At 49.8% G+C, this 54,880-nt stretch carries 35 protein-coding genes; 4 read left to right on the top strand and 31 right to left on the bottom strand.

What is annotated here, in order from left to right; genetic code table 11:
- Positions 1 to 15 precede the first annotated feature (15 nt).
- From ACYVB1_RS02165 to ACYVB1_RS02245, 17 genes are all read right to left on the bottom strand, one after another.
- A complete protein-coding gene (locus ACYVB1_RS02165; protein WP_460920032.1) occupies positions 16 to 312 on the bottom strand; it encodes a transposase in 297 nt (98 codons plus the stop codon).
- 228 nt (positions 313 to 540) lie between these two features.
- Positions 541 to 1,419 carry a ThuA domain-containing protein gene (locus tag ACYVB1_RS02170; RefSeq protein WP_460920034.1) on the bottom strand — a complete coding sequence of 293 codons (879 nt, stop codon included), beginning with the start codon at positions 1,417 to 1,419 and terminating at the stop codon, positions 541 to 543.
- Positions 1,420 to 1,463: 44 nt separating this feature from the next.
- Positions 1,464 to 4,634, bottom strand: a complete 3,171-nt coding sequence (locus tag ACYVB1_RS02175) for a PVC-type heme-binding CxxCH protein (protein WP_460920036.1) — start codon at positions 4,632 to 4,634, stop codon at positions 1,464 to 1,466.
- Between the two features lie 343 nt (positions 4,635 to 4,977).
- Positions 4,978 to 5,994 carry a GntR family transcriptional regulator gene (locus ACYVB1_RS02180; protein WP_460920038.1) on the bottom strand — a complete coding sequence of 339 codons (1,017 nt, stop codon included), beginning with the start codon at positions 5,992 to 5,994 and terminating at the stop codon, positions 4,978 to 4,980.
- 534 nt (positions 5,995 to 6,528) lie between these two features.
- Positions 6,529 to 7,356, bottom strand: a complete 828-nt coding sequence (locus ACYVB1_RS02185) for a 3-keto-disaccharide hydrolase (protein WP_460920040.1) — start codon at positions 7,354 to 7,356, stop codon at positions 6,529 to 6,531.
- 194 nt (positions 7,357 to 7,550) lie between these two features.
- Entirely contained in the window at positions 7,551 to 8,420 is an 870-nt protein-coding gene (locus ACYVB1_RS02190; protein WP_460920042.1) for a glycoside hydrolase family 16 protein, read from the bottom strand.
- A 280-nt stretch (positions 8,421 to 8,700) separates the two neighbouring features.
- Positions 8,701 to 11,370: an MGH1-like glycoside hydrolase domain-containing protein gene (locus ACYVB1_RS02195; RefSeq protein ID WP_460920044.1), complete on the bottom strand. Its 2,670-nt coding sequence runs from the start codon at positions 11,368 to 11,370 to the stop codon at positions 8,701 to 8,703.
- 1,155 nt (positions 11,371 to 12,525) lie between these two features.
- Positions 12,526 to 12,744 (bottom strand): Sec-independent protein translocase subunit TatA/TatB, encoded by a 219-nt coding sequence (locus ACYVB1_RS02200; protein WP_460920046.1) that lies wholly within the window; start codon positions 12,742 to 12,744, stop codon positions 12,526 to 12,528.
- Between the two features lie 499 nt (positions 12,745 to 13,243).
- Positions 13,244 to 15,472: a S9 family peptidase gene (locus ACYVB1_RS02205; protein WP_460920048.1), complete on the bottom strand. Its 2,229-nt coding sequence runs from the start codon at positions 15,470 to 15,472 to the stop codon at positions 13,244 to 13,246.
- A 9-nt stretch (positions 15,473 to 15,481) separates the two neighbouring features.
- Entirely contained in the window at positions 15,482 to 17,287 is a 1,806-nt protein-coding gene (locus ACYVB1_RS02210) for a DUF885 family protein (RefSeq protein ID WP_460920050.1), read from the bottom strand.
- A gap of 355 nt (positions 17,288 to 17,642) precedes the next feature.
- Positions 17,643 to 18,890, bottom strand: coding sequence for an NAD(P)/FAD-dependent oxidoreductase (locus tag ACYVB1_RS02215; RefSeq protein WP_460920052.1), 1,248 nt, complete (start codon positions 18,888 to 18,890; stop codon positions 17,643 to 17,645).
- 1 nt (position 18,891) lies between these two features.
- On the bottom strand, positions 18,892 to 19,893 hold the full coding sequence (locus tag ACYVB1_RS02220) for a 4-hydroxyproline epimerase (RefSeq protein WP_460920054.1): 1,002 nt from the start codon (positions 19,891 to 19,893) through the stop codon (positions 18,892 to 18,894).
- An 8-nt stretch (positions 19,894 to 19,901) separates the two neighbouring features.
- Complete coding sequence (locus ACYVB1_RS02225) at positions 19,902 to 21,356, bottom strand: aldehyde dehydrogenase (NADP(+)) (protein WP_460920056.1); 1,455 nt, start codon at positions 21,354 to 21,356, stop codon at positions 19,902 to 19,904.
- 109 nt (positions 21,357 to 21,465) lie between these two features.
- Complete coding sequence (locus tag ACYVB1_RS02230; protein WP_460920058.1) at positions 21,466 to 22,416, bottom strand: dihydrodipicolinate synthase family protein; 951 nt, start codon at positions 22,414 to 22,416, stop codon at positions 21,466 to 21,468.
- A 355-nt stretch (positions 22,417 to 22,771) separates the two neighbouring features.
- Positions 22,772 to 25,102 carry a S9 family peptidase gene (locus tag ACYVB1_RS02235; protein WP_460920060.1) on the bottom strand — a complete coding sequence of 777 codons (2,331 nt, stop codon included), beginning with the start codon at positions 25,100 to 25,102 and terminating at the stop codon, positions 22,772 to 22,774.
- Positions 25,103 to 25,654: 552 nt separating this feature from the next.
- Entirely contained in the window at positions 25,655 to 27,319 is a 1,665-nt protein-coding gene (locus tag ACYVB1_RS02240) for a M1 family metallopeptidase (RefSeq protein WP_460920062.1), read from the bottom strand.
- 50 nt (positions 27,320 to 27,369) lie between these two features.
- Positions 27,370 to 28,878: an ATP-binding cassette domain-containing protein gene (locus ACYVB1_RS02245; protein ID WP_460920064.1), complete on the bottom strand. Its 1,509-nt coding sequence runs from the start codon at positions 28,876 to 28,878 to the stop codon at positions 27,370 to 27,372.
- A 128-nt stretch (positions 28,879 to 29,006) separates the two neighbouring features.
- On the opposite strand from ACYVB1_RS02245, the gene ACYVB1_RS02250 reads away from it, so the two are divergent.
- Positions 29,007 to 29,894: an AraC family transcriptional regulator gene (locus ACYVB1_RS02250; protein ID WP_460920066.1), complete on the top strand. Its 888-nt coding sequence runs from the start codon at positions 29,007 to 29,009 to the stop codon at positions 29,892 to 29,894.
- Between the two features lie 132 nt (positions 29,895 to 30,026).
- Here the strand turns inward: ACYVB1_RS02250 and ACYVB1_RS02255 are convergent, their stop codons facing one another.
- The 8 genes from ACYVB1_RS02255 to ACYVB1_RS02290 form a co-directional block, all read right to left on the bottom strand.
- Positions 30,027 to 31,160 (bottom strand): Gfo/Idh/MocA family protein, encoded by a 1,134-nt coding sequence (locus tag ACYVB1_RS02255; protein WP_460920068.1) that lies wholly within the window; start codon positions 31,158 to 31,160, stop codon positions 30,027 to 30,029.
- A gap of 39 nt (positions 31,161 to 31,199) precedes the next feature.
- Complete coding sequence (locus ACYVB1_RS02260) at positions 31,200 to 32,105, bottom strand: sugar phosphate isomerase/epimerase family protein (protein ID WP_460920070.1); 906 nt, start codon at positions 32,103 to 32,105, stop codon at positions 31,200 to 31,202.
- A gap of 149 nt (positions 32,106 to 32,254) precedes the next feature.
- Entirely contained in the window at positions 32,255 to 35,857 is a 3,603-nt protein-coding gene (locus ACYVB1_RS02265) for a PVC-type heme-binding CxxCH protein (RefSeq protein ID WP_460920072.1), read from the bottom strand.
- 543 nt (positions 35,858 to 36,400) lie between these two features.
- On the bottom strand, positions 36,401 to 37,417 hold the full coding sequence (locus ACYVB1_RS02270) for a glycoside hydrolase family 43 protein (RefSeq protein ID WP_460920074.1): 1,017 nt from the start codon (positions 37,415 to 37,417) through the stop codon (positions 36,401 to 36,403).
- Between the two features lie 179 nt (positions 37,418 to 37,596).
- Positions 37,597 to 40,227 carry a glycoside hydrolase family 3 protein gene (locus ACYVB1_RS02275; RefSeq protein WP_460920076.1) on the bottom strand — a complete coding sequence of 877 codons (2,631 nt, stop codon included), beginning with the start codon at positions 40,225 to 40,227 and terminating at the stop codon, positions 37,597 to 37,599.
- Positions 40,228 to 40,883: 656 nt separating this feature from the next.
- On the bottom strand, positions 40,884 to 41,405 hold the full coding sequence (locus tag ACYVB1_RS02280) for a VOC family protein (RefSeq protein WP_460920078.1): 522 nt from the start codon (positions 41,403 to 41,405) through the stop codon (positions 40,884 to 40,886).
- A 384-nt stretch (positions 41,406 to 41,789) separates the two neighbouring features.
- Positions 41,790 to 42,941: an endo-1,4-beta-xylanase gene (locus ACYVB1_RS02285; protein WP_460920080.1), complete on the bottom strand. Its 1,152-nt coding sequence runs from the start codon at positions 42,939 to 42,941 to the stop codon at positions 41,790 to 41,792.
- Between the two features lie 618 nt (positions 42,942 to 43,559).
- A complete protein-coding gene (locus ACYVB1_RS02290) occupies positions 43,560 to 44,585 on the bottom strand; it encodes a glycoside hydrolase family 43 protein (protein ID WP_460920082.1) in 1,026 nt (341 codons plus the stop codon).
- 779 nt (positions 44,586 to 45,364) lie between these two features.
- Between ACYVB1_RS02290 and ACYVB1_RS02295 the strand changes: the two genes are divergently transcribed.
- Positions 45,365 to 47,854 carry an McrB family protein gene (locus ACYVB1_RS02295; RefSeq protein ID WP_460920084.1) on the top strand — a complete coding sequence of 830 codons (2,490 nt, stop codon included), beginning with the start codon at positions 45,365 to 45,367 and terminating at the stop codon, positions 47,852 to 47,854.
- 4 nt (positions 47,855 to 47,858) lie between these two features.
- On the top strand, positions 47,859 to 49,160 hold the full coding sequence (locus tag ACYVB1_RS02300) for an McrC family protein (RefSeq protein ID WP_460920086.1): 1,302 nt from the start codon (positions 47,859 to 47,861) through the stop codon (positions 49,158 to 49,160).
- Here ACYVB1_RS02300 and ACYVB1_RS02305 read toward each other — a convergent pair.
- The 6 genes from ACYVB1_RS02305 to ACYVB1_RS02330 form a co-directional block, all read right to left on the bottom strand.
- Complete coding sequence (locus tag ACYVB1_RS02305; protein WP_460920088.1) at positions 49,134 to 49,496, bottom strand: hypothetical protein; 363 nt, start codon at positions 49,494 to 49,496, stop codon at positions 49,134 to 49,136. The two genes, ACYVB1_RS02300 and ACYVB1_RS02305, sit on opposite strands and share 27 nt — an antisense overlap.
- Before the next feature lie 100 nt (positions 49,497 to 49,596).
- The gene (locus ACYVB1_RS02310; protein WP_460920090.1) at positions 49,597 to 49,749 is read right to left on the bottom strand and encodes a Rieske (2Fe-2S) protein; all 153 of its coding nucleotides are present in this window, start codon (positions 49,747 to 49,749) and stop codon (positions 49,597 to 49,599) included.
- A complete protein-coding gene (locus tag ACYVB1_RS02315) occupies positions 49,695 to 50,468 on the bottom strand; it encodes a DUF2231 domain-containing protein (RefSeq protein ID WP_460920092.1) in 774 nt (257 codons plus the stop codon). The genes ACYVB1_RS02310 and ACYVB1_RS02315 overlap by 55 nt, the downstream gene beginning before the upstream one ends.
- Before the next feature lie 258 nt (positions 50,469 to 50,726).
- Positions 50,727 to 52,373 (bottom strand): glycoside hydrolase family 32 protein, encoded by a 1,647-nt coding sequence (locus ACYVB1_RS02320; protein ID WP_460920094.1) that lies wholly within the window; start codon positions 52,371 to 52,373, stop codon positions 50,727 to 50,729.
- 315 nt (positions 52,374 to 52,688) lie between these two features.
- Positions 52,689 to 52,874, bottom strand: a complete 186-nt coding sequence (locus ACYVB1_RS02325) for a hypothetical protein (RefSeq protein WP_460920096.1) — start codon at positions 52,872 to 52,874, stop codon at positions 52,689 to 52,691.
- 428 nt (positions 52,875 to 53,302) lie between these two features.
- Positions 53,303 to 53,848, bottom strand: coding sequence for a heme NO-binding domain-containing protein (locus tag ACYVB1_RS02330; protein WP_460920098.1), 546 nt, complete (start codon positions 53,846 to 53,848; stop codon positions 53,303 to 53,305).
- A 175-nt stretch (positions 53,849 to 54,023) separates the two neighbouring features.
- On the opposite strand from ACYVB1_RS02330, the gene ACYVB1_RS02335 reads away from it, so the two are divergent.
- Complete coding sequence (locus tag ACYVB1_RS02335) at positions 54,024 to 54,359, top strand: hypothetical protein (RefSeq protein WP_460920100.1); 336 nt, start codon at positions 54,024 to 54,026, stop codon at positions 54,357 to 54,359.
- Positions 54,360 to 54,880: the final 521 nt, after the last annotated feature.

Raw genomic sequence — 54,880 nt, forward strand, 5'->3', positions numbered from 1 at the left:
ATGCAGAAAGAGCCGTCAATAAAGCACTCGCTCAAATCCACACCGCCTCTCTCCATCAGGTCCTTTGCCAATGCTTCCACTATCCTGCGCATCACACCCTGCTTCCGCCCTACCAAACCTGCGGTGGCAGGTTTGGTAGGGCGGAAAGCGCTCCGGCAAATCCTTCCAGGGAGCACCTGTACGCAAAACCCACAATACCCCCTCCATCACCTCCCGCTTCTCCCTGGCAGGTCTGCCTTTACCGTCGGACCGCTTTACCTGATCTGGCACAAGGTCTTTTACCCTTTCCCATTGCTCGTTTGTCAACTCCATGAGAAACCAACATATTAACTCAAGCTGGGATTCCCATTTTTGAGATAGCCTCTAGTTTCAAGCCACCTTCCCTATATCATATGGCGTGGAGTATTTCCGCCGTATCCCGATAGGTCCAGCGAAATCAGTTCTTTTTGGGGAAAAGCTTACATGGTGCGCCAGCAGGAACTTTTATTAAAAGCTAAAGCAACTGTAGTTTATGTCTGACCGTGATTGCTGTATCCGTTTTTACATCCCCCTGTATGGGACATCCATGGCTATTTTCCCTGCCCATTTCTCAGGCACAGGCTTGCCTGCAGCCCAATGGATGGCATTCATAACCAGGCGCAGGAATGGCTCTCTGCTGAAATCACCGGGATGGCCTAAGGTGGTCGTAAATACTTTTCCTCCATAGGAATTTTTCCCTGTCCAGGCCACCGGGTGGTCAATCGCCTCCTTATCCGGATTAACGGCATGCCCCATCAGTAGCCACTCAGAACCTTTTGTTGGATAATCAGGCAGGACCGTGTACAGCCAGGAATCGGCATGAAAGCTTTTATCCACTCCGGTAAGTATCGGGTTATCCGCAGCCTCCGGGATAACGGTCACCTCGGTGCTGGACTCGTGCCCGTAGTGGGTATGATTCGCTTTGCCACCCCAACCCGGGGGCGAATTGAGGGCAAGCTCCCCAAACGCGTTCCACTTTTCCAGCTCATGCCCCTTCGGGTAGTTAAAAGCGTGGGTAGAGGTTCGGAAGCCTATCACGGGCTTTCCTGTCTTCAGGTAATCTTCGATAAGCTTTACCTGGTCTGCCGGCAAGCGGCGCCACCGCAGAAAGAATACCGCTAAATCTGCCTCTTTTAAAGCCTCCAGCCCCGGTATGTTTTCTTCCGAAGTATGGTCCGGAGATGACTTCAGCACAATAGTCTGCATACCGTAATTCTTTTCCAGTTCTTCAGCAATGAGCGGCATAGTAATTTCACTGCTGTATTCATGGTCGCCGGTCACAAACACCACCAGTGGTTTCTCAGGGTTTGTGCTGCCTGTGGTTTGGGCACAACTGTAGAAGAGGCACTGCACCAGGAGGCACAGCATGAAGAAGCACATTATACTTTTTAATTTTTTCATAGAGAAAATAAAACAGGTAAAACGAACACACCAGAGGTGTCAAATTAATTAACCTCTGCCTCCATAGGATGCTGTTTGAGCAGCTCTTCAGGTGCATAGAAGCCTTTTTTATCTTTTGTGGCGGCCCGTACTTCTTTCACCTTCTCCGGGGTGACAGCAGGCGCTTTGTTGCCAAAGGAATTTCGCACATAAGTGAGCACGGCGGCAACTTCCTCGTCCTGCAGCATACCGCCGAAAGGCGTCATGGGCACCTGTCCGCCGTAGGTTTGCCCCAGCACTTTAATAGGGCCATGCAGGCCGTTCAGCACCAGCTTAATCAGGCGCTCTTCGCTGCCGGTTACCCATTTGGTGCCGGCAATGGGCGGGAAACCAGAAGGCGGAAGGCCGGTGCCATCTGGTTGGTGGCAGGTAACACAGAACCCATCGCGCGCATAAATCGCTTTCCCCTGCACATAAAGGGCCTGCTCTGTGCCTTTCAGGTGCGTCACTACTTCTTCCTCTTTTTTCTCTTCCAGTGATTTTCCGTTCAGGTGCGCGACCGCTGATTCATGGGCATACACCATCCAGTCATCCAATGGTTTCTTTGCGGCTTCGGCCAGAATAGGAAGTCCTTTTTCTTTATCCAGCCACGAAGCGGCTACAATTGCTTCCAGCCGCACCCGCCCATGTTCATCCTGGGCAGCCTGCATGAGTAAAGCGGGCTGTTCGGCTACTTGGTGCCCCGTGTACCGCAGCACACGCACCGCAGCAGCGCGGGCACGATAATCTTTTGCCTGCAGTAACTGCCGAAGCAGCTTTTCGTCTACTTTGTTCAGCCCCCAGCTTACCCACAGTGCTTCGAGCAAGTGGTGTTCGTAGCGGGAATCATGCTTATCCAGCTTCGCAACCCATGCATTCATTTTAGGTAGCACCTCTGATGCGTTGCGTCCCCGCAATTCCCGGCGGGTACGGTAGCGGGTCCTGAATTCCGGAAGCTTTAGGTTATCCAGCAGCTCGTTGATACTTGCGCCCGCCACTTTAGCAGGCTGAACCAGGGGACGTGAGGGATAGGTGATGCGGTAAATCCGGCCGTGCACGTGGTCCCGCAGTGGGTCACGGGCGTTGTGCTGCATATGGCCGATGAGCACGTTGTGCCAGTCGACGAGGTAAAGCGAACCATCCGGGGCAAACTCCATGTCTACAGGGCGGAAGTTTTTATCGTCTCCCTGCACGAGGTCCTGGCGGTGTCTGGTTTTATAGCCGGTGCCGTCGTCTGTCATCGCGTGCTGTTTCATGCCTAAAAAGCCTATCGTGTTGTTGATAAGCATGTCTCCCTGCACCTCATTCGGGAAGTGGCGGCTGGATACAAACTCCAGGCCGGAGGTAGGACGCACCCTGTGCTTTTCCTCAATCAAGTCAAAAGACTTGTGCGTGGAAATGCCGTACCGGGGCTTTACTGAACCCGGCATCATCCAGCGCACATCCGGGCTGGAGGTTTCAACGAAGAAGTTCTGGCCCCATTCATCAAAGGCAATGCCCCACGGGTTTGGAATCGCAAGCTGTGCGGTTCTCTCTAAATGCCGCCGCTGCGGATTATACCGGTAAAAGCCGCCATTAGTGGCCCGAACCGGACCATAAGGTGTTTCCACATTGGTGTGCAGGAAAACGCCTTCGCCCATGTAAATGGCCCCTGACGGATCGGCGGCGTAAGCACTGTGGGCGTGATGGGTGTCGTGGTCATCAAACCCGCTCAGCAGTATTTCTTTCTTATCGGCTTTGTCGTCTCCGTTCGTATCGGTGAGCAGCACGAGGTTAGTGCCCTGCGAGACGTACACGCCTTCCGGTGCGAGTTCAAACCCGATGGGTAGGTGCAGCCCATCTGCAAACGTGGTCTGTTTATCGGCTTTGCCGTCTCCGTTGGTGTCTTCCAGAATGAGGAGCTTATCGTTTGGTTTCGCATCGCCGGGCTTGTAATGCGGGTAACTGGGCATGGTAGCCACCCACAGGCGGCCTTTGTTATCAAAGGAAAGCTGCACAGGGTTGGCCAGGTCGGCAAACTCCTTTTCAGAAGCGAAGTGTTCGATTTTGTAGCCGGGAGCCGCTTTCAATTTATTCAGCGCCTCCTGCCCATACAGGTATTCCGGGGCACCCTTTTCATCGGGGTTATAATTTGTTTGTACCGGCGGCAGCTTTCTTGTCTTTTGGTCTGCAGCAGCCAGGTCCATTTTTTCTCCTTTCACGGCCCGCCAGATGGCCTCATCCCGCAGTGCCGTCATCTCCCGGATTTTGGCGATTTCTGCAGGGTAATTGTCTGGCCCGAATGGATTGTGGCGGCGCCCGAACACGTGCACGCCATTGGGTATTTTGAAGTCGTTGTGCCACATCCAGTTTTTCTCCAGCACAGCAGCCCTAACCAACTCCCGGTGCGCTTTGGCTTTGGGCGCAACTTTGCCAAAGGTTCTGTCGGCAAGCAGCTTTCCGAACTTCTCATACCCTTCGTGATTCAGTTGAAACCCATCTATGGTCAGAGGCTTTTTGCTGCTGTCGTACCACCTTTTGGAAAGCGAAAAGGCATCAATGAACAGCACCTTGTTTTGGGCGGCCACGTCTTTCATCGCCTCCGCATACAACGCGAGGTTCGCATTCTCCTGCCTGCCATCCGGCAAATCATACTGCTTCGATAAATCCTCGAAAGCGATAGGCGACACAATGGCCAGTTGGGGAACTGATTTTCCGTTGTATTTCTGGTTTAAGGTGTGTTTGATAAAGGCGTCGAGTTCCGCTTTGTAATTCGCCAGTCCTTCCTTTCCCTGAAAAGATTCGTTATACCCGAAGAAGGCGATGATAATGTCTGCCTGAAGCCGGGTGAGCCATTCATCCTCTGTTTCGAAGTGGCCCTGGCTATCGGAGTAATTGGCCAGTTCCGTCTGGAATTTCTCAGCACCCGGAAACGCCCAGGGAGACACCCGGCCTGCGTGTGGCCTGAAGCCGGGCGTATTTCCACCGTCACTCATATTCCGGATAACCAGCAGGCTGTCCGGGTACCGCAGGTGCATTTCTGTTTCGAAATGCCCATAGTGCATCATCCTGGAGCCCAGGTTATTCCCAATCAGGACAATGTGTGCTCCCTTGCTAAGTTTGAGTGTATCGGAGTTGCGTTGCGTAAACTGAAAGGCCAGTACCGCTACTGCAACGACACAAAAGGTTTTGAGCATTACGATGATGTTCTCTTTCATACCTGCTGCTTTGGGATACGTCTGATCAAGATAAACCTATCTGCTTAATAAAGCAAACTGTCCTGATTCAGGCTTCAAGTGACTGGCAACATGGCGGTTCACTATGGTAGCCTGGCCATAAGCTGTATTGTGTAGGAGTATTCCGGAGCCGAAGAGGATAGGCCCGAAGGGACATAAAACAGAAGGTTCTCCTATTTTACCTCATTTTATCTCAAACCTAAATTCCGGGATGAGGCCTGTTAGTTGGGTGAACGGATGATATCCGGTTCACCCAACTAACAGGATGTATTGGGTTCTAAACTTATGAGAGGCAAATACTAAAACCCTTCTATTACTTTGATGATTATAAAGAGCTTCTACGGATAAGCGTGAACGGATTGTGGACTTTTTCCCTGAGTTTGTGCTTCATCAGGTTGCCAGCTGTTTCTCCCATACGCTCATGGTCTGTGGATATTACCGTGATTCCGTTATCCAGGATATTCTTTAGCGGAGTATCGTTATAGGAAATGAGGCCCACTTCCTTCCCAAGCGTCAATCCTTTTGCACGGGTTTCCATGATGAGGTTAGCCAGGTCAGATTCTTCCAAAACGATAAAAGCAGTTCCGGCTGAGAGCGGTTCCTCATGCACGCAATTAACCACTGTGTGTTCCATAGAAACCTCTCTGCAGAAATGGCGGAACCCTTTTACGATTTCAATGGGGTACGAAACATCTTTAGGATAGACCAGGACAAATTTCTTATACTTACTCAACAAGTCTTTGCCTGAATGCAGCGCACTTCTAATGTCGCGCTCAAAGTCCTGGTAAACGGCGGCACAGTTGCCCTTGTAATTCTCAATGTTTTTGTCGAGCAGCACGAGCTTCTCCTGGGGTATATTCTTGATTACCTGCGTGGCAGCCTCCAGATTGGTTGTGAAATGAGGCATGATAACGTAGTAGTGATACTTGCCTGCACTTTCCTTTACCAGGTTCTCACAGATTTTGCCATCGTAGTGGTGAATATGTAAATCCACAACAGCATCTTCACCCAGTGTTTTAAGAATGGAATAGTAAACCGATTTTTTGTACGCACTCAGCTTATTGAATAACAGCAGCACGCGCATTTTGTCCGGACTAAACGTTTCGCTGATATAGCAGCCTTTGCCCTTAACAGAACTAATAACTCCTTTTTTGCGCAGCACCTTGTATGCTTTTTCGATTGTGTCCCGCGACAGGTAATACATCTCACTGGTTTCGTTTATAGACGGCACGCGCTCTCCAAGCTTCAAAACTCCTGCCTCAATGTCCGCAATAATTGCATTAACTACCTGTAGATACTTTGGAGTGGCCGATGATGCATCAATTCTGTCTAGAAGTTCCATAAAGTTACCTTGTAATGAGTAATCCGAATTTATTTATAAGCTTTAGTTGAAGCTCTTTAAGCGTAATATAAGCCAGTAGCCTGCGCAGCTACTTTATAAGAAGTCCCCCGTGAAGTCAATTGATAGCCGTTGCCCATCAAAGCAAGCAAACAGAGCGCAATCGATTGCGCAATAACATTATTCCTATACGCACTGAGACGTTTTAAAGTTCATATATAACAGTGATTAATCAATCATAATTTTCAGATATGTAATATAGGGGATTATATCCTTGATCCAAAAAATAATTGCCTTAAAGCGCTCTACCTGTGAAAAGTAGATAAAAGAACAAGCAGCTTCTCACTGAAAGCAGCAGAAGAGTACAGGCTTTTTTCAGGCTGCAGGCCTCTGTTGGTTGTGCAATGGATTGTATGTCTGCCGGTTGCCTGTGCCTGGTATCTGAAAAAAGGAGCAGGACGTAAGGGACAGATCATAACTTTTGCCCAGAAGCCCCTGCTTAATAGATTATCCCCTTCGCTGGAGTAAGGGCTCCTTCTAATCCAGCTTTTTTATTCTGATGTCCCGGAACTCTATTCCCTGTCCCTCGCTCTGAAGGGCTATATACCCTTCTGTCAGGCGCTTTCCATCCTGTTTTATTTTCGGGTCATAGTTATTCGCTACGCCTCCCCCGATTTGTGGGCGTGTGTACTGTAACACTGTGTCTCCGTTGATAAGGTGTGTCACCAGAGAGTCGCCCAACACTATCATATCTGCCCTTACCCACTGGTCCCACTCATAGGTTTCGGAAGAAGAGTTGATGCAGTGCCTGGGGTCCATTTCTCCCTTATAAAATACCTCTGTACCCGGTGAGCACATGTTGCCGGTCGGGCGGGGTTTACCGTCCCCGGCTGCTGCCAGTAACTGAAACTCAACTGAAACAGGCCAATCCTGCTCCTTTAAGATGGTTCTGGGGTCTTGGGAGTGGAACATAATGCCGCTGTTCCGATAAGTATAATCAGGAGCGTCCTTCAGCCATTGGTCTGTAAACCGATACTCCCAGGTCAGGTGGTAAGAGGAAAAAGGCTCCTTGTAAAACAGGTGGCCATAACGGTTATTAAACTCGTCATAGCCGTCATAATTCACCTGCAACACGCCATCTTGCACTCTAAATGTTTGGGCATAGTTGTCGCCCACATCATGGTGGTGTATTTTAACAATCCAATCGTCGATGTCTTTGCCGTTAAATAGCGTCTGCCACTCGCTTTCCTGCTCTTGTGTTTCCCCGGAAATACCTGGAGAACAGGAAACGGCACATAGTAAAATGACAAACAGTAAAGCGGCTCTTAGCTGCAATAAGGACTTGTTTTTGGGTGACAAGATCATGAGTTCTTCTATTTTTAAGGTGTTGAACACGGATATGCAATAGAAAAGTGATGGCTAACTCACAGCATCGAATATTCAATAAGCTAGTGAAAATAAATGAACCCGCTGTTCAATGACTGTGGTTTTTGCATATTCACCTCTACCAGGGAAAAGCTTCAGACGCTCTACTGTCTTACTCCAGGCATCAAACCGGACTACTTTCTTTGATAAACCCTGATATAATCCACCTCATATTTCCCATGAAAGCCTGTGGCTGCAGGTTCTCCTCCATTTGAGCCAATAGCCAAGTTTAGCAGGACATAATGCGGCTGGTGAAACGGGTTGAAGCTGTCTGGGTTCAGGGTCTGGCTTAAGTCCACCTCGTTTAGTAATTCATCGTCCAGGTAAAGCCTGATATAATCCTCTGTCCAATCCATCTTCCAGACATGAAACTTCTCCGGCCAGTCAGGGTCCTTCTGGAGGAAATGAGCTAAAGGAATTTTACGCTCATCCCATTCTGCCCTTTTGGTCTCATGTGCCCAGGCGGCATTTGCCAGAATTGTTGGCTGCCCCTCTACCCGGTAATACTCCATGATATCCACTTCCCCGTTGGCAGGCCATCCTTTGGTTGTGCCCAGGGTCCAGATGGCCGGCCACATGCCCATGGCGGTGTCTATCCTGGCTCTGACTTCTATAATGCCATATTGAAAGGCTTTTTTCCCATTGGTGTTGATGCTGGCTGAAGTATACTCGGCGTACTCCCTGTTCTTTCTCCAGTCTTTGCTGGAGGAGTCAAAAAACTCATTTTTCACCTTTTCCCGCTTCCCGTCAATCACCAGTACCCCGTCCCGGACATTAGCATTCTCCGGCTGGTACCACTGCAGCTCGTTGTTCCGCTTAAAGCCATATTCATAGGACCAGGCGGCACTATCAGGCTTCCCGTCTATATTAAACTCATCCTGCCACACCAGTTCATACCCTTTCGGGATCTGTGCGGTGTCACTTACAGACGGGGAGAGCATCTGCCCCCTGCTGCAGGCGAACAGGCTTGCTGAAGCCAGCCACAGTACCCATTTATTTTTCATCTGCTTGATCTTGTCTTCAGAATTTGGCTCATACAAACCTGCCCTTGCTGTGTCTTTTGTTCAACAAACTCCTTGCTTTGCCCGGAAGCCGCTGGTCTAAGTATGATAGAGCGGCCATTGGCACTGTTTTGGACAACTGTGCCGGAATAAAGCCTGCCGCAGGCACTCCTGCCCTAAAAAATCATTAAAAACAAAAGCGGGAAAACCTAAGGCTTTCCCGCTCTGTAATATTTCACAAACTGCTTCTGCTCAAGAGTATGCTTAAGCAGCAGCCAGCATTTTAATGATACGCATTGACAGCATCGGCATGAACAGAGGTCTGCTGGTCTGTATCATCTTTCTGCTCTTCCATTTCCAGTAACAGGTTGGCCACCAAGGCAGTCCATCCGGTTTGGTGGGAGGCGCCAAGTCCCTGCCCGGTGTCGCCGTGGAAAAACTCATAGAAGAGATGGTGATCTCTGAAATGCTCGTCTTCCGCGAACTGCGCATGGTCAGCGTGGTACTGGTACTTGCCGTCTTCGTTTCTTTCGAAGATACGCAACAGCCTTTTTGTCAGCTCATTCGCCACCTGGTTCAGGTTCAGCTTGTTTCCGGCACCGGTTGGGAATTCAACAGTAAAGGCATCCCCAAAGTATTTGTGGTATTTCCGGAGCGCCTGAATGATCAGGTAGTTCAGCGGGAACCAGATAGGGCCACGCCAGTTGGAGTTACCGCCAAACATAGGGCTGGAACTTTCGCCGGGCTCATAATGAATGCTGTGATGGCTGCCGTTGTGTCCAAACTCAAACGGGTGGTCCTGGTGGTATTTCGACAGCGAGCGAAGTCCATAGTCAGACAAGAACTCGTCTTCATCCAGCAGCCTTTTCAGGAGGTAGCCCAGCCTGTAACCACGCATTACCGAAAACAGGTAATCCCCATCCTTGCCCTTCTCTTCGATGTCGGAGATAAGCTGCCCCAGATCAGGCCGGGTGCGGGTAATACTAACCGCACGGATTTTGAACTCCAGCATCCGGTCAAAGAAGCTGCTGTCAATCACTTCCACTGCCAGCAGCGGAATAATCCCTACCAGCGAACGCACTCTCAGCAACTCACTTGTACCGTTTTCATACTGCACGGCATCATAGTAGAACTTATCCTGCTCATCCCACAAAGAGATGTCGTTTTTACCAATATGGTGCATGGCCTTGCCTATGTTGAGGAAGTGGCGGAAGAATTTGGCAGCAGACTCTTCATAGGAAGGATTTTTCTTTGCCAGCTCCAGCGACATGCGCAGCATGTTCAAGGAGTACATCGCCATCCAACTGGTGGCATCGGCCTGCTGCAGCTTCTTAATGCCGTATGGCAAATGGCTACGGTCAAACACCCCGATGTTGTCCAGCCCCAGGAAACCACCCTCAAACAAGTCGGTGCCGTTTACGTCTTTCTGGTTCACCCACCAGGTAAAGTTCATGAGCAGCTTCTGGAAAGCGCGCTCCAGGAAGTCCCAGTCTGGCTTACCTGTCTTCTTCTTGTCTATTTCATACACCTGCCATACGCCCCAGGCATGTACCGGCGGGTTTACATCGCTAAAATTCCACTCGTAGGCAGGTATCTGCCCGTTCGGGTGCATGTAATACTCCCGTAGCATGAGCTGCATCTGGTGCTTGGCAAAATCCGGGTCTACGTGCACCAGTGTGGTGGCATGAAAGGCAAGGTCCCAGGCGGCGAACCAGGGATACTCCCATTTATCCGGCATCGAAATAATGTGCCGGCAGGTCAGGTGCTGCCAGTCTACGTTGCGCTTCAGGTTGCGGTGCGGCGGGTGTTCATGCGACTCCCCGAAATGCCACTTGTACATATCCAGGTAATAGAACTGCTTTGTCCACAGCATACCGGCAAAGGCATTGCGAGCCAGGGTTCTGTGCTCCCGGGACATCGTGTCCGGAACCAGCTGCTCGTAAAACTCATCTGTCTCTGCCTTGCGGCGGGCAAACACAGCATCAAAATTTGTCCACGGATCTGCAATTGTCTTTTTGCTCAGGCGCACCCTGAACGTGGCTTCGCCGCCAGCCGGTATTTCCTCTTTCAACCAGATAGCTACTTTCGTACCCTGCTTCTCCGGGTTAACCGTAGGAGCCCGGTGAATCACATGGTTGTTGATGCCGTCTTTTACATAAGGGTACTCATTTGCCGCATTATAGACACGCTGGTTGTTTGTTTCATTCTCGCAGAACAGCTGCTCCCCGTGCTGGTGGTAAAAATAAAATTTACCGTTACGGTCAGAGTGTGTTTGCACAGAATCGGCAGTCGGAGCCGTCATGTTTGGCTTAGAGTACTTCGAATTATGCTTCCAGTAGTTGCGGAACCACAGGTGCGGCAGCACATGGATGGTAGCTGCCTCCGGACCGCGGTTGTGCACGGTCACTTTCATCAGTATGTCGTTCGGGTCTGCTTTGGCATATTCGATAAAAATGTCGAAGTAGCGGTTTTCCCTGAACGCATCTGTGTCCAGCAGCTCAAACTCCGGCAGCAACCGTCCTCTTACATTTTGCTCCACCAGTTCCTGGTAAGGGAATGCGGTCTGGGGGTATTTGTATAAAAATTTGGTATAGGAATGTGTGGGAGAAGCCTTCAGGTGATAATAAAGTTCCTTTACGTCCTCACCGTGGTTTCCCTGCCCGTTGGTCAGGCCAAAAAGTCTTTCTTTCAGGATGGAGTCTTTACCATTCCAGAAAGCGGGTGCAAGGCAGAGGATCTGCTGGTAATCGCAGAAGCCCGCAATACCTTCATCGCCCCAGCGGTAGGCATTGCTTTGCGCCATGTCATGGGAAATATAATTCCAGGCGGTGCCGTCCGGGCTATAATCTTCACGGACAGTACCCCATTGGCGGTCGGACAGGTAGGTCCCCCATTTTTTCCAGGTTCTGTTATTTGTTGAATGAGCTAAACGCTCTTCTTCTTTACTACGCATGCGAATAGGTGCTATAAATATTGTGCCGAAAACTTGCCCCGGCACTGAAAAACATCTTACAGTCTCTATCCTGGTGCTGCATTGTATCATAAAAGGCAGCAACCCTGGACAGAACTTATTATTACGTGAAATATACTTTGATGTGTACCTGAGGAAAGTCTACTCCAACAGGTACTCAAATAGATTGTTTGCTAAACCTTAGCAAGTGGGGCTATGATTGTATTTTCCTTTGCAGGTGGAAAGAATTTTGGATCGCTCTGGTAAACCCAGTGCGTAATACATGATGCAATTTGTAAATGTTTATTTCAATTATACTCTCCTTCTCTAGATTATAACAAAATCTTTATATAACAAACATTCAGATCCACCCGAAAATTTAACACTTATCAAACACAAGACTTTTTAAATGCGATTTTAACAAAACAATACACTTCCCTCTTTTTACTTTTTAACCAGAAGCCTGTAAAATTACCACAAAGCCACCACATACTTCTGTAAAAGGATTGTAATATACTTAAACTAGTGGCATAGTGTTCAATACTTTACAACTTTTATTGTGTCGGGTAAAAGGAAAGGCGTGAAGGGCTGCCGATTTTTAGAAAGCAGCTACCCTATATGCCGCAGTTGCCTGTTTCTTTAGCTGGTACAAAATATTTTACCTTCCTTGTTGTCGTACTCCCAAAGTTGTTCAGGTAACCCTGCTCAAAAGCTTGGAGCAGGAATGTATTTCCGGCTCATATACTTCTTGTTTTAAGGCTTCTTCCAAAGAAAGGGTGCAACGGGCCCGGGTGTTTGCCTGCGCATTGCTTCATACCCATGCCACATTTCTTAAAACCTCCAGGCCATCGACAGTGGGCACCACTTTTAAAATGCTGATGTCACCTGTGCCTTCCAGGACGAGAGGCCTCACCTTAGGGGAAGGAACACTTTATAACTGGCTTAAAATAAAGAAGGGGGAGAACCATAAGTTCTCCCCCTTCTTTATTTTAAGCCAGTGACAGACTCACAACTACGCACCGCTTTTGTTTATTGCCATTCTTCCTGAGGGGCATGGTTGAATGAGCGGCTGTGCCTGCAAATACGGTGGAAGGTGCATTACCGAGCAGGAGCCCAGTATATACTGTTACTGGCCAGGTATCTTGTAGAGCAAGAGGCTTACTGTTTAACCTCTTTTTCTATTTCTCTCACTGGCTTTTCCAGGTCACGCTGTATCTCGTTGGTGGCGTCTTTAAACTCGCGGATACCACGGCCCATGCCTCTGGCCAGCTCAGGAATACGCTTAGCACCAAATAATAGCAGGACAACAAAAAGAATAAGCAGCACCTCTGTGCCTCCCAGGCCTCCGATGAATGCGAAAATGTTTGTGATTTGCATAAGTCTATAAATAAGCTAACAATATAGTAATTAAGAATAAAACACCAAACAAAACAAGCCGAACCTTCGCAGCTCACAGGTTGCCAGGCCATTGTGCCACCGTCACTGATCCCGGTTGTGTTTGGCTGCGCCTCCACTCCCACATACTCCAGATTCTCTTCAGCATACCCGAATGATACCGCGTGCCATGAGCAGCGCAGTGCTGGGTACTTTTTCAGAAGAGGTGATGGGTATGTCAACACTTCCTGTAAAGCGGGTCCAGGTGCAGCGAACCCCGCGGTGCGGTCATCATGACCTGCTCATAATCCGGCACCAGCGCTCCCTTGACACAGGCTCACTCCCAGTTGGCTCCGCGGCAGCTGTGGGCTGTGAGATAGTGGTTGCCTGTGGATTGGAGTTGGAACAGGACAGCAGCAGGGCTACTACAGGAATGGGGAGAACATGGTTTGTTTTTATTTTGGTTCCTTTCAATCTGCTAGTCTGCCTTAAGATGCGCTTCCTAATTCCGATCAATCAACCTGCCGCCGGGAGGGCAATGCTGTTTCAGGTAGTTTGTAAATAAGGTAGAAAGGTGCTCATTCGTCCCTTCCCCTTCTGAAATGCCATGGGTGCGGTTCGGGTACGGCATCACCTGGAACTGCTTGTTGTGCTTTATCAGCTCGTTGATGAGCTGCTCTGCATTGTTGTAGTGCACGTTGTCGTCGCCGGTGCCATGGATGTAGAGCAGATTCCCCTGCAGGTTTTTGGCATGCGTGAGGGGCGAGCCCTGCACAAAGTCCTCCTGGTTCTCCTGCGGCAGCCCCATGTAGCGCTCTTGATAAATATTGTCGTAAGTGAGCTGGTTTGCCACTGCCGCTACGGATATGCCTGTTTTGTATAATCCCTGATGTTGGAACAACAGATTGAGCGTCGCAGAACCGCCACCGCTCCACCCCCACACTGCCACCCGACTGGTGTCTACGTAAGGCAGTTTCAGGATTTCCTGCGCGGCCATGGCCTGGTCATGTATATTAAGCTTGCCTACTTTCCGGTAAATGCTCTTACGCCATGCTCTTCCTTTCGGAGCAGGAGTACCCCTGTTGTCGACGGAGGCATAGATATAGCCATCCTCCGCCATGCTGCCCTTGTACAGGCGGTTGTTGCCTATCCCGTAGCGATCCAGTACAGTCTGTCCTGCCGGCTCAGTATATATCTGAAACACAATAGGGTACTTCTTATTCGGGTCAAAGGAAGCAGGCTTCACCATCCAGGCATCCATCTCCACCCCTTCACTGGTTTTCACTTTGAAAAACTCTAAAGGTGACTTTGACTTGTCGGCCTGCGCTACCGCCTGTTCAACAGCACTGTTGTCATCCAAGGCCTTGTGCTCCGGCAGCGACACCCACTCAGAGGCTGGCTTTGTATAATAGTTGGAGAACCGGTGGTAGGCAAACTTTGTGTTGGGTGAGAGTTCGTAGTCGTGGGTACCAGCCTGCGTTTTAGGCGACAGCCGCTCTGCGTTTCCTTTACCATTCAGCCGCACCCGGTACAGGTACTGCTGTGTTGCATTGTCTGGCGAAGCCATAAAGTATACGTAGCCGGATGCCTCATCTACGGCAGCAATATCCATCACATCGTACTTGCCTTTGGTAATAAGCGTCTCTTTTTTGCCGTCGCGGCTGACGCGGTACAAGTGTCGCCAGCCGTCTTTTTCACTTGCCCACAAAAACTCTTTGCCTCCGTTCAGCCAGTTCCAGCCACCAAACCGATAGTCGCTGTCCCAGGTAGGCATGATGTCAATCCAGGCGGCATCTTTCTCTGCATACACCTGCTTTACCTGCCCGTTGGAGATGTTACTCAAGTATAGCTTGCTCTCGTTTTGCTTGCGGTTCAGTTGCTGTAGTATCAGTTCGTTTGAGTTTGCCGCCCACTCCATGCGCGGAACGTAATGCTGCTGCGGATCACCCGGTACATTCATCCAGTTTATATTTGCGGATGCTACGTCTACCACGCCAATTTTATAAGGAGAAGGCGCTTCCCCAGCTACAGGATACTCCACCGGTATCACCATTGGGTAGATGGAATCGGTGTGGTTGATCATCAGGTAATCTTTCACATCGGTGGCATCTATCTGCCAGAAGGCAATCTTCCTGCTGTCTGGGCTCCAGCGGAAGCCGTCGCGGGCGTAGAACTCCTCTTCATAGGCCCAATCAAAAGTACCGTTGATGCGCTTTCTTGTGCCGTCTTTGGTGAGCTGCTGTACTTCTTTGCTCTCCAGGTTCTCTACATAGATATTGTTTCCGCTTACGTAGGCCACCTGTGTGCCATCAGGAGAGAACTTAGCAAACATAAGGGAAGAAACAGGAAGACCTTTCCCCAACTGCTCCAGCGTTTGCCTCTGTAGATCATATACCCAATAATCGCCCCTTGTATCCAGGCGCCATACTTTCACGGTGTTTGTATACAGCAGCACTTTCTGCTCATCCTCTGAAAAAGAAAAGCTCCGGATTTTCAATGGCTCTGTTCTGCCTGCCGGCACAAGCTTTTCCTTTGCCAGCATGACCTGCTTTTCCTGCGAGGGCAGGGTGGTTTTGATGATGCTTCCCTCTTCCTGCTGCGCGTATGTGTTGCCTGCTTTTAACCAAACAATTCCTCCCCTGCTTTGCGCCGCTCCTGAAAAGGAAAAAAGCGAAAGCTGCAGCAGGAGCAGCAACAGAAATACAGGATTGATAGCTTTTACAGGCTTCATAAGGTTTCTTTAATTCAGTGTTTTTCTACCTTTAGCGGAGGTTGCTTTGCGGCTCTTTTCTGTTGATGCCACATTATTGTAAAACATCCAGCTGGTCTCGTAATTCTTTGGAAGCAACTGGTCTGTCAGTACGGCTCTCACCATTTCTACAGGCAGGCTGTTTTGGTGCAGGACGGCATCATGAAATTGTTTGTTGGTCATTTTGCCTGTGCCTACCAATTCTTTCTGAAGCGCATAAAACTGAAGGCCACCCATCATATAGGCTACCTGGTACAAAGGGCTGTAGCGGCCCTCAAACGAACGGCGCACTTCTCCTTCCGCGTTGGCGTGCTCATGCCCTACCCGCTCCACTAAGAAGTCGATGCTTTCCTGCGGAGTCCATTTGCCGAGGTGGTAATTGAGCGAGAAGATAATGCGGGCACAGCGGTGCATGCGCCAGAAGAGCATACCAATGCGGTCTTCAGCCGAGCGCGGAAAGCCCTGGTCCCAGAGCAGCATCTCCCAGTACAGCGCCCAGCCTTCTGTCCAGAAGGGCGTTCTGAAATTGCGGTACTCTTTGTAGCGGTTGTTCATGAAGCCTTGCAAATGATGCCCGGCAATGAGCTCGTGGTGCACCGTGGCCCGGGAAAAGTGAGGGTTGTTGCCCCGCATGCTCATCAGCTTGTCTTCATGCGCCATGGTGTGGGTGGGGTAGGAAATGATAAAGGTCTCTCCTCCCAGGAAGAAGGGGTTTATCAGCTGCCGCTCCGGGCTCATCATCTGCATGCGCCAGGTTTCTTCGGCAATGGGCGGTATGGTGATGAGATCTTTCTGCTTCAGAAATGCAATAGACTGATTATACAAATCCAGCATGGCCTCTGGCTGCTGGCCTTCCGGCACATAGGTGTTCTTCACTTTCTCCAGCGCCTGGTGCCAGTCATCGCCAAAACCGAGTTCACGCGACGCCTTCAGCATTTCACTGTCGCACCAGGCAAATTCCTTGTTGGCTATTTCTATCAGTTCCTCCGGGGTATACGGAATCATCTCATACTCCAACTGTCTGATAAGTTCTTCTCTCCCGATGGGACTGCCCACGATACCGCTCTGATCCACTTTCTGGTTTTTGCCGGGCACCCGGCCTTTCGCCTCTGCCAGGGAAGCATAGGCAGTCAATAAAGTATCTACCCGTTTGTAAGGCTCCGGCACCCACCAGGTAAAGCTCGGTTCGTACTGGTTATAAAACGTGTAGACGCTTTTTAGCCCTTCCTGCAGGTCTTTCACGGTTCCCTGCAGGCGGAAGGCCAGGTTCCGGTTCAGCGATGCTTCTCTTTCTAACGCTGCTTTTGCGGCAATTAAGTCTTTCTCGATACTGTTCAACTCAGCGGCTATCTGTTGCCCCTTCACGTTTAATCCCCGTCGGCGCGGCTTTTCAATGGCATATATCTTTTCTGCAAAAGGTACCCATTTGCTTATCTGCCGGTATTCATCAGCCGCCACGTTCAGCAGGCGCAGCTTATTCTCCAAATCCCGTTTTGTAAGCAGGTAATCTACCCGGCTGCCTGCGTTCATGCCCTCATAGTCCAGGTTGCTGAGTCGTTTCAGGTATTCGTTGTAAAGCTGCTGGAAACGGGTCGTGTACTCAGGGGTATTCCGCATGAAGTAAAACCGGTTGAGGCTGCCTTCATCTGCCCGCAACTGCACCATCAGGTGGTGCACATCGCTTGTCTGTACATACAGGGAAGTGTTATCCTGGGCCAGGCTGGTCGTAGTAAGGGCAGGGCAACAGCATACCAGCAGAAGAGAGAGTTTCAGGAAATTTATATCAGGAAGCTTCATACACGGTTTAGTTTTATATTTTGATTGTATGAATTGGGTTTGTCTAAGCTTCTGTAGTAACTGCTAATCCAGCGACTCATAAACGGCCTTTTTCATTGAAATAACTTAGCGCTCCACGTCCGCGGGGGCGCGTTTTCCTGTTCAGCGCTGTGTAGCTGAACCTGCCCTCGCTCTGCTCTGGCTGCTGAGCAAGCTCAGCACCGGAACATCTACAAGGCGCTTCACAGAAAAAATGGAAATGTTTTTTGCTTTGTGCTAGCGAACCATCATTATTCACTTATTGATAAGTTTCTATCTTTGAGTCTATGCTCTGTTATCACTCTGCACACAACTCTTCCTGTAGGCTGTATAAAACCTAATTGTACCTGTCCGGCGAGAAGGCATCTGTTAGGACAGAGGACTTTCTGTTCATCAGTTCTTCTGCCAGCAGTTTGCCTGTAGCCGGGGCCAAGCTGATGCCCATCATGCTGTGGCCGGTGCCAAAAAGCACGTTGCTCCAGCGCTGCGTGAACCCAATGTAGGGCAGGCCATCTGGGGAACAAGGGCGCAAACCGCTCCACACTTCCTTCTTCTCCGGAAAGTCGCAGGCAAAGCCTCCGTAATATTTCGAGATGGAATCGTGAATTCCTTTGACACGGTTCAGGTTAATGGTGTCGCAATCGTTAGTGATTTCCATGGTTCCTCCAAAGCGCACCTTGCCGTTAAACGGAGTTACAGCAACACGCGCCTCCGTAAGAATGGCCGGTCGCTGAATAGCAGGTGTATTGTCTACCAGGAAGCTATACCCTTTGCCTCCCAGCATCGGCATTCCTATTTTCAGCTTCCGGGCCACTTCCCCGGACCAGGAACCAGCCGCTATGATCACATAATCTCCGGCGTAGTCGCCTTTGTCTGTCACAACCGCTTTCACTGCTCTGCCTGAAAAGGAGAAATCAAACACCTCGGCATTCGTCACAAACTTCACGCCTTTGCTTTTCAGGTGATGTACTAAAAAGGTGTTTAGCTTGGCAGGGTTTAGATGGGCATCGCCCGGGAAGAACACGCCCCCCAACACATCTGTGCCCGCGTGTGGCTCCAGCTTCCGCACATCCTCCGGCGACAGCACTTCTGTCTCCAGCCCATGCTGCCGGGCAAGCTTAGCGAACTCCTCTTCCTCATGCGCTGCTTCTTCCGTTTTGTAAAGCATCAAAAGTCCTTTTTCCTCCAGGCCCAGGTCAACAGCAGCATGCCGCTCTCCCAGTTCCATATACAAGCCTTTACTGAGCAAACTCAGGTTTTTGAGGTACGGGATGCTGTACTCTACATGCTTTTTGGTGGCCGACTTATAAAAAAGTAGGCACCAGTGCGCCAGGCGCATGTCCAGTTTCGGGTGAATGTAAAAGGGACTTGTAGAAGAAAACATCCACTTCAGCCCTTTGGTGATGATACCGGGGGAGGCCAGCGGCACAATGTGGCTTGGCACGATCATGCCCGCATTCCCGATAGAGCAACTGTTAGACAAATCGCCTTTATCCAGTATGGTTACCTCAAAGCCTTCTTCCGATAAATAGTAAGCGGTAAAGAGGCCGATAATGCCTCCACCAACTATCACAACGCTGCTCATTTTATATCACTTGAAATCCGTGTACATAAGGGTCTTCCTCATCGAGGTAGATGGTGTTGAGGCCGGTTATCATTGCCCAGCCCTCGATACCCGGCAGTATGGCTGGCTTGCCTCCCACACTTGTTTCTCCCTCAATCGTACCTTTAAAGATGGAGCCGATATAGCTTTCATGTATAAACTCCTGCCCCGGCTTCAGCAGGCCTTTGGTGTACCACTGGGCCATGCGCGCCGAGGTGCCTGTACCGCAGGGAGAGCGGTCTATCGCCTTGTCGCCGTAGAAGACAGCATTACGCGCGGTAGAACCAGGCTGCAGCGTGTCGCCGGTCCAGAGAATGTGGGAAAGGCCTCTAATGGTTTCGTTCTCGGGATGCACGAACGTATACTTTTCATTCATGCGCTGCCGTATCACGCGGCTCCAGGAAATCAGCTTGTCTGCCGTAAATTCCTGCAGCCCGGGGAAATTTTCCTGCGGGTCGATAATGGCATAGAAGTTTCCGCCGTAGGCTACATCCAGCGTCAACTCGCCTAAATCCGGGCATTCGATGGTCAGCCCCTCGGCTTCTAAGTAAGAGGCAACATTGACCAGTTTTACCGACTTTACTTTGCTGCCCTCCTGGATATAACTCACCTTTACCAAACCTGCAGGAGTTTCCAGGCGCAGTTGCCCAGGTATTTTAGGCGTTATCAATCCTTCTTCCAGTGCAATCGTTACGGTGCCAATGGTGCCATGGCCGCACATGGGCAGGCAGCCACTTGTTTCAATATAAAGCACCCCAACATCATTTGCCGGATCGTGGGGTGGGTAGAGAATGCTGCCGGACATCATGTCGTGGCCGCGCGGCTCGAACATCAGTCCTTTCCTGATCCAGTCGTACTCGCGCAGGAAGTGTTGCCGCTTCTCGCTCATATTGTCCCCCTTCAGAATGGGGCCACCACCAGCCACTAAGCGCACCGGGTTGCCACAGGTATGGGCGTCGATGCAAAAGAAAGTCTTTCTTGCCATATAAAGGGTTATAAGCTGTCCCTGGTTAACTCTCCGTTAACCGTGCGCCAGATAGACAAAGAATTCTCATCTTTCAGCTCTTCAGGCAACAGTTCCTGCGGTGCTGATTGAAACGTAACAGGTCGTGCGAAACGTTTGATGGCATAAGTACCGACAGAGGTACTGCGGCTATCGGTGGTAGCTGGGAAAGGTCCGCCATGCGTCATGGCATGCGATACTTCTACGCCAGTCGGAACGCCAGCAAAAAGTAAGCGCCCGCACTTCTCACGGATAATATCCGTCAACGCCTCCGCCTGCTTTAACTCAGCGTCACTTCCCCAGATGGTGCACGTAAGCTGCCCCTGCAACTGCTCTGCTGCCTGCTCCAGTTCTTCCAGACCATTGTAGGTCACCACCAGTGTAAAAGGCCCGAAAACCTCCTCCTGCATTTCCGGATTCTGCAGCCACTCTTTTACAGTTGTTTTGGCCAGGGCCGCTTTGCCTGTAAGTACATCCTCGTCTGGTGTCACCAGTTTTTCAATGCCTCCGCTGGCTAAAAGTTTATTGAGCCCTTTGTAATAGTTCTCACAAATGCCCTCGTGTAGCATTTTATCCCCGGCAGCTTCCTCCAGTTTTTCAGCAAGCCGCTCCAGGAACATTGTGGTACTGCCAGTTTCCGGGTAAAAGATAAGGCCGGGATTCGTGCAGAACTGCCCCACCCCCAGCAGCACAGATTGCGCCGCCTGCTCGGCCAGCTGCTGGCTTTCTGCCTCGGCTTTTTCCGGCAGTACCAGAACAGGGTTTATACTTCCCATTTCGGCGTATACCGGTATAGGCTGCTCCCGCTGGCATGCCAGGTCGAAGATGGCTTTACCTCCTCTGTAGGACCCTGTGAAAGCAACCGCTTTTGTTTTCGGGTCTTTTACCAACTGCTGGCCAGCCTCTATACCTCCGCTGACATGCTGGAAAACAGCCTCCGGCAAATCACATGATTTTAAAGCTTTCTGAATAGCGCTGTACACCAGCTGTGATGTTTTCGGGTGCCCCGGATGCTCTTTATAAACCACCGTACAACCGGCAGCCAGCGCAGATGCTGTATCGCCACCTGCGGTAGAGAATGCCAGCGGAAAATTACTGGCCCCAAACACAACTACTGGTCCGAGTGGCACTAACATCCTGCGCAAGTCAGCTCTTGGTATGGGGCTGCGATCTGGCAAAGCCGTATCAATGGTTGCTTCGAGCCAGGTTCCTTCTTCCAGCAGATCAGCAAAAAGCCGCAGCTGGTTCATTGTTCTGCCCCGCTCACCCGTAATGCGCCCTGCCGGCAGGTTAGATTCCGCACTTGCAGTTTGTACCAGCTCATCACCAAGCGCCTCTATTTCGGCAGCTACTTCCCTTAAAAACGCTGCCTTTGTACTGGCTGCTGTCTTCTTATAAATCTTAAATGCTTCTTCTGATTGATTTAAAATCTGTTCAAATGGCATATGCTACTTTTTAAGATGATATGAATATGCTTTGCAGGTTTAACCTGCAAAGCATATGTAGATTTCTAAAGTACGAACAAAGGAAGACCTTTTAATCCTGTTCAGCCTTTTATTCCGCAGCAACTTCACTTTTTGAAGGCACCTGCTGCTCCAGTTGTAGCTCATCGAGGTCAGGCCTTGTATCGAGTGCCTGTTGAATGATTTTGAGCACCTGCTCGCGCTCCTCCCCCTCCAGCGGCATCCGCGGCAGCCGTACCTGCTCTGTTCCCAGCCCCGTGTGCACCTCGGCCAGCTTGATGTTCTGCACCAGCTTAGGGTGCACGTCCAGCTCCAGCAGCGGGAAGAACCAGCGGTTCAGCTTCACCGCCTCCTTCAGCCTGTCCGCCTTCACCAGCTCATAAATCGCCACAGTCTCTCTAGGGAAGGCGCAGACCAAGCCCGCTACCCAACCGTCAGCGCCTAATACAAGGCTTTCCAGGGCCAGCGTGTCCACGCCTGAGAGAATGCTGAACCTCTCGCCGAAGCGGTTGCGCATGCGCGTGATGTTGCCTACCTCCCGCGTCGACTCCTTTACAGCCTGTATGTTCTCACACTCCACCATCTCAGCGAACATGTCCAACGTGACCAGGATGCGGTAGTCGATGGGGTTGTTGTAAATCATAATGGGCAAGTCAGTAGAGGCGGCCACGGCCTTGAAGTAGGCCACCGTCTCCCGCTCATCCGCCTTGTAGCGCATGGGGGGAAGCAGCATCAGACCGCTGGCCCCGTTCTCTTTTGCAGCGGCAGCCGCTTCAACAGCCCCGGCGGTGGTCTGCTCGGCGATGTTAAGGATGACCGGCACCCGGCCTTCTACAAAGGCAACCGTCTCCCGCACCAGTACGGCCTTCTCCTCCTCGCTCAAGGTGCTGGCCTCTCCCAGGGTACCCCCCAGGATGATGCCCCTCACCCCGGCAGAGAGCTGCGATTCAATGTTTGCCAAGAATGCCTCGATGTCAAGCCTGTCGTCTTCTGTGAACTTAGTGGTCACCGCAGGGAAAACCCCCTCCCATTTTACTCTCATACGTCTCAATGTTTTTTATTAATGTATCTGTTTGTCTCGTCTCAGAAGCAAAGCTAGCCCTTGCCACCCCAGTTCACTTTCAGTATCTAACCTTTCATGACACTATACTACCCATGCAAACCTATCTTGAAAGGTTGGTGAATTCTATTAAGCGTTCACCATAAGATAAGTAAATATTTTTTAATACACTCTCCAGGCATAGAACAGGTTATGACGCACCTTACATACACTTCAGGCTGATGAAGACCAACCTGCTCCTTGTAGATAGCCTTTTCTTCCAGATATTTCCTTCGTAATAAAGCCTGATTCGCCCTCTTTTTTTAATTGCCAGTAAACTCTAATGTCCTCTCAGAATTTATAACTTGGCAGAAGAATCTTCAGTCTTCTGCTCCCACTCCGGCGGCTCTATCCCGAGGAGGTGTTTCACAAAAAAGTCCCGCCGCTTTCGTTCACCGTAGTCTCCGCCAGATGTGTGGCCTGCTCCAGGTATCATCAGGAAGTCGAAGTTCTTATTAGCCTTTATCAGCGCGTTAACTAGTTGCAGAGTTGAAGCCGGGTCTACGTTGTCGTCCAGTTCTCCGAGGATGAGCATGAGTTTGCCCTGCAGCCTGTGCGCGTTCTCCACGTTAGAGGAAGCTGCGTAGTGGGGACCGAGTTTGCCCATCCACTGCTCATTCCACCATATCTTGTCCATGCGGTTGTCGTGGCAGCCTGAGGAAGAAACAGCTACTTTGTAGAAGTCGGGGTGGAACAGGAGCGCGCCCGCCGAACTTTGCCCTCCGGCGGATGTCCCGAAGATGCCCACCCGGTCAATGTCCATGTAAGGGTATTGCTTTGCTGCGGCCTTAATCCAGGCAATCCTGTCCGGGAAGCCCGCATCTTTGAGGTTCTGCCAGCTTACATCCTGGAACGCCTTTGATCGGTTCGAGGTGCCCATGCCATCCAGCTGCACTACCACAAAGCCAAGCTCTGCTAGCTCGTGCAGGTGGCGTGAACTACCAAAGGTCTTCGGCACAAAGGCGCTGTGCGGCCCGGCGTAGATATATTCAATGACGGGGTACTTCTTCGTAGCATCAAAGTTGGAAGGCCTGATGATAATACCCCAGATGTCTGTTTTCCCGTCTCTTGCTTTGGAAGTGAACACCTCCGGCGCCTTCCAACCTGCCTGGTACAGATCCGCCGCTTCTGTTTTCTCCAGCTCCATCACTACCCGGCCATCTAACGTGTTTCTGATAACAGTCACCTGCGGCTGGTCTACTCTGGAGTAAGCATCCACAAAATATTTGTGTTCTGGAGAGAAGGTGCCGGTGTGGTGGGCATCTTCTTTGGTGAGCGGCGTAAGACCGCTGCCGTCGAAATTTACCTTGTAGTACTGCACCAGGTAAGGGTCCTGCCCCTGCTCCCGGCCGCTGCCGGCAAACACAATGTTCCGCTTTGCCTCATCTACGTGCACCACCTGACGCACTACCCATTCACCCTTTGTTATCTGGTTCTTTACTTTGCCTGTTTCGCCGTTGTAGAGGTAAAGGTGGTTCCAGCCATCGCGCTCTGAGGCCCAGATGACTTCTTTCCCATCTGACACATCACGCCGGTATTTTTTGCCGCTGTAGTCGATGAAGGTCTTGTTTTCTTCCTTTATCAATTCCTTTACTTTTCCGGTCTGCGCGTCCACTTCCAGCACTTTATAAGCCTGGTGGCCCCGCTGGTTGTACTCTACGGTAAAGGCGCGCCCGCTTTTGCGCCAGTCCGGATTCGACAGGCTATACTGCTCTCCCGGGCCGAAGGGTGTTGGGTCCACACTTACCTGCTGCTTTGTGTCGAGCAGAAAAAGCTGCGGAGACTTCTGGGGCAGGGCATCACCCGGTTTCAGGTAGTGGCGCGTGTGCAGCTTTGGCTGCAACTGGTCCTGGGGGGAAGACTCGAGCAGGTAGAGCAGGTGCTCTTTGCCCTGCCTTACTTTGTTTGTGGCCAGTTTTTTAGAATCCGGGGACCAGGAGATAAAGGAGGAGTAGTACTCGCCGGGAGAGCCGTCGTAGCTCAGTTGGTATTCTTCCTGCTTCTTTTTATCAGCAGATTTAACATAGACGTTGTGATTTTTGATAAAGGCAACCCATTGGCTGTCGGGTGAAGTAACGGGCTTGTTGCTCAGCTCATCCCGACCTGCACCCCAGTACCTGTTTTCCCGCTCTTTTGCAGGGCCTTTATTCTCGAGTTTGTTGGAGCTTAATGCGTAGCGCCATTTTGTATTGTCAGCCTCAAACTCAACGGCTTTGCCTTTGTCAGAGAGATCAATTGTTGAGAAAGGAAGCTTGTAAGGGTCTACCTGCTCGCCTATGGCTGCCGAGAGAGCTTTGGCCAGCCGCTCCTGGTCGAAGGCAGGCTTTTTAGTGCCTTTCTTAGCATCCGCCAGCATAAATTCTTTCCCCCTGGGGGTCTGCTTCACATACCAAACCTTCTCCTCCCCTTCCAGCCAGTGGAAACTTCGGGGAGCATGGTAAATCTTGCCATCCATGGCTTGCTTCTGCGCTTCGGCCCTTTGGTAATCCTCCCGTGTGCCCTGCCCCAGAAGGGACAGAGGACAGCATATCAGGAAGGCAGCCAGCAGCCAGAGGCTGCGTACCTGGAAGCGTGCCGGTGTAGCGGCGGTGCATGAGTGGATGCTGCGAAGATGAGAAAAGGCGGCCATGAGCTTTCTGCATTTTAGGTTAAGGCTATTGCAAGAAAGAATTAAAACAGCAGAAACACCTTCTGCATACTAACCAATCATGATACTATATTAACCTGATGCTTGTATCTGCAGCGCAGGTTTTGTTAATTCTTTACTATTTGCTTTGGGTGAATAAGAAGCGTGAACTTATCTTGTAGGAAAAATCAAAAGGAACTGGAAGCATAATAATAAATTGTCATTCTGTTAAGAATCTTGTTTGAAGGGAGGTTAAGCTTTTGCGGCTTGCGGGGGAAGGGGCCCTCTATTAACAAGATCCTTCCAGGATGACAAATAAAGATAGAGCTGTTTGCTGATTTTAACCCCTCCCAGAGCCTCTGAATTTTTTCCTACAAGATGAGCCTTGGAGGGATTGTGGGCGGGTTCAAGCTCTATGCAAAATATCAAGGAACTTCATTGAACTGGTAATGGTAGAACAATAGAAAAAGCCTTCACGAATGTCCTTTCATATTTAGAAGGAGACTATCGTGAAGGCTTTCTGAATTTCTCAACAGCGGTGGAGCCTGCTAAAACTTACCTGAGGGATTGTGCATTACTGGATAAGTTAACAGCGTCTACATAAAAATTAGGGTCTACCTTTAGCAAAGGCGTGCCCTTTACTTTGAGCTCTTTCCAGGTGGCGGTAGGCTCCAGCCATTTTTCTTTACCTCCCAGCGTTACCTTCACAGGTATGTTAAATCCATCCACCGTGTTACTCCACCTGTATCTGAGTTTATTGCCCGTAACCTGGTACTCCAGCTTCGGAATTCTTACATCGCGCAGGTACTGGTCAAAGAAGGCGGAGAGGTCGCGGCCGGTGTGCTTGCTAAGGTAGTTTTCAATCTGCTGCGTTGTCACGGTCTGGTGGTAAAAATCCCGGTTGAGCCCCCTCAGGATGCCGCGCCACTTCTCGTCATCATTTACAATCTGGCGCAGGGTGTGCAGCATGTTTCCTCCTTTCGGATACATGTCGCCGGAGCCCCGGTAGTTCACACCATACTTGCCGATAATGGGCTTGTCGTTTTTGATGCCACCCCGGGTTCCGATGACGTAGGCATTGCCGGCTTCTTTACCATAGTGGTAGTCCAGAAAGAGGCTTTCGGAGTAGTTGGTGAAGCTTTCATGAATCCACATGTCGGCTATGTCTTTGTACGTAATATTGTTGGCAAACCACTCATGCCCGGACTCGTGGATAATGATGAAGTCGAACTTCAGGCCCCAACCGGTGCCGCTCAAATCTCTCCCCCTGTACCCGTTCTGGTATCCGTTGCCATAGGTTACGGCGCTCTGGTGCTCCATACCTAAATAAGGCACCTCTATGAGTTTGAAGCCATCCTCGTAAAAAGGGTAAGGACCAAACCAGTGCTCAAAAGCCTGCAGCATACGGGGTGCATCCTTAAACTGTGCCTTGGCTATCTCCAGGTTTTCTTTCAGCACATAATAGTCAAGGTCCAGTTCACCCTTCTCGCCTTTGTAGGTTTCTGAGAAATGCGCGTAGTCGCCCACGCTGATGTTCACGCCGTAGTTGTTGATGGGGTTGGACACAAACCAGTGATAGGTCTTCGTGCTGTCGTTTCTGGCTTCTATTTTCCTGAACTTCCCGTTCGACACGTCCATCAAATGCTTGGGCACCGTTACACTGATGAGCATGCTGTCCGGCTCATCGTACATGTGGTCTTTCACAGGCCACCACAAACTGGCCCCATCGCCCTGGTTGGAGTTCGCGACGAACGAATTCCCCTGGGCGTCTTTCTTCCAGGTAAACCCACCGCTCCAGGGCGGATTCTTGCTGACCACAGGCTTGCCTCCGAAGAAAACATCTACCTTATTCAACTCCCCTTTTCTCTGGTTTTCACCTACCTGAATATAATAGACGTTGCCCTCTCTGTTAAACTTCAGCTCTTTCCCGTTCTGCACCACCTTTTCGATACGCATGGGCGGCTGCAGGTCCACCTGCATCAGGCGGTTTGGCTCCAACACCTTATACTGAATCGTGTTAATACCCCGAACAGTGCTGTCGCTGGGGTTTACCGCAACATCCAGGTGATAATATGTCAGGTCCCACCACGCCCTTTCTTTTGTGATGGAACCACGCAAGGTATCCTGACGCGTAAACTCGGGCGCCTGGGCATAGGCACCCGCTGCGCTGGCTAACAACAGCACAAGGCTGCAGGCTTTGAGAATCAGTTTCTTTACCATGGGGATGTCCTTAATGTGTTTTTCAGGTTTAGGTTTCCTTTGCTATTTCATCAAGATGTGAGGCGCACGCACTTTCCGTTTTCCAGTTGAATCACCTTCGTTACACACTCGGGGATTTCGTGCTGGTAATGGCTCACATAAATAATAGTCAGGTCGCTGGCTTCGCAGACAGCATTGATGATGCTTTTGAAATGCCGCTGCTGGGAAGCATTGAAGCCATGGCAGGGTTCATCTAAAATAAGCAGGGGCGGATTCTTTACCAGTGCACGTGCGAGCAGGCACAGGCGCTGATTGGTTGCCGTTACGTTCCTGAGAGGTTTTTCTGCCAACTCTGCTATTCCAAACACTTCCATCCAGCGCAATACGGTTGCTCTTTTTTCAAGGTCACTGTTTTTCTGAAGCCCTAGCGTGTCATAGAAACCGGACTCTCCCACATCCTGGCAGGACTGCCCGCCGGGGAAGTACTGAAACAACTCAGGAGAAACAAAACCTATGTTTTTCTTGATATCCCAGATGCTTTCCCCGCTTCCCCTCCTCCTGTCAAAGAGGGTGATTTTATTTGCGTAAGCCTGCGGGTTATCTCCGTTAATCAGGCTTAACAAAGTAGATTTTCCTGCTCCGTTATGCCCCACCAGCGCCCACTTCTCACCTTGCTTTACTTCCCAGGAAATGTTATCCAGCACCGTCTTGTCTCCATACTTGATGGAAACATCTTCCATCTTCACAATGGCGTCAAAGGCTGGAGTGGCCGTGGCATAAAGAAGCGCCTGCAGTTTTGTTTTATCCAGCGGCTCCGGCTGCACCTTGTTTTGCGCGCGCGTGGTGAGCTGTTTTTTTGACATAGTAGCTACTTCCTGGCCTTCGTTCCAGACGGCAACATGTGTGATGGCATCCGGTATCTCCTCAGGAGAGGTGACCATGACGACTGTTATTCCCGAATCCGTGATGGCTGTCACCAACTCATTAAAGCTCTCCCTGGACCCGACATCCAGCCCTGATAGAGGATTATCCAGCAGTAACAGGGACGGGTTACGGAGTAAGGCTGCGGCTAACAGCACCCTTTTCGTTTCCCCGTTGGAGAGCTTAATCAGTTCTTTCTCCAGAAGTTGCTGCAGGCGTAAAGCCACCACTACTTTATCATAAGTCCAGGAGGGGAAATCTGAGAATGGGGTAATGTCAGAAAGGTGTTGTTTTACAGTAGGTGCATCTGAAGCGTATGCTGCGTTATACCGCTGCTGGTAAAAAAGCTCCTCTTTACCCGATAAGCTGGAGAAGGAATGGCGCGAGGAAACAAAGGAAACAGGCTTTTGCCACAGGAAGCGGGAAGACTGCACCGGGTTCTCCTGCTTGTACTCCTCCTGGAAGTTGAAATTTACCTTTCCGCTCACAATCGGTACATTTCCGGCAATAGTGTCCAGCAGCAAATGCTTACCTGTTTCGTTGTCGCCTACTAATACCCAGTGTTCTCCTTTCTTTATTTCGAAGCTGATATCACTTACTATTGGCTGCCCCACAGAACGCACCGTGATACCTTCGAAAGACAAAATAACGTCACTCACTATCTATTAAATTTAAGTACATGATGTTTTAATAATGGCGCTATGGTTGAATTTCTTGCCATTTCTTCTCTATAATCAACCTATACCATTTTTTCTTTAACTTATGGGTACATTGTTGCATGACTGCCATGAAGCCTGTTTACTTTCAAATCCCCAAAAGTTCAGACGAGACCATACGCGTTCAGTACGAGGAGCAGCCTCACTTTTACGACAACCTGCATTTTCACCCCGAGGTCCAGGTCATGTTCATCTGTGAGGGCTCCGGAACCCAATTTATCGGCGATAACATTGGCAGCTTCAGTTCAGGAGACATATTACTCCTGGGCCCTAATCTTCCTCACGTGTTTCGCAACGATAAAAAATTCTATGAAGAGAATTCTGGTCTTAGCGCCCGGAATATATCCATATTTTTCCAGGTAGAATCTTTAGGAGAACGTTTTCTCTCTTTACCCGAAGTCAATCCTATCCAAAAGTTGCTGCTCAGCAGCAAAAGAGGTATTCGCATCAACGGAGAAACAAAAAAGAAAGCAACTGCCCTGGTTGAACAGATGCTTTATCTGGAAGGCTTCGAAAGACTCATGCAGCTTTTTAACTTCCTCCACTTGCTTTCGCTGTCAAAGGAACTGGAGCTACTCTCTTCCGTGGGCTTTGATGGACCTCAGAATGACTCTGACAGTAAGAAGATGAATGATGTGTTTAACTATATCATGAATAACTTTTCGGAGGAGGTTAAGTTGCAGAAGGCAGCCAGCATCGCTAACATGAGCACCAATGCCTTCTGTCGCTACTTTAAGCAGCACACCCGCAAGACCTTCTCCAGTTTCCTTAATGAAATCAGAATTGGCCATGCCTGCCGACTGCTTATAGAGGACAGATGGAATATCCGGGAAACAGCCTTTGAGTGCGGCTTTGACAATATTTCCTACTTTAACCGCCAGTTCAAGGATATCACCTCCTACACTCCCACAGAGTATGTTAAACTACACAGGGAGAAATATTTCTCACCCATGCTGTAGGTCAACTACAAGCATTTTAAGGGAGCCTGATTCAGTATTCCAATGGTCTTCTGAATCAGGCCCTGAAATTCAATTTAGATTTAAGTCAGGCTGCCAGACCAGCTATACAGTTTTTTGCCTGAATTAGAGTTGCTAACTTACAGAAGCTCCCGCTTTCTCCATTGTAAACTCAGGCATCTGCATAATTTTACCGCCCTGCATGGCCGACTCGTGCGCCAGGATACCCACGCAGGTGATGTTGGCAGATTGGCGGGCGTTCGGGTAAGGCTCTCTTCCCTCCACCAGCGCGCTCACAAACTCGTGCACCAAGTGCGGGTGTGAGCCGCCGTGGCCTGCGCCCTGTATGAAAGACAGGTGCTGGTTGTCATCTGAGTCATATACCCCCGCCTGTGTGAAGGACTGAATCTCCTCTGGCAGCAGGTGCGCGTAGTCTGGAATCTTCACCCGCTCCGGCGTCTCGCCTGTGTGTATCACACTGTCCTCGTGCTCTATCAGCGTCCACTCAAAGCTCTTCTTGGAGCCGTACACGTCGAAGCTCTCGCGGTACTGGCGGGCCGTGTTGAACAGCGAGCGTGTCACCTCCGCAGACAGGTCTGAGTCTTTGAACTTGATGTGGCAGGTCTCGATGGCAAACGGCGAACCGTACTTCGGAATCAGCTCCTCGTCTATTCTGCCTGAGCCGAAGCAGGACACATATTCTGCCTCCGCTCTTGGCAGTGCCAGCACGGGCCCTACGCAGTGGGTAGCGTAGTGCATCGGCGGCAACCCTTCCCAATAGCCCGGCCAGCCGGCCATCTCCTGCTGGTGCGAGGCCCGCAGGAACTGGATTCTGCCCAGCTCGCCTTTCTCGTACATCTCTTTCACGAACAGGAACTCCCGGCTGTAGATAACCGTCTCCATCATCATATAAGTTAAGCCTGTTTGCTGTACCAGCTCCACAATCTGGCGGCACTCCTCCACGGTAGTAGCCATGGGCACGGTACAAGCCACGTGCTTACCGGCCCTCAAAGCCGCTATCGACTGCTCGGCGTGATTCTGGATTGGCGTGTTGATGTGCACGGCGTCCACGTTAGGGTCTTTCAGGAGCTCCTCATAGTCTGTGTATCTTACCTCTATCCCGAAAGCGTCGCCAATCTCATCTACTTTGCTTTGGGTGCGCTGGCAGATGGCGTACATGTTGGCGTTTGGGTGCTTCTGGTAGATTGGAATGAACTCAGCCCCAAAACCGAGTCCAACGATTGCCACGTTTATCTTCTTCTGGCTCATAGTTTATCTTTTTACAATTGTTCAGATGATTCTCTTTGTCTAATGTCTTGCTTTCTCCGCTGTCTCCTGGCTTGTGCTTTCAGCACCCTCCGCCCAAGACTTCAGGAACTGCAGCCCTTCGCTGGCGAAGCCGTCCTGGCTGGGCACCAGCGGGCGCCAGATGCACACTGCCCCGGCCAGTTCCTTTACCTGTGGCGTAAAGCTCTCGATGGAGACGGCGCCTTTATAGTCAATCGCTTCCAGCCCTCTCCTGTAGTCGTCCCAGCGGGTCTGGCCTGTGCCCGGGGTGCCCCGGTAGTTCTCTGATACCTGCAGGTGGATGAGTTTGTCGCCTGCCAGGCGGATGGCCCGCTCTATGCTGGGTTCCTCGATATTCATGTGGAAGCCGTCGAGCAGCACGTTGGCAGCCGGGTGGTTGATATCGTTTACCAGGCGCATCACGTCTTCTGCGGTATTAATCAAATCTGACTCAAAGCGGTTGAGGGGCTCGAGGGCAATCTTCAGTCCCCGGTCTTCCGCCATGTCGCATACCTTTCGAAGGTTTGTAACGGCTCTGTCCCACTCTACCTGCTTTTGCTCCGGCGACACCAGGCGGGCTTTGCCAACGGCAGAGTACATAGGCCCTGCCAGGAAACCGGCTCCGAGCTCTACACAGATGTCGAGGCAGGCCTCAATGTAATCGAAGCTTGTCTGGTGGTAAGTGGGGTCGTCGTGTGTCAGGTCGCGGCTGGGGCCAAAGGCTCCGCAAATAATTGGCTTCAGGCCATTCTCTGCCAGTGCCTCCTTTACCTTTTTCACGTCCAACAGGGCAGGGTCTTCCACGGGTATCTCCACCATGTCATAACCCATCTCCTTTATCTTCGGGAAAAGGGAGGTCGTTTCTGTGCTGAAGGGGGAGGTCCAGAGCCAGGTGCTGACACCAAACTTTATGTCTTTCAAACTCATTCTTTTATTATTTTTTCTTCAAAAACGGGAGCTTTCATTGTTATCCGGCACACCACTTCAGCATCACAAGTCAGGTGCAGGAACAGCTTCTTCTGCCGCCCCGGCACCTGCTTTGCCTTGCTGTCGTGTTTGGTACGAGGTGTTTTCCCTTATAAGTTACTTGCTTCTACTTTCATGATGCCGTTCATCAGGCGCCAGTGGCCTGGCACGGTGCACACAAAAGGATACTCACCCGGCTTATCGGGAGCCGTGAACACCAGTGTTTCCCGGCCCTGTGGGTCTACCAGCGGCGTAGCTACAATCACCTCCGTCATATTCGGAATGTAGTTCTTCGCAGCGCCTTTCGGGTCGCGGGCCAGCACATCAGCGGCCTTGCCAACTTTCTCCAGCGTACCTGGCATGATAAGCACAAAGTTGTGCTGCATGAAATCAGGGTTAGAAAAATGAAGCGTAATTTTCTGACCGGCCTTTACTGTGAAAGACTCTTTATCGAACTTCATCTCATGCTCTACCACCTTGATGTTGATGGTTGCACCCTTCTCCGTAGGTTTGGCGGCTGGTTTGGCAGCGGAGGCTTTAGCAGCTGGCTTGGTTCCAGAAGCAACTGCCCGCACATTTCTGTCCCGGGTTACAGCAGCCACCGTTGTGTTGCCTTTGGCCTTCGATCCTTCAACAGGTTTTTTGAGCTCCAGGCTCGCATCTCTCCTTAACTCGCCTTTGAAGAAAAATCTGTCAGGATAGTCGCCCACTTTGTTTTCTTCTTCTCTGGCATCACGGCCTACACGTACTTCTTCCTGTGTCAGCGGCTTGGTGAAAAGCGAAGGAGCTTTGGCTTCCGCTACAGTCTTGTCGTTCACGTTGAGGGTCATCACACCGCCGGAAGCTAGTTTAGCTACCGCATCAAATCTCTCAGCAGGCAGGGCCGTTGTGGAGGTTGCTTTGTAAGCCTTCCCGTTTTGCTTCACCAGCCAGTGTAATTTATTGTCCTGCACATACAGGCTGTACCCAGAGTCTTTGCCACCATGCGACATGACAACACCTTCAAAACCATCATTAGACGGCCCTATGGAAGCGCGCACAGTTATCTCTTTTCCGGTAACATCAGGAGGGAACATGATAGGCGTCCACCTGTCGAGCCTGTACTTCTCGTAGCCCATGCTCTTCACGAGGCGCTCAGAAAGTGTCAGTACAGAGTCTGGCCTTTCCAAGGACAGGTTTTTAGGAGCGGCTGCCATGAAACCCGGCTGGTGAGCGAGTGCGGCAGCGAAGAATGCCTGCGGCAGGTACTCATCCGCTGCGTTCTCCGGCTTCAGGCTTGCCTCATACACCAGCTTTCCTAGCTCCTCAGAGGCAGGCATGTCGGCCAGAGCCAGTACAGCAGCCATGCGCACTCTCAGGTCCTTGTCGTTAAGCAAGTCGGCATTCTGCAGCGCCGTCAGTGTTTTCTCGTTTCTTGGAAGCACCTGCACGGCGTTCTTTCTTACGCCTGCAGCCGGATGTGAAAGTGCTTTTGTTGCCACCTCCAGTGCCTGGGCATTAGAGCCATCCAAAGCACCCAATCCGTGCAGCGTCCACAGGGCATGCACAGCAGGATTGTTCAGGCCAATCTCATCCACACTCTGGTCGTTTACCAGCGCATATAAACCGGGTATAACTTCTTTAACCTGGTTCTCCACAATCAGGCGTTGCGCTGTAGTGCGCCAGAACATGTTGTCGTTGCTCAATGCGGCCAGCAGTCCTTCCGCATTGCTGGCGGTCAGCTGCATCGGCTCACTTGGCTTAGCGCCCTTATACACCAAGCGGTAGATGCGGCCGTGCTGCTTGTCGCGCCACGGGTTCACGTAGGCGTTGCCTTCCCCGTTCTCAAAGCCACGTGGGGTCGGGTTGTGCTGAATGATGAAGTTGTACCAGTCTGCCACCCAAATAGCTCCGTCAGGGCCTACTTCTGCGTGCACAGGGGCAAACCATTCATCTGAACTGGACAGCAGGTTGAAGCCGTTCTTTTCTGTATAACCGGCACCTTTTCGTTTCAGGATAACTTTGTGCAGCACACGTCCTGTTGGCTCCGTTACGAGGCCTACGCTGTTCCAGAAGGCCTTTGGATAGTCTCTGGCCGTATAAATGTTATGTCCTGCCGCAGCGGTGTAGCCTCCGTGGAAGTCAACCTGGCGCAGGTACGGTGTAATGTGCGGCATGTCGTAGTGCGTATCGATACGGTAGACTGTATTACCGGAGCCACCGGCAACCGCGCGTTTCGCATACTGGTTCGGCATCGCGAAATAGGCACTGTGCAGGCCATTGGCAGTAGACACAAACACATCAAACTCTTCTGAAAAGCCAAGTCCCCAGGTGTTGTTGGTTGTCCTGCCCAACGGCTCCAGGTTTTTTCCGTCCGGGTCGAAACGGTAAAGGGCTTGGCTGAAATTCAGGTCTTTGCCGCTCACATTTCCATTGAAGCCGGAGTAGCCTACTACCCCCCATATTTTGTTGTCCAAGCCGTATTTCAGGTTAGAGGGGCCTGCATGTGTATCGCTCTTGCCCCAGCCTGTGATGATGTTTTCTCTTACATCCGCCTTGTCATCACCGTCTGTATCTTTCAAGAAAACGAAATGCGGTGCCATAGAGATAATGACACCCCCATTGGCGAAGGCGATGCTGGTAGGGATGTTTAAGTCTTCAGCGAACACCGTTACCTTGTCGGCTTTGCCGTCACCGTTTGTATCTTCGAGTATTTTTATTCTGTCATCGCCCTTGCCGTCATCGGTGCGTATTTCGTTGGGGTAATCTGTTGTTTCAATCACCCACAGGCGTCCTCTTTCATCCCAGGCCATGGCAATAGGATTGACAATATCCGGCTCTGATGCAAAGAGCTGCAACTCAAAATCAACAGGTACTTTTATGAGTTTCTGAGATTCTTCAGGTGTAAGGGCGTGCTGGAATTTAGGAGCAGGGTCACGTCTCTCGTAGTTCGGAATGTTTGCGTCCTCAAACTGAGGCTGGGGGATGTTCAGCCGTGCCAGACGGCCCAATGCTTCCTCGCTCACTGCCCACTTTACGCCGTTTGCCACCAGCTCATGAAAACCCGGGTTGCTCCAGGTGCGCTCATCATGCCCGTAGGCGGTGTAGAACACTTTACCTTCCCCCTGGTTCCGTACCCAGGTCCACGGCTCCCGGTGGTCTCCCTCTACCCGCTCCATCAGCACGGTCATGTCCGGGTTAATTTTGTGATGCACGTAAGTCTCGTCCCAGGTTTCAAATTCAGAGAGACCCTGCATCACAGGGTGCTCCGGCTTTACGATAGGGGCCGTGAAGGTACCCACCTTATGCGATTTGAACTGCCCGCCCACCGCGTTCACGTACCAGTCAGAGTTCCGGAACATGTAGGAAGCACTATGAATAGGGATAAGCGCCTTTCCACCCTCCACAAATTCTTTTATCGCCTGCTCCTGCTCCGGCTTAATATTGTCATGGTTGGCATAAATCATCAGGCCATCATACTTCTTCAGATTCTCTGCTGTCAGGTCCGCCGGATCAGCGGTGTAGTGCAGGCTGATGCCTTCCTGAAAGAGCGGAAGGGCCAGCTGCGGAAAGTACTTTTCGGAGTCGTGATGTTTGCTGTCGTGCCCCAGGAAGAGAATATCGATTCTTTTGGCAGGAGACTCAGCCTGTGAGCTCTGCCCTGTCTGAGCCTTTTCGGTACAGCCACCGATGGCCAAACTAAAAAGAAAAATAATGCACAGTAACTTCTTCATAAATGCTTTCCTACTATTACTTTATCTATGATTTATTTATACAAACAGTGATTAATCACCCTAACCTACAACAAAAGCATAGTACCCCGAACAGGTATAACCCATGAAGCTTCAACTGATACAGAGCAAAACAAAAGTGCCGGAAAAGGCTGCGCATATGCCAAGAGACAGCCTTTATACCTGAAATAATTAGGCTTTCGCACTGGCAGTTCAGTTCTTTCAGAATCAAATTATATTCAATATAACTAAAATAAAAGAAAGTGCCTTATGCAAACGTAAGAAATACACTTATTTATTGCCTCTCCAGAATTATCAAATACAGATACTATATTAACAATTCGTTTCAGGCACAAAAATTCATACCCAATGGGTAACAGCGAATTTTAGTGTCCTCTCCTGATATCTCCTTAACGCTGGGAAAAGCATGAAAGTAGGATTTGTAGTAAGGCAAGCGCCTTCTATCCTGAACAGGTTCATGGCAGCGGCGCTTTCAAGAGTTTTTGCCTTCAGTACCAGCGCAATTATTCTATGGCGGCGGGCACCTTAGAACTTTATCTTCGGGTAAAAGAAACTTCCACGGTCAACAATCAGCTTATCCTCAGCTCCATCACTGCTTTTAGAGAATTCTGCCTTGATGATAGCTGTTCTCCTCGGGGCAACCGCCGTGTCTGAATGGTGTGTATGGAACACATAAACCAGGTTGCCTCGCTTATCCTTCACAAAGTCGCCATGCCCTGTTCCTTTTTCAGCAATGCTTTTTGTGCTGATAATGGGGCTGGTTTCCTGTTTGACCCACGGCCCCAGCGGGCTACTGCTGGTGGCATACCCCACCGCGTAGTCCGGGTTACGGAAATCATTGGCAGAGTACGTCATATAGTACAGGTTGTTGTGCTTCAGCACTGTTGGGCCCTCTGCCACTGGCCAGTCTGCTTTCGCGGTGTTCTCCCAGGGTACTTCTGCCGCAATGCACTCCCGGAGTGTCTCCTCTTTTATCCCGGTCATGTTATCCGTCATTTCTGCTACAAATATCCTGTTCCCTTCCTGCAGGCGCACATGGTACAAATACTTCTTCCCATCATCATCCACAAAAACAAAAGGATCTATTTGCTTTACAGGTGCTGCCAGCGGCTGCTTCACCTGCTGCGTAAAAGGCCCGAGCGGACTGCTGCTTGCTGCTATTGCAATGTTCTCGTTGGCAGTATAGGCCATGTAAAATCTGCCCTGGTGGTAAAAGACCTGAGGCGCCCAGAATCCTTTTGTGCCATAGGCATCTTCCTTCGCCAGTGCAAAGCCATTGCTTGCCCCTTTCGGCCCCTCCCATAACTTCAGGTCTTTTGAAGTATATACCTCAAATCCCTGATTCGCATTGCCCTCCACGGTACCATACAGGTAATACGTGCCGCCGTGGTAAAATACAGTTGGATCTGCTAAGTTGATAAAGTTCTCCTGAGCGACATCCTGTACCTGTGAAGCAGGCTTGCAGGCGCATAACCAAAGTGCCAGAAGGAAAAGACAGACTTTTGCTGCTCCGGTATTCAATGCTCGTTTCTTTGAGGACATGATAAGTATATTCCAGTGATAAAACACGCGCGATATAACTTACGCGCCACTTCATTTTTTGCTATACCTCTCTGTACCTAATTTCTGCCGCATGGAACTAATCTAGTAGCAAAAAAAGAGGGCCTTCAGATGAAATTTACTTTTTCCATCTGAAGGCCCTCTTTTTTTAGAGAATCCCTTTACTGCAAGGCAACTGTTCCTTCCACTGTTTTCCTGCTCTTTCTGGTGGAAGCATCGGGCTGGCTGCCGCCCACGCTCAACTGGATGGTGCCGGGCACATAGTTGGCATACCCATCTTCTCCTATCACAGTAAGGTCCTGCGGACGGATGGTGAAGGTCACTACCTTGCTTTCGCCTCTCTTGAGCGGGATGCGCTGGAAGCCCTTCAGGGCTCTGACAGGCGTTCTGTAGCCCGGCACTTCACGGCTGGTGTACAACTGCACCACTTCTTCGCCATCCATCTTCCCGGTGTTTGTCACCCGCACGCTTACCTGCACCGGTCTGTGCACCTGCGCGGTGGCAGGCACCTGCAACTGGTCATACTTGAAAGTGGTATAGCTCAGCCCGTGCCCGAAGCCGTAGAGGGGCTGCCCCTTGAAATAACGGTAGGTGCGGCCTTCCATGGAATAATCACCAAACGGAGGCAGGTCCTTATCGCTCTTGTAGAAGGTGAGCGGCAGCCGGCCTGCAGGGTTGTAGTCTCCGAACAGCACATCGGCAATGGCGGTACCCGCCGACTGGCCGGCATACCAGGCATTGACAATGGCCGGAATGTTCTCCGACTCCCACGGCGTGGCAATGGCACTGCCGGTCATCATCACGAACACCACTGGCTTGCGGGTAGCCTTTAGTGCTTTCATCAGGTCTGTCTGCACCTGGGGCAGCAGGATGGTGGTGCGGTCGCCGCCTTCAAAGCCCGGGTCGTTCACCTGCATCTCCTCTCCTTCCAGCTGCGGGGAAATACCGCCCACAAAGATGATGGCATCGGCATCTTTCACACGGTTAGCCAGCGCCTTGAAATCGGTTTTGGCCATGTTGCCGGCACGCAGCGCGATGGAGGCCTTTCCTCCCTCCTGCACATACTCCAGCACCAGGCGGTGCGTCTTGCCCTGCTGGGTTGTCAGTTTATAGGTTTTCGGGCCCCAGCGGTTGCGGGTCCAGGCGTTCAGTTGCTCCTTCCCATCCACGAAGAAGCGGTAGCCGTCATCGCCTTCCACCTCAAAGGTGATGGTGCCTGTCTTGTCAGCAGTAAAATCGGTTGTATAGCGGGCCGAGAAATCATAGGCTTTCATGTTTCCTACCACAGCCTCTCCTTCCTGCCAGGCGTTGTTGATGCCTTTTTCCTGGCGCACCGCCACCGGCTGCCCTTTCAGCTCTTTGTTGTTAAAGTACTCAGCCTTCACACCGGGCTTACCGTCTATGCTCAATTGATTGGAGATGTCGGTGTATACCAGCAGGGTGTCTTTGGTAAAGGTGGTGGCTCTTTCGTACACAACCTCCGTGTCAGGACCCACTTTGCTGCGGATGCCCTCCAGGGCGGTGACTACCTCTGATGGCTGCCCGTTGTAGTTGCCCAGCACGGCGATGGGGTTATCGGCATTAGGACCGATAACAGCTATTTTCTTCATGTTCTTGCGCAGGGGCAGCGTGTTTTTCTCATTCTTGAGCAGCACCATAGACTGCTGCGCCATCTTCAGGGCATGGGCCTGGTGCGGGGCGCTCTCCAGCACGCTGGATGGGGTCTGCGCGTAGGCCACCATGGCTGCCGGGTCGAACATGCCCAGGCGGAAGCGGATGGTGAACAGCCGTTTTACGGACACATCAATCTGGCGCTCCGTAATCATGTTGTCCTTCACGGCCTGCACCAGCGCCTTGTAGGCATCGGTGCCGCAGTCCAGGTCGGTGCCGTGCATCACGGCGTCGGCAGAGGCGCTGGCAGCATCGGGGTGGGTCTTGTGGTTCTTGAAGAAGTCATCAATGGCCCAGCAGTCGGAGGTCACGTAGCCGGTAAACTGCCACTGGTTGCGCAGGATGTCCTGCATCAGCTTATCAGAGCCGCAGCAGGGCTGCCCCCTGAAGGCGTTGTAGGCGCACATCACACCCGCCACGTCGGCATTCACCACCAGCTCTTCGAAGGCAGGCAGGTACGTGTCCCACAGGTCGTAGTCGGAAGGGGTGGCGTTGAACACGTGGCGCTCCGGCTCCGGTCCGCTGTGCACCGCGTAATGCTTGGCACAGGCAGCCGCTTTCAGGTACTTAGGGTCATCCCCCTGCAGCCCGCGCACAAAGGCACGGCCCAGCATAGCCGTTAAGAAAGGGTCCTCGCCGTAGGTTTCCTGCCCGCGGCCCCAGCGGGGGTCACGGAAGATGTTGATGTTGGGCGTCCAGTAGGTAAGGCCCATGTAGCGCTGCCCTGACTTTCCTTCCTCCACCCCTTTGTTATAGACGGCTCTGCCCTCCAGGGCGGAGTAGTCGGCCATGCGCTTGAGAGAAACTGTGTCAAAGGTGGCGGCCATACCGATGGCCTGCGGGAACACGGTTACCCTGTAGGGGGTGCGGGCCACGCCGTGCAGCACCTCGTTCCACCAGTCGTAGGACGGAATCCCCAGCCTTTCTATAGCCGGAGCCGAGTTCAGCATCTGCCCAACCTTCTCCTCCAGGGTAAGGCGGGAGACGAGGTCATTCACGCGGGTTTCGATAGGGAGCTCTGGGTTCTGGAAGGGGTACTTGTACTTCTCTTCCTGCTTGGGAGCAGAGGGTGCTGCTCCCAGAAACAAAGCCATGACAATAAGTGACAGGAAAGCTTTCATTTGTAAAGTATGGTTACGCTATAGGTTAATATAATTCTGTTTCTACACTCGCCGTGAATCCGCCATTCCACAGCAAGATGCTCTCGTCAGGTGCTACAAGGGTTTCAAAGCAAACATACTACCCATGTACTTTATGCCAACGTTGGCATAAATATAAGCATTATGAGCTAACGTTGTCAATTTATTGAAGTATTTGGTTTTTTGCTTCTTAAAACAAAAGGGTGGAGGAAGTCAACAGCCGCTTTTCTATAGCAGCTGTTAGCACTTGTTCTTCTTGTGGCTCTGCCGCCAGCAGTTCCGGTTTGTTGCCTTTTGCAAGGGTCCTGACGCACTCTCTTACTCGCTCACCAGAGTGTTATACCACTTCCTTGAAGCTCCTTGCACGTTCTAATTTGCCTAAGTTACCCTGGCTACAGCTTATCCGGGAACTCACTGACAGCCTTGTCCATCTTGTCTTCTGCGGAAAGACTGAAAACAGATTCGCTTCGTACTGGCAGGTTACAGCAACAAAGGATAACTGTAGAAAAAGCTTTCGGAAAATGAAGTAGCAGGCTCCCCTCCTTTGACTCTAATGGAGGCCCCTGCACCCCCAGAGGGGCAGGGGTGGCTTGACCCGGTACGTTAGAAAAACGATGTTACGATGGCGGGGTTTGATATTATTCCATCGGTCCTATCAACTCTATGAAAACACCATCAGGATCCTGCACCAGCACAAAGTGAGCATTCTGGTTAAGAGGTGTGGGTGTGCTTCCCAGGAACGGAACATTTCTTTCTTTCAGTCTTTCTATGATCGGCTTTAGCGCTTTTACATTAATGGTAATGTACTGCATGCCTACATCGTCCTGGATAAATTTCGCTTTGGGACGCGGTGCTTTTTCCCCGAAGCTCATAAGCTTCCATTCGTTGGCTTCCGGGCTGTTCTCTAATTTTAAGACGGTTACAGAAGTAGGAACCCCGTTCGCAAGGCCTGATCGCTTCGAAAATTCTGGATTGATTTCAAAACTGTAGGCTTTTACCATCCCGATTCCGTTGGTGTAAAAGTCTAACGAACGTTCTATATCCGACACCACGACGCCTACGCCAATCAACTTGCTACTGAAGTTAGACTGCGCATACGAAGAAAATGCCGCCAGCATGGCAGCAACCAGGAAAGAGAACTTTAGAATAGGTTTTCTCATAAGTCTATCATTTATGTGTTAGAATTGTTCATTAAAGATATCCCTTTACAGAACGGGTTGTTTACTGTTGCTTGTTTTCTTTTGTCATCAGCAGGCCTACCATGCTCCTGTACCATTATCAACCGAATGTTGCACTTTGAAAATGTTCTTCAGTTGATGTATATCTTAAACCCAGCCCTAGCCCCTCCGGGGAGGGTAATCCAATGCCGTCAACTTAAAAACAACATTGCCGTTGTTGTGTCTTTTGGCCAACAAATGCTTGCCGGCCAAAAGACACAGCATAGCTCACACTCGCGAGACGCGAGCGAGGGCAATCACAGAATGAAACGAGCCTGCCTCTGAGGCATGAAGCGTTTCTGTTTCCTGAAGCCCTCCCTTATCAACTCATTCAGGAGAAGCATTTTGTGCCGCCTGCATGATAGACTTGACGACAGGCTTCGGTTTATTATTTCTGTCGAAAAGCAAGGGGTAGTCGGTTCTGCCACGCATCGGCCAACCGTTGCGCCAGGAGTGGCCATCGTTTACTCCCCAAAGTGTTACCCTCGAAATCTTATCCTGGTGCTTTGTAAAGAGCTTGAAAAAGCTCAGGTAGCGGGCATTGAATGCCTCGCTCACGGAATCAGGCAGTCCATCCGCATAGGGGTTCATTTGTTGCTGGTATTCAAAACTGGCAGACACATCGGCCCCAACATTTTCACGTGGAGCAGGAAGTACTGTCAGGTCCAGTTCGGTAATCAAGACTTTCACCCCGAGGTCTGAAAAAGCCAGCAGGCTCTTCTCAAACTCCTCAATGGGTGGGTACTGCAAACCGATGTGCCCCTGCATGCCAATGCCATCCACCCGCACTCCCTGTTGCTGCAGCTTCCTGACCATGGCGACCACGCCTGCCCTTTTGCCGGAATGGAACATAGAGTAGTCATTATAATACAGTTCCGCCTCCGGGTCTGCTTCATGGGCAAACTGAAACGCCAGTTTCACAAAGTCTTCGCCAATGATTTCGTAGAACTTGCTCTTTCGCCACGAGCCATCATCCAGTATAGCCTCATTCACAACATCCCAGGTATGCACCCGGCCTTTGTACCGGCCTACCACGGTAGAGATATGGTTTTTCATGCGCTGGATCAATACCTCACGCGACACGTCGTTGCCAGCGCTATCCTGAAAAAACCAACGTGGTGCCTGCGAGTGCCAAATCAGCGTATGACCATTGATGAGCATGTTATGCTGCTCCCCAAACGCCACAAAGCGGTCTGCCAGGTCAAAGTAAAACTCCCCTTCCCTGGGCTGAATCATGGCGCTTTTCATTACATTTTCAGCAACAATGGCGTTGAAGTGCTCCTTTACTACCCTAAGCGCTGCCGTGTCACGACCGACAATCTGCTGCGTGTTTAGCGCGGTGCCTATGTGAAACTGACCTGCAAAGGCATCCTTGAGTTTCATTTCACCTGCATCACTTTGTTGCGGTTTGATGGCACAGCTGGAAACAGCACAATAAATAGCGACGATGGCACTGAATAATACTCCCTTTCTTTTCATATCTTAATTTGTGACAACCCGACATGTGCAGCTCATCAGCCGCACCGCCTGGAACATTTTCATCTTCTATAAGCCTCTACCTAAATTCACCAATACTTTGTGCATCGTGTGTTAGCCGACAGACCAATGCTTATGAGGCAACTTTCGGGGATAAAGTCCCGAACTGCATGGGTGGAGACATTATGCCAAACACTGTACTTAGAAAAACCAGAAACAGCTACAGGCTTAAATAGAAGCCAGGAGAACATGTATAGCTCACTTTCCAGACCTTATCTAAAACTGAAAAGACAAACCAGTTAAACTGTCTACTTTTGAGGAACCTGCCTATCCCGTGTTCTTTTCACGCTTTTAAACTTACTAAAAGTTCTTTCTACAAACCCGGTGTTTAAACAAAAAATTAATGAAATGATATTTACGAGCAGGTTCTCTTGCTAATTTATAAGTGTTTTCGGTACACTGCTAAAATAGAAGCATTAGGCTTTCGAGTCGCATTGAATGATGTGAGAGGTGAACGAACATTTATGATAACAGCAGAACAACTCCTGCATTTATCATAAAGTTATTGCATTGCAGGCTTTGTCATTTTATATCATGCTTGTTTTGAAGCACCCTATACTTTCACAAAGGCTTACCCACAGTAAGCTTACTTCCGGAGTCGTCTACCTCAAACAGGTGGGGGATGCGGATGTAACGCCCGCTTTTGTCTTCTTTATGGCTATGCACCGACATCAGCAGTTTGCCATCAAAAGTGCGGAATAGCATGCCGTGTCCATAGTCAGGTGGTGTTATCGGCTCTTTTTCATGTATCCAGGGGCCGTCTAATGTACCGCTTTCAGAATAGGCTACCCCCTGCGTATAGACATTAAAAACCCAGCTTGTCCACAGCATGCCCAGCTTCCCTGTTTGGGTACGAAACAGCCAGGGTCCGTCCGTTACTTTATTCGGAATGATATTACCGGCTTCGTCACGCTCCTTGCTCCAGGGGGAGTCGCTTGCACGAAAAAGCACTTTGCCTTCTCCTTTTGAACCACTTAAATCTGGTTTCAATTCTATCTTTTCCATGGTGCCGTTCCAGTTCTGCAGCCATTCATAACAATAAACCATATAGGGTTTTCCGTCTGTGTCCACCCAAAGCGTGCCATCTAAGGTCGGTTTGTCTGCTGGCAGGTATACAGGGTCTTTCATGGGCACATAAGGCCCATCGGGTCTGTCGCTCACCAGCACATGCGAGGCCCGGCGTTCAATGACATTCCCCCTCACCGTATCAATCTTCATGTCCCTGTTGGTAAAGGTGCCGAAATAGTAGTATTTCCCTTTGTAATGATGCAGCTCTGCTGCCCAAATCATCGGGTTCTTTCCCATCCACGAGTCCGGGTCTGTCTTCACCACCTTGTACGGGCCAGTCCATTTCTTCAGGTCTTTGCTTTTCCACAGCATCCCTCCCGTACCTGTCATATAATACATAGATGTTTTGTTGTCAGCCAGGATAAAAGGGTCGCTCAGGCGAATGGAGTCCAGGGGAATGCCCTTTCTTACCACCGGTTCCTGGTTCTGAGAGAAAACCGCTGGCAGGTTGACGGAGATAAGCGCTACAACCAAAAAGACTCTTACATAAACTGCTTTAGTGTAATGTGTTATTTTCATGATTTTACTTTATAAGAGACTATTGGGTGTGATTAGAAATTGGGTTCTATCTTAGAGAAGAGACAAATACAGCTTTAAATGGACACATGCCACAGAAAATAATGGTTTGCTTATCTGTTGGCTGCTGGCATCAATTTTAGTGCTTTACAAAGTTCTTCCCTCTGTCCGCATAAGTTTACTTATCAATATAAAGGATAGTGTGCAGCAAGTCAATAATTCACGATGTGGTGGAGATTACGCAACAGCAAAATCAACAAGCGTCTTTGCCCTCTGCCATTTCAGCAAAGCCTAGGTCATGCGCTTTAAGAAATGCAGGTATCAGTTCCTCTTCTGAATGAAATGAGCTTATTGGCTTAAAAAAGAAAAGGCTCCTCATCACGAGGAGCCCTCCTTTTATGATAGGTTTGATTTCAAACTTCTCAACTTTTAGCCGGGTTGTTTTACGCAGACACGCATCAGTAGGTTTAGAAGAGTTAGTAAAATAAATGTATTCCTTAGAGTCCCATCAGAAAGACTGCCGGTAAAGCTTTATGTTGCCACTGGCAAGTTTAAAGAGTACTTAAATTGTTTCAAGCAAGTACTACTTCCTCCTGCCTCATCTAGTATTTGATACTTCACTTTGGTTACAACTTCTTTTGAAATCTGCAGAAATCAGAAATAAGTTGCATATAAAGAAGCCTATATTTAATTTACCCATAGGTGCAGAGGCATTCCTACCCTACCAAGCATTAAGTGTCGCCTCTGTAAAACCGGAGACATACAACTACAAACCGTACCTCATGAGACACGAACAAGAGATAATGCAAGATGAGAGCAAACTGGTTAACCCTTTGAGTGAGCTAGTTTTGAATTATATAGAGGATCTGCGCCAGAATAAGTTAGCTGATGAAGTTTATAAATGGAAGCTGGTCAAACAGTACCAGGGCAGGCCAAATCTGAATGCCCCTGATTTTTATGAAGAAATAAAAAGTATTGATTACTCTAACCTTATATATGGTGTAGGTATCGGCGTTATACACCACCTTGCCAAAGACAGGCCAGAAGCATATCGGGCATGTTTCAAAGTGCTCTTTGATGAAAGCACTCCACTAGCAGACCGGCTAAAGCGATTCTCTTCTGAGACGTTGCAACTCTACAGGGAATTGGTGCCAGATGAAAAGCTTTCTCACCACCATGATGAAAGAACCATGGCCACGCTGCTTACTTACTACAATCCTGATAAGTATACTTTTTATAAAGACTCCTTCTATAAGAAGTGCTGCAACTTAGTCGGGGTTAAAGCAAAGAAAGCAGGTGAGAAATATATCCACTACCTAGACCTGCTGGATAATCTTATATCAGAGTATCTGGAGCCGGACACAGAACTGTTGGAGTTAGTAAAACAAATTTTGCCTAATGATGCCTTTCATGATAGCAACCATAAAATACTGGCTCAGGACATTTTATATAAGATGCTAGATGGTAACACAACCCAAATTCAGAGGGATGAAAAAGCCTTTCGGGATATTATCAAAAAATCATCAGCAGAGTATCTTAATCTATATTTCAGCATTCTCGACAGACTTATTGGTGAACTGAATATACCTGATGAACCTAATCTAGTATTCAGCACTTCTAATAAACTGAGCTTTCAGGTAGGGATAAGGTATTGCTTAAATCTGGAGAAAAATCAGTTCTACTTTATTGCACCCAAAGATTATACTGTTGAGGGGATAGAAAAGGGAAACTTTGATGGAACGGGACATCCCGCTTTCTTTCATAAAGCTTCTGCATCCATTGTCACGCAACACTATCCGGCAATAAGAGAAGCGGTACAGGTCGAGATAGAGAGAGACAAAAATACAGATCCGAAAAAGTACGATAATGTTGCGTTCAGAAAGGCTGCTTTTGATAAAGAGTACAGAGCGACCTTCTTTGACTTTCAACCCGAAAAGATTACAGCAGCCCCAGCAGCTAGTGGCCAAGAGACAAAAAGCAAAAATAAGATGCCCCTAAATCAAATTCTTTTTGGTCCTCCAGGTACAGGTAAAACCTATACTACCATAACTAAAGCACTAGAAATCTTAGGTGAAGACATAGAAAGTGTAAACCGAAATATACTGAAAAAAATATTTGATAAGAAAGTAGCGGAAGGCCAGGTTGTGTTCACCACCTTTCACCAAAGTATGAGCTATGAGGATTTCATCGAGGGTATAAAACCGAAGACGGAAAATGATAAAGTTATTTATGAGATTGAGGAAGGTATCTTCAAGTTAATCTGCAATAAAGCTAAACCATCCACCGGAAACTTTAATGATGTAATTGAGGCATTTAAACAGGAAACCTCAGAAGCCGATGGTAAAAATCCGCTAACGATAAATGCGAAGGGCACAAGCTTCGACGTAGTGTATAGAGGTACAAATGTTTTATATGTACAGCCCCATAACAGTGCCCGGATTAGTGAGAACCCTTGGTATCCTGTCAATATTCTAAACATACGCAAGGCCTATGAATCAGGCTCGTTTGAAGGGATATACAACCCCACCTATGTCAGAGAAATTATTAATTATTTAACAAAGCACAAAAGCTTGATGAAAGGTGGCTTAAATGGTGAAACTCCTCAGCCATACGTCCTGATCATTGATGAAATAAACCGGGGCAATGTCTCTCAGATTTTTGGAGAGTTAATCACCCTGATTGAGGAAGATAAACGCTTAGGCAAAGAGGAACAACTGGAGGTTACTCTCCCTTATAGCAAAGAAAAGTTTGGGGTACCTGATAACCTCTACATCATTGGAACCATGAACACCGCCGACCGCAGTGTGGAGGCTTTAGATACTGCTTTGCGGCGCAGGTTCAGCTTTGTAGAGATGCCTCCGAGGTATGACTTCCATGGATTAGAAGAAGTAGTGGCAGGCTTTAAATTGATGGACATCCTTAAGAAAATAAACCGCCGCATCGAAAAACTTTTAGGCAAGGACAACCTGATCGGCCACAGCTATTTTTTGGAGGTGAAGGACGCTGAAGGGCTACGCATGGCTTTCCAGAATAAGATCATCCCGCTCCTGCAGGAATACTTCTACGGTGATTTCGGCAAAATTGGCTTAGTGCTTGGTGAGGGCTTTGTCAAACCTTCAGAGCAGGAAGACATGGATATCTTCGCCACTTTCGGAAGCTACGATTCCTCTGGTTTAGCCGAAAAAGAGGTCTATTGCTTGGCGGATTTGGTTGGAGAAAACAGGTTAAAGGAGGAGGAGTTTGAAGCTGCCCTGGATGCCCTGATGAAATAAAAGCGTGAGCCAGCAGCATAATCATATCACTGTTTTCGAGCATTCCAGTCTATGGACAGAGAAAGGGGAAGAACGTCTCTCTGAACCTCAACTACAGGCCCTGCAGGCTTTTTATGGAGAGAAAGGCGTACCTTATTATTCCCTCATTCACAAAGGTGTTAAGTTCAGCGAGTACGTGGGGGTGCTGCAGGTAGGGAAGCTTACCATAGAAGTACTGCCAAAAACTGATAAGAACGACAGCAAAAGTCAGTGGCTCCAAATGCTTATCGGCATGCTTCGCGCTGTCGGTGTTTTCGATATTCAGGCTCCCAGCAGCAGTAACTTAAAGCTTCAATCGAACTCCATTTTAGACTTATACTTTACCTTATTTCTACAGGCAGTAGAGTACCTGATGCACCGTGGACTGGTAAAGAAATACCGTAAAACAGAAAGCAACACTACTGCGCTGAAAGGCAGCATTCAGTTTGGCCAGCACATCCAGAAAAACCTGGTCCACCAGGAACGGTTTTATGTACGCCACACCACCTATGACGTACAGCACCAGCTTCACCAGATTCTGTACAAGACGCTAATTTTGCTTAAACGCATCAATACCAATGCAGCGCTTCAAAGTAAGATCGGGGCACTGTTACTCATTTTTCCGGAACAACCTGATCTGAAAGTATCGGAAGCCACTTTTGAAAAGATTAGTTACAACCGGAAGACGGAAAGTTACCGCAAAGCCCTGGACATTGCGCGACTACTTCTGCTCAACTACCACCCCGACGTAAGCAAAGGCAGAAACCACGTTTTAGCCTTGATGTTCGATATGAATCAGCTTTGGGAGCGTTTTGTTTATGTGAGCCTCCGAAAAGGTTTAAGGAAGGATAAACCGGATTTTACGATAAAAGATCAGGCGTACATGTACTTCTGGAAGCCAGAGCACGGCTACCTAAGTAAGATCATCCCCGACATCGTTATTAATAAAGGCAGACTAGATTGCGTGGTGCTGGATACCAAATGGAAGAACCTGAACGGTTACAATCCTTCCCCCGATGACCTGCGGCAGCTGTATGTTTATCATCAATACTACCAGGCTAAAAAAGTAGCTTTAGTCTATCCCGGTGCCACACAAAGCCAGAAAAGCGGCAAGTATTTGCGCCGGAACACCGGGGAAGAAACCCAAATGGAATGCAGCGTTCTTACCATTACCAACCAGGGCACCATTGAGGCCTGGCAGAAGCATATTTATGCAACGGTAAAAGATTGGCTTAACATACCTGACCAGATTACTAAAGACTTAAACATCATCCCTGGAAATCACTAGTTCTCCGTTTGCTTCTATTATCCCGTAGCCGCCCTTCGTTGCTGTCAGGAGCACTTCGAAGCGCTTAAACAGGGAGAAGAACTCCTCCTGGTTTATTTCTTTTTCGAAATGCAGCCTTATCAGCTGATCCCTTTCTTCAGTGGACTTCTGATTGTCCCGGCAGATGATGAAGCCTGAGAACGGCTCTTCCTGCCCCACGTCGAACCCGGCTCCGACTGCTTCATACCTTTCTGTGTCCACTCCCTTAGACTCCAGGAACTTCTGAAGCGTGATGCGTTCGCTTATGTCAGCAGCGGCAGAGCCGAAGAAGTCGTGGTGATGCACATTTGCTTTCATATTCGTACAGTTTATGGTTTACCTTTCTTTTTACAGCGCTGCTCCCAGAATTGGTGCATAACACAACCGCCAATTGGTTCTTCAGCTGCTGCTTGCTTCCTTAATCAGATAAACGGACCTCAATTTGGCCGGCTTTGACTCGCACCTCAAATTTTGGCTGCGGTTCTGTTGCCGGACCGTGCACCACGCTGCCATCCTCTAAAGAAAAAACGGAATCGTGCCACGGGCAACGCACGCTGCAGTCGTCCCGCAACTCGCCTTCTGAAAGCGGGCCGCCCAGGTGTGAGCCAGGGCAAACACTTTCCCATTCTTCCGGGCAAGAAGCACGGCTACCTCCCCGGCCTGCACACAGCGCATCTTGTTTTCCTCCAGTTCGCTGTCCTCCAAAACAGGCACAAAATCTTTCGGGGGCTTGTCTGCTGTAGCTGTATGGTCCACGCCCACCTGCTTCCCAAAAACAAGGTGACCACCCAGGTAAGCCCCCACACTCACAACCCCATAGCCGAGCATGGACAAGCCAATAGTCGTTTTACGTGTTTTTCTGCGCCGCCGGAGCAAAAGCGATGTGACGTATAGCGCAGTTGCACCTGCGTTCAGCATCCCGTGCATCAGCCCGACTTTCCGCCTTTCTTTCGTCGTTCCGGTCCAATCCGTAATTCCTGTCACGGCGGAGCCTATTGCACCAACAAGGCCGCCAGCCACAGCTGCATCTGCGCCTGGCGCATACTTTTTCTTTCCCATCAACACCATCGTATCCAGCACGGCGGCAGTCGTCCATGCCCCGATGGGAACATCCGTAATGGCAGGGTGCAAGGGGTGGCCGAGCCAGGTGCCGTGCAGCGCATCCTTGATTTGCTGACCAGCTTCCCCGCCTGCTTTAAAAGCGTTGACAACCGCAGGCTGCACAGCATCTCCTGCCGTATCAAGCCAGTTCTGTCTTTCAATGGCGTCGATGAACGTTTTCTGCTCCATTTGCTTTATCTCCTTTTTATTTGGATCCTGCTGCCATGAACGCAGATTTAGAACAGGATGTTTAGCAGCTTCTTCATCCATTCAGCTGGACCAGACAGAAAAGCAGGCATACCCCTAATCCAAAGTTCGAAGCACAAACCTTGACTACCATGATTTTAAAAAGCCCTGCGGCAGGAAAACAGGGCTGTTGGAGTTTTAAACCATCAAACTACTTCAGATATTTTATCAGCTGGCAACAGCATGCTGCCTTTTCAGCTATTATTTAGCGGAACGATAGATAGACTTCAAATCAGTGATACTGCCTGAATTGAGTTTTACCTGCCCTTTATCCGCTACCAGCCTGACCTTAGTAAATGGCTCGTCAGGAAAGAAGATGCTGGTCATTACGGTCTTGCCGCCATCTGCAAAAAGCTCCACCGAGGCCACATCCACTAACAGGCGCAGGTCGAACGCTTTCTCATTCGATAACCTGGGTGCATATTGAACACCTGAGAACTTGTCTGAAAAATCATTTTCGCCAGCCTGTGTTCTATCTATATAATACTGCCCGCGGGTAGCATCGAAGCCTACCAGCACCTTCTGATTCCTGTTGTTGGAAAGCTCAACGGCAAAGGAGCTTTGTGCATCAGCCGGCTCCACCTCCAGTTGCAGGTCGAAGGTTGACGTGTTCACAGCTGCTTTCTCTGAAATATTTAAAGCACCTGATACCGGCTGTGCCTCCAGTGTTCGGGTGGTGCCATAGATGTTTTTCAGCTCTTTCACAGGCATGGAGGCAACACGCAAGCCTGCCGGCGTGTTCACCAGTTCCAGTGAGCGGGCGATGGTCATAGCGCTTCTCCATTTCTCTGTCGGCACTACGTTGGCATAGTCCCAGTTGCTCATCCAGCCGATGAACAGTTCACGGCCGTCTTCCTTTGGTATGTTAGACCAGGTGATACCAGCATATTGATCACGGCCATAATCCAGCCAAATGCCTTCCTGTCCGTTCACGGTAGTGGCCACCACGGGTTTGGCATTGAGGCTTGCCTCAAACTGCGGGTCCAGCACGAATTTGCTGCCGTCAAAATGGCCCAGGAAGTACTGTGTGCCGGAGCCCCCGTTTGGTGCTCCGGGGTTGATGTTCACAATCAGCACCCACTTTTCCTCACCTGTATCCTGTGTTTTCAGCTTGAAGAGATCCGGGCACTCCCACACCCCACCGTGGGCTCCTACGTTCGCCCCGAAGTCGCTCTCCAGCTTCCAGTCGATCAGGTTGGGAGAAGAGTAAAAGCTGATGTGGTCTTTCACAGCCAGTGTCATGATCCACTTTTGTCCTTCTTCGTACCAGCTTACCTTCGGGTCACGGAAGTCGCGGATGCCCGGGTTCTCCAGCACCGGGTTGTTTTTATACTTCGTCCAGCTGCGGCCATTGTCCAGGCTGTAGGCAATGCCCTGCGTCTGGAAGTCGTTTCTGCCTGCTCTTTCTGCTTCGGCATTGTGATAGGTGTAAATAGCGACCATGGCCGGATTGCCCGCTGTACCCAGCCCGGAGGTGTTTTTTACGTCCACCACGGCACTACCCGAGAAGATAGTGCCCAGGCTGTCGGGATAGAGTGCAATGGGCAGGTGCTCCCATTGGATCATGTCCCTGCTCACAGCGTGGCCCCAGTGCATGGGGCCCCAAACCGTGCTGTCGGGGTTGTGCTGGTAAAAAAGGTGGTATTCGCCGTTGTGGTACACCATTCCGTTCGGGTCGTTCATCCAGCCAGCGGGCGGCGTGAAATGGAACTGCAGGCGGTGCGGCTCATTAAAAGTCTGTGATGTGGCCGTGGCTACCTCCGTGTTTGAATTCTCTACTGTTGCCTGGTTTGAGCTACAACTATAAAGTAGCGTGCTAAGCGCGGCGAGGGCATATAATTTCTTCATTTGCATGTCGGCTTTCAGATGAATGGACTACCGTACCAGTTATGAACCGATACGGTAGTTCGGCTTTATCATTTTTACTTATACTTGATGAAGGCAAGTAATGGCGTATAAAGTACACACCATTTACTCCACCGCTACTAATTTTAGAACATAACTGATATAGTTCCTCTGCTAAAGTTAATCTAGCTGTCGCGGAACAGGAAGATATCCCTCCCTTTCCTCCTGGCCCTGCGCCCGGGTCAGGTACTGGCGCTTCTCTTTTCCGTTTCAAAATAGGCAATCAACGTTTCAGCGGTTACTCTCCAGCGTACTGATTCAAAGAAGCGCATTTTCCATGGCACACTCCAGCCGTCTTTCCCGACGCAGGGCCTGACGAGCTGCATTCTGGTTCCGGTTGATGTTCTCACCTGGTTTGTACGTGTCCACCTGGAGGTTAGAGATATACTGCCCGATTAGGTCTCTCAACAGTTCTGTGCTGTTCCCGGCGTGCAATCTTATCATATTAATAATCAAAAGTGCCTCAATCCTGGTTATCCTGTCAACCCAGTTCTATGAGTACCCCGGCTTTCCATACAAGTACATCAGCAAACCGGATGTTCGTGTTGCTTTTAGCACTTGCCAAGAATGACCCCTCTTTACGTAGGCAGGAGCAATCCGGCTGCGGCACCTCCTTCATAGAGGAAAAACATTTGTAAAGCTGTGGTGTTATGACCCTTGACTGCTCGTATTATATATTAAGTTGGTACTTCCCTGAACATGATTAGCCTCAAGAACGGCAATAGAATGACCATTCATAAGCTCAGCCTGATGAAAGGCTTCCGATGAGACTGTCCATAACTCGCCATCCTGCGGGGCAACCTCTTCTAATATGCTTCGGTGCGTGGTGCAGCTATTTTTCCGTTTAGCCTTCTTCCAGTATTACATACTCCTCAATCAGAAAACCTGACTCTTATTTGCACCCGCTCGGCGTCAGGCTGCGTCGCTGGAAGGACATGCACCTTATCGCTCTCGTCAAAGTACTGCGCCAGTCCTTTGATGATGCCGATAGCGAAGCCCGCCATCCTGCGCTTGGAGTGGTAGTCGATAACGAGCATGTCCTTCCCTATCTTGGACACGTGCAGCGGAGGTGGGTTTGTCGCCTCGTTCTCCTTTCTAATGCCGCCGTGCATGTGAGTGCCAATGTGCAACAGCGTTTCCTGCGTTCTCCAGGCAGGGTCTACGAAGCGCTTGAAGACCAGCAGCAGGTCCGGCACCAGGAACTCCCCAAACCTTTCCTGGAACTCATCATAAGAAACCTCTTGCTTTTGGGCCGCGGCGGCCATAATCCTGAACAGCTCCTGGACAGGGTACACCTCGTTCATCTGATAGGGCATGCGGCTCTGCAGTCCCTCTTTTTCAATGATGTCCACCCATGTGTGGTAATTGTGCCTGTATTCCACGAACCGCTTCAGAAACACGAAGATCGAGCCGTGCATGTTATCTTTTGTAAGCGTATGCATTGTGATTTATAAGCTTCTCCTCCTATTGCTGTTTTCGCTCATAGGGTAGTCCCAAAGGTACTGAATTTATAAGGTGCATTGGAGGTATCCCGCTTATTTTATAGCCCAATCGGCCGCCACACAAACAAAGGAAGTGGTGTACGAAACAAGGATGGAAGACACCATAGCTGTGGCCGGAGGCGCCAGGGCAGCCAGGGAAAAAAGAGCAACGGCTGCCGCAAAAAGGATAATTGCAAACAGGTGCAGATTTATAGCCGCTTTCAACACGGCTTTCGCCTTAGTATGTCTATGCCAGGATCTGTTTTCAACGTACAGCATCGCTTACCTGTCTTCTGATTTATCTATATCTTTTTCGGTACTGCTGCCTATTATATTTAATAACCAAGCCATAAACAGATGGCAAAACAGGAGAAAGTGGTTCATTAGTTTTTTCAATGTTCCAACTTTATACTTTAACATCCTAATATTGTTACATAATGGTATGTAAATATTTACCTGCTATTAGCTTCCTGTCAGGGTATCAGAAAGTATTGTGATGACACGCCCCGCACTTAAAGCCGCACCGAAAGCGAGAAGCGCAAAGTTTATGCAGCTTGAGCGATTTTGTACTCCTGGCAGTAAGAGAAGTGAACTTCTAATGCGTGCTCCTTGAACATGAAGGCGTGTGCTTTCCTGGGGTGGGTATTCTTTACCTGACAGGAAGGTGGCTGGCTGCGGTGCAAGAAATTGAAGATAACAGAAAGCTATGGCCTTACCTGGAACTGGTAGATGTAGCGGAGTTAAAAGGGGGAAATAGTACAGTTATAACTCTCCATTCATACATCATTTCCTTTCATCTACAGAAGTTCAGACCTCTGATTAGAAATACTCAGCACTTTCTGAAGAAAAAAACAGCTTTGACGATAATGAGCTCCTCCCATTTTTAGGGCCGGTCAAAAGTAGAGAATTCGGGTTTCACTATATTCTTTTTTACCCACTCTTCCGGCGTTATGTCACCTAATGAACTGT

The organism is Pontibacter brevis, assembly GCF_054779655.1.

Bases quoted from the DNA above. Each gene is read 5' to 3' on its own strand.
- ACYVB1_RS02165 (WP_460920032.1), bottom strand. From the start codon at position 312: ATGGAGTTGACAAACGAGCAATGGGAAAGGGTAAAAGACCTTGTGCCA.
- ACYVB1_RS02170 (WP_460920034.1), bottom strand. From the start codon at position 1,419: ATGAAAAAATTAAAAAGTATAATGTGCTTCTTCATGCTGTGCCTCCTG.
- ACYVB1_RS02175 (WP_460920036.1), bottom strand. From the start codon at position 4,634: ATGAAAGAGAACATCATCGTAATGCTCAAAACCTTTTGTGTCGTTGCA.
- ACYVB1_RS02180 (WP_460920038.1), bottom strand. From the start codon at position 5,994: ATGGAACTTCTAGACAGAATTGATGCATCATCGGCCACTCCAAAGTAT.
- ACYVB1_RS02185 (WP_460920040.1), bottom strand. From the start codon at position 7,356: ATGATCTTGTCACCCAAAAACAAGTCCTTATTGCAGCTAAGAGCCGCT.
- ACYVB1_RS02190 (WP_460920042.1), bottom strand. From the start codon at position 8,420: ATGAAAAATAAATGGGTACTGTGGCTGGCTTCAGCAAGCCTGTTCGCC.
- ACYVB1_RS02195 (WP_460920044.1), bottom strand. From the start codon at position 11,370: ATGCGTAGTAAAGAAGAAGAGCGTTTAGCTCATTCAACAAATAACAGA.
- ACYVB1_RS02200 (WP_460920046.1), bottom strand. From the start codon at position 12,744: ATGCAAATCACAAACATTTTCGCATTCATCGGAGGCCTGGGAGGCACA.
- ACYVB1_RS02205 (WP_460920048.1), bottom strand. From the start codon at position 15,472: ATGAAGCCTGTAAAAGCTATCAATCCTGTATTTCTGTTGCTGCTCCTG.
- ACYVB1_RS02210 (WP_460920050.1), bottom strand. From the start codon at position 17,287: ATGAAGCTTCCTGATATAAATTTCCTGAAACTCTCTCTTCTGCTGGTA.
- ACYVB1_RS02215 (WP_460920052.1), bottom strand. From the start codon at position 18,890: ATGAGCAGCGTTGTGATAGTTGGTGGAGGCATTATCGGCCTCTTTACC.
- ACYVB1_RS02220 (WP_460920054.1), bottom strand. From the start codon at position 19,893: ATGGCAAGAAAGACTTTCTTTTGCATCGACGCCCATACCTGTGGCAAC.
- ACYVB1_RS02225 (WP_460920056.1), bottom strand. From the start codon at position 21,356: ATGCCATTTGAACAGATTTTAAATCAATCAGAAGAAGCATTTAAGATT.
- ACYVB1_RS02230 (WP_460920058.1), bottom strand. From the start codon at position 22,416: ATGAGAGTAAAATGGGAGGGGGTTTTCCCTGCGGTGACCACTAAGTTC.
- ACYVB1_RS02235 (WP_460920060.1), bottom strand. From the start codon at position 25,102: ATGGCCGCCTTTTCTCATCTTCGCAGCATCCACTCATGCACCGCCGCT.
- ACYVB1_RS02240 (WP_460920062.1), bottom strand. From the start codon at position 27,319: ATGGTAAAGAAACTGATTCTCAAAGCCTGCAGCCTTGTGCTGTTGTTA.
- ACYVB1_RS02250 (WP_460920066.1), top strand. From the start codon at position 29,007: ATGAAGCCTGTTTACTTTCAAATCCCCAAAAGTTCAGACGAGACCATA.
- ACYVB1_RS02255 (WP_460920068.1), bottom strand. From the start codon at position 31,160: ATGAGCCAGAAGAAGATAAACGTGGCAATCGTTGGACTCGGTTTTGGG.
- ACYVB1_RS02260 (WP_460920070.1), bottom strand. From the start codon at position 32,105: ATGAGTTTGAAAGACATAAAGTTTGGTGTCAGCACCTGGCTCTGGACC.
- ACYVB1_RS02265 (WP_460920072.1), bottom strand. From the start codon at position 35,857: ATGAAGAAGTTACTGTGCATTATTTTTCTTTTTAGTTTGGCCATCGGT.
- ACYVB1_RS02270 (WP_460920074.1), bottom strand. From the start codon at position 37,417: ATGTCCTCAAAGAAACGAGCATTGAATACCGGAGCAGCAAAAGTCTGT.
- ACYVB1_RS02275 (WP_460920076.1), bottom strand. From the start codon at position 40,227: ATGAAAGCTTTCCTGTCACTTATTGTCATGGCTTTGTTTCTGGGAGCA.
- ACYVB1_RS02280 (WP_460920078.1), bottom strand. From the start codon at position 41,405: ATGAGAAAACCTATTCTAAAGTTCTCTTTCCTGGTTGCTGCCATGCTG.
- ACYVB1_RS02285 (WP_460920080.1), bottom strand. From the start codon at position 42,941: ATGAAAAGAAAGGGAGTATTATTCAGTGCCATCGTCGCTATTTATTGT.
- ACYVB1_RS02290 (WP_460920082.1), bottom strand. From the start codon at position 44,585: ATGAAAATAACACATTACACTAAAGCAGTTTATGTAAGAGTCTTTTTG.
- ACYVB1_RS02295 (WP_460920084.1), top strand. From the start codon at position 45,365: ATGAGACACGAACAAGAGATAATGCAAGATGAGAGCAAACTGGTTAAC.
- ACYVB1_RS02305 (WP_460920088.1), bottom strand. From the start codon at position 49,496: ATGAAAGCAAATGTGCATCACCACGACTTCTTCGGCTCTGCCGCTGCT.
- ACYVB1_RS02315 (WP_460920092.1), bottom strand. From the start codon at position 50,468: ATGGAGCAGAAAACGTTCATCGACGCCATTGAAAGACAGAACTGGCTT.
- ACYVB1_RS02320 (WP_460920094.1), bottom strand. From the start codon at position 52,373: ATGAAGAAATTATATGCCCTCGCCGCGCTTAGCACGCTACTTTATAGT.
- ACYVB1_RS02325 (WP_460920096.1), bottom strand. From the start codon at position 52,874: ATGATAAGATTGCACGCCGGGAACAGCACAGAACTGTTGAGAGACCTA.
- ACYVB1_RS02330 (WP_460920098.1), bottom strand. From the start codon at position 53,848: ATGCACGGCTCGATCTTCGTGTTTCTGAAGCGGTTCGTGGAATACAGG.
- ACYVB1_RS02335 (WP_460920100.1), top strand. From the start codon at position 54,024: ATGGAAGACACCATAGCTGTGGCCGGAGGCGCCAGGGCAGCCAGGGAA.